We start from the raw sequence: 55,961 nt of genomic DNA on the forward strand, positions 1-55,961 counted from the left end.
AGACGTCCAGCGCTGTGTTGGCGAGCACCCTGGTGATGGCGGCGTAGTCCGCCTTTGCATCCTTGAGCGCGAGGATCTTCGGATTGTCGGCCAGGCGGATCATGGTCTCCGTGCTGATCGGGATGCCTGCCCGGCCGGGAATGTCATAGATCATGATGGGCAGGTCCGAGGCTTCGGCTACCGCATCAAAGTGCGCGAGAACACCTGCCTGCGTGGGCTTGTTGTAGTAGGGGGTCACCACGAGCTGTGCGTCGGCGCCCGCCTGCTGGGCGCGCCGGGCCATCTCCACGGAGTGCGATGTGTGGTTGGTGCCGGTCCCGGCAATCACCTTTGCCCGTCCGCCGACTGCCTCCTTGACCACGCGGAAGAGGTCTTCCTTTTCCTGGTCCTCGAGGGTGGAGGTTTCACCGGTGGTTCCGGAAATCACGAGGCCGTCGCAGCCGTCCTCCACCAGGCGGACCGCAAGCGATGCGGCAGCGTCAAGATCCACTGCACCGTCAGGAGTGAAGGGGGTCACCATGGCGGTGACGAGGGTGCCGAAGGGAAGCAAGCGAATGTGGGAGTCAGCCATGGGTCAAACTTACCCGCTGCGGCGGGCGTGAGAACATTCCATCATGGCCATCACACAAACCGCCGGCCGGCTCAGCGGTATCGACGCGGCCAGGGGCATCGCCCTTTTCGGGATGATGTCGACCCATGTTTTTCCGCTCTATGTGGACGGCACCGCTGAGGCCTCATGGATAGGATCCGTCTTCTCGGGACGGTCATCCGCGTTGTTTGCGCTGGTTGCGGGAATCGGCCTGGCCCTGTTGAGCGGCGGGGCCAGGATGCACGACACCGCGGGCCTCTCCCGTGACAGGCGCGGAATAGCTGCCCGCGCCGTCGTCATTGCAATGGTCGGCCTGATGCTCGGTGGCCTTGAAACGAACATCGCGGTGATCCTCTTCCATTACGGAATCCTGTTCCTGATGGCGCTGCCGTTTCTCGGGATGCCAGTCCGGCGGCTCGCCTGGTGGGCTGCCGGGTGGACCCTGCTCTCTCCGGTGGCTGCCTTCCTCCTGCGGCCCTGGCTGGAATCCGCCGTCAGTCCCGCGGATCTCGGCGGGAATCCTGCCCTGGAGCACTTCGCGCAGCCACTCACCCTGCTCACCGACATCCTCGTGACCGGCTACTACCCCGCTCTGCAGTGGCTGAGCTACCTGCTTCTGGGCATCCTCGTCGGCCGCCTGAACCTGCGCTCGACGGCGGTGCAGGCCGGCGTGCTTCTGGCCGGCGTCGGTGCCGCGGGACTGGCGAAGTTCGTCAGCGCGTTCCTGCTGGGACCGCTCGGCGGCCTGGCGGTCCTGCTGGGCACAGAACAGGGCCGGCGCTATGACCTCGAGGCAATGCTCCAGGTCAGCCTCACGGGAATCGACCAGACCGGCACCTGGTGGTGGCTGGCAGTCAGCGCGCCGCACTCCGGGACACCGCCGGATCTGGTGCATACCGCGGGGACCGCGGCCGCCGTCGTCGGGCTGTGCCTGCTTGTGGGCAGCCGGCTGCCGTGGCTGCTGCTTCCGCTCTCCGCGCCCGGTGCGATGACGCTGACTCTTTACTCATTGCACATCTGGATCATGAGCGTGGTCGATCAGCAGGCGGTCCCGCCGGAACCGGCGCCGGTCTACTGGGCGCAGGCCGTTGTCTTTGTTGCGGTCGCACTGCTGCTGCGGAAACTGCACGCCCGCGGTCCGCTGGAATATGTGGCGGCCGGGGCGAGCGACGTGGCACGGGCCGAAGGTTCCGTCCGGAAGGGCTAGTCAGACCCGTTAGCCGCGAAACAGTTTTGCGGCGTGCCGCATGGAGCGGCGTGCGCGGGTGCGGTCTCCGGCTGCGTCATAGGCACAGGACAGCCGGAACCAGGAACGCCAGTCCTCGGGGCGCGCTTCCACGTCCGCCTGGTAGGCCGGGAACTGCGCATCTGCGGCCTCCCGGACAAGCCGGCCGGCGGGTGTCCGCGGCAGGTCATCGACGGGCAGCCCGCCCTCGTCATGCAGGACGGAGGCCATCCGTTCGGTCTGGGCACCGAAGAACAGTTCGCGGACCAGCGCCCAGGCTCCGATCAGCGGTAGCAGAAGGTATGCCGCACCGAGCGCCTTGGCCACCGGCTCCGGGTCGGTCAGCAGGATCACACTGCGCTGCAGGGCGACAACGAGCCAGAAGACCAGCAGGACAGTGACAAAGGCCACGCCGATCTTGACGCGATGTTTCCTCAGGAACTGCACCGTGTCCGTCACGCCTGCAGGTCCAGGTAACCGTCGAGGCCGACGGTGAGTCCGGGGTGCCCTGCCACCTCACGGACACCGAGCAGCACGCCGGGCATGAAGGACTCCCGGTGGAACGAGTCGTGGCGGATGGTCAGCTGCTCCCCGGCCCCGCCGAACAGGACTTCCTGGTGCGCCACGAGGCCGCGCAGCCGGACAGAGTGGACGCGCACCCCGTCGATGTCGCAGCCCCTGGCGCCGTCGCGTGCGGTACGGGTGGCATCAGGGCTGGCGGGCACACCGGCGTCCCTGCGTGCCTCGGCGATGAGCGCCGCTGTCCGCTCGGCGGTGCCGGACGGTGCATCCACCTTGTCCGGGTGATGCAGTTCGATGAGCTCGACCGACTCGAAGTACCTGGCCGCGCGCGCCGCGAACGCTGTAGCCAGGACAGAGCCGAGCGCGAAGTTCGGCGCGATCAGGACGCCCACGCCCGGGTGCTGGTCCAGCAGGTTCCCGAGCCTGCCAAGCCGTTCGGCGTCCCAGCCGGTGGTTCCGACCACCGCGTGGATGCCGTGCTCGACGGCGAAGGCCACGTTCTGCTCGGTGCTGTCCGGAACCGTGAGGTCGACAACCACCTGAGCTCCGGAGGCGACGAGGTCCTGAAGGGAGTCCGCCCTGCCCAGCGCAGCAACAAGCTGCAGGTCCTCGGCGGCCTCGATGGCGCGAACGGCCTCGGAACCCATCCGGCCGGACGCGCCGAGGACGGCAACGGGAATAGCGTGTGTCATGATTTCAAGCCTACCGGCCGAGGGACCCGCGCCGAGCGCCAGCGAGGGGTGGGAGGCCGGTAGGCGCATGATGTCAGCCGTCGACGCCGACCCACTCCACGGTGCCGTCAGCGAAGAACTGCTCTTTCCAGATCGGTGCGCGCGCCTTGACCGTGTCGACAAGTTCTGAGCAGGCCGCAAACGCTTCGCCCCGGTGTCCGGACGCGACCGCCGCAACCAGGGCTGGATCCCCGATCTCCAGCGGGCCGGTGCGGTGGGCAACCCAGATGCGGACGCCGTCGTACTTCTCCGCGATCTCCGTAGCGATCTCCGCGATGATGCTGCTGGCCGAGGGGTGCGCGCTGTAGCCCAGGCGGTCGACCTGCCGGCCGCCGTCGTGGTTGCGCACCACTCCGCCGAAGCCCACCACGGCGCCGCAGTCGGCGTTGCCGACGACGTCAAGGGCATGGGACAGGTCAAGGGGCTCGTCGGAGATTCCGGCGTGCAGGACGGTGCTAGTGCTCATGGCTTCCCTCAAGTTGCGCGCAGATGTGGTCGAGGATGGGGTCCAGGACGGCAAGGCCGTCCTCGACCGCTCCCGGTGAACCCGGAAGGTTGATGATAAATGTCCGGCCGGAGACGCCGGCATGACCCCGGCTCAGGGCTGCCATGGGTGTCTTCTCGGCGCCTGCCCTGCGCAGCGCTTCCATGATGCCCGGCAGGGAGCGGGTGAGAAAGGGTTCGGTGAGGTCGGGTGTGACATCATCCTCGCTGAGCCCGGTGCCGCCGCTCGTGATGAGGACCGCCGGCTTTCCCTTCAGGCACTGCTCGAGCGCGTCCTGCACCGCCGGTCCGTCCGGGACCACCTCGGCGCGCTGCACGGCGTAGCCCTTTCCGACCAGCCAGCGTTGGATGAGCGGCGCGCACTCGTCCTGGTAGACGCCCGCCGCTGCCCGGGTTGAGGCGATGATCAGGGCCGCCGTCCGTGGCGTTGTCACGCTACCCAGTCTCCGCTCTTGCCGCCGGATTTCTCCAGCACCCTGATGTCTGTGACGACGGCGTGCTTGTCCACGGCCTTGATCATGTCGTACAGCGTGAGGGCTGCGACGGAGGCGGCGGTCAGGGCCTCCATCTCGACGCCGGTCACCGCTGTGGTCTTCACTGTCGCCGTCACCGTGACCGCGTCACCGGAGGCGACAAAATCGACCGTCACCTTGCTCAACGGCAGCGGATGGCAGAGCGGAATCAGCGAGGAGGTCTGCTTCGCCGCCATGATTCCCGCAACACGTGCAACGGCCAGAGCGTCACCCTTGGGGAGATCACCCTCGGCAATGAGTGCAAGCACGTCGGGCCTGGTCCGCAGCACGCTCTGGGCGGTCGCGGACCGGGCGGTGACCGCTTTCTCCGACACATCCACCATGTGGGCGGAGCCGTCGTCGCGGACGTGGGTGAGTTTGGCCGTGGAATCGGTCATGTGAGCGCCTCTCGGTTGGGGTTGCTGGGATGGAGGGGCTGGACTCCCCCGCGCAGTTCGCTGAGCAGCCAGACGGCTACCGGTGTTCCCGCTTCGACAGCACCGGTACCGACCGGCAGGTGGACGAGCGCGTTGGACCCGGCAAGGGCATGCAGCAGGTGGGAACCTGGTCCGCCGAGCAGCTCGACGTCCCCCGTTCCCTCTCCCTGCCCGGCCCGGTCCGTGTAAAGGCCACGGCGGACCTGATGCTTGTTCTCGGGCGACTGGACATCCTCGGTGAGCCGCGCCGGCAGGCAGACGCGATTGCCGGGGATCCCCGTGACCGTACCCAGTGCCGGGCGGAGGAACATCTCGAAGGACACCAGTGCGCTGACGGGGTTGCCGGGAAATCCGAGGAACGGCACGCCGTTGATGGTGCCGATAGCCTGCGGTCCGCCGGGCTGCATCGCTACGGACAGGAATTCCACGCTGCTGTCCGCCAGTGCCTGCTTCACCACCTCATAGGCGCCCTGGCTGATCCCGCCGGTACTGAGGATGAGGTTCACGGCGCCATCCAGCCCCTGGAGGGCGGCGCGCAGTTCCTCCGGGTTGTCGGCCACCACGCTGTGCCGCTGCACCTCGGCGCCCGCCTCCTCCAGAGCCGTGGTCAGCAGCGTTGTGTTCGCATCGAAGATGCGTCCCGGGGCCAGGGTGCTGCCGGGTTCCTGGACTTCATCTCCCGTGCTGAGCAGCAGCACCCGGAAACGCGGACGCACCGGTACCGTTGCCAGCCCGCAGGCTGCCAGCAGGCCGAGCTGTGCCGGACCGAGCAGCGTGCCCGCCTCCAGCGCGATGCTTCCCGCCGCCACGTCGCTGCCCGCGGAACGGATGAAGAGGCCTTCCTCGACCACCGGAAGCTCCACGGTGAGCTGCGTCCCGTCGCGGTACTGTGCGGCGGTGGGAAACTGCGAGGGCACCGCCCTCTCAATGGGCACGACGGCGGCGGCCCCCTCCGGGATCATCGCTCCGGTCATGATCGGGGCGGCGTGGCCCGGCTCGAGGGCCGCGGGCGCAGCCCCCGCCGGCACGGGCCGCGCAATGGCGAGCCGCAGGGGTTCAGCACCTCCGAGGTCATCGCGGTGGACCGCATAGCCGTCCATCTGGGAGTTGTCGAACGGCGGCAGGCTGACCGGAGCCATCAGGTCTTCGGCAAGCACACGCCCCCGGGCGGCTGCCAGCGGCAGCGTTTCGGCCGGCCGGTCTGCGAACGCGCTGCTGTACCGCAGCAGGCCGAGCACGGCCTGCTGGTGTTCCTCGACTGTTCGTGTCATTGTGCCCCGTTGTATCAACCCGCGCCGACAGTGTGTTCTGCGGCATCGAATGCTGCAGTTACCAAGACTAGCCGCGCTGACCGCCGGAACCACCCGCCCGCCGGGCCCGGATAGAGGCACCGGCGCAAAGGGCGTAACCTCGGACTATGGCAATCCGACTTGGCAGCCCTTACTTCCGCACGGGCGCGGACGCACAGCAGAGCGGACTGCTCGATTCCTACGGCCGCCGCGCTACCGACATGCGGCTTTCGCTCACGGACAAATGCAACCTCCGCTGTACCTATTGCATGCCGGCGGAAGGCCTCCAGTGGCTGCAGAAGGACCAGGTGCTCTCCCGCGAGGAGATCGTGCGCCTCGTCGGTATCGGAGTGGACCTGTTGGGCATCCGCGAGCTGCGGCTGACGGGCGGCGAGCCGCTCGTCCGGGCAGACCTGGTGGACATCATCGCCGATATCCGCGCACGGCACCCGGAGCTTCCGGTCTCGCTGACCACCAACGGGCTGGGCCTGGACAAGAAGGCACAGCGGCTCAAGGACGCCGGCCTGACCCGCATCAATGTGTCCATGGACTCGCTCCATCCCGACACCTTCGCCCAGCTGACCCGCCGTCCGTTCCTGGACCGGGTTCTCCGCGGTATTGAAGCGGCAGCCGCCGTCGGGCTCGGGCTGGTGAAAATCAACGCTGTGCTGATGCGCGGCATCAATGACCATGAGGCGCCGGACCTGCTCGAATGGGCGGTGAGCCGTGGGTTTGAGCTGCGATTCATTGAACAGATGCCGCTGGACGCTGACCATGGGTGGACCCGTGACGGCATGATCACCGCGGCCGAAATCCGCGACCGGCTGAGCGAACGCTTCCTGCTCACCCCTGATCCGCGCAACCGCGATGGTGCCCCGGCTGAGCGGTGGGAGGTGCGCAGGCCGGAAGCGCCCGACGTCGTTCTCGGCACGGTGGGCATCATCGCCTCGGTGACCGAGCCCTTCTGCTCCGACTGCCGGCGGACCCGCGTCACCGCGGAAGGCAAGATCATGAGCTGCCTTTTCTCACGGGAGGAAACCGATTTGAGGGACCTGCTCCGCTCCGGAGCCGACGACGACGCCATTGCCCAGCGCTGGCAGGAAGCGATGTGGGCCAAGCCCAAGGCGCACGGCATGGGCCATACGGGCCTGGGAGCACCGGATTTTGTGCAGCCGGACCGTTCCATGAGCGCGATCGGCGGCTGAGGTGCTGGTTCGATACTTCGGCGCGGCCCAGGCGGCCGCGGGCGTCGCCGAGGAACGCCTGGACCTGGACAGCGCACCCCTGGAGGAGGTTCTGCAGGAGATCCGCAGCCTCCACCCGGACGGCGACCCCTCCATGGCCCGGGTGCTGGACCGCAGCAGTTTTCTGCTCAACGAGGTTGCCCTGCGTAGCCGGACCGAGCCGATCCGGCGCGGGGACGTGCTGGATGTCCTGCCGCCGTTCGCCGGAGGCTAGGGCGGCAGGACACCTGCGCGGGCCTACAGACCCAGCTCAGCCTCACTGTCAAACGGCCCGACGACGGTAATTGTCCGCGGCGCGTCCGCCAGCTGCCGCGCCAGGTCCTGTACCTGTTCAGCGGTCACTGCCCGGACCCGCTCAAGGGTCAGGTCCAGCCCGAGAAATTCACCGCTGACCAGCTCTGCGCGTCCGAGCCTGCTCATCCGCGATCCGCTGTCCTCCAGGGACAGCACCATGCCGCCGGACAATTGGCCGACCGCGCGCCGCAGTTCCTCGTCGCTTACCGGCTCGGAGGCCAGCCGCTCCAGTTCCGAGCGCAGCAGGCCGATGACCTGCCCGGTCTTCGCCGGACTGCACCCTGCATACATGGCGAAGTAGCCGGCGTCGGCGTACGACGCCGAGAAGGAGTAGGTCGAATAGGCCAGTCCACGCTTCTCCCGGATTTCCTGGAAGAGGCGGGAGGACATGCCGCCGCCCAGCACGGCGTTAAGTACGCTCATCACAAACCGCCGGTCATCGGTGGCAGTCAGGGCAGGGCAGCCGACCAGCACGTTGGCCTGCTCGACGGCGCGCCGGATGATGTGCACTCCCCCGGTCCCGTTCAGAACGGCCGGCTGCGGAGCACGCCGGGCCACCGGCGAGGCTTCCTCCGCCAGGTGCCAGCCTGCGCGCTCGAGCGCCTGCACCACCAGGGAGCATACGACGTCGTGGTCGAGACCGCCGGCGGCCGTGACCACGAGTTCTTCCGGGCGGTAGTACCGGCGATAGTGCTCCAGGACCGACTCCCGGGAGATCGCCTTGATTGCCTCCGGCGTCCCGCCGATCGGGCGGCCGAGCGGATGGGACCGGAGGACTTCCTCCACGAACTTCTCGTGGGCAACGTCGGAGGGATCATCGCTGTCCATGGCGATTTCTTCCAGGATGACGTGCCGTTCCTGCTCCAGTTCCTCCGGATCAATCACGGCGGAGGTGACCATGTCCGCAATGACGTCGATCGCCATGGGCAGGTCCGAGTCCAGAACCCGGGCGTAATAGCAGGTGTTCTCCTTCGCCGTCGCTGCGTTGGACTCTCCGCCGACCTCGTCAAAGGCCGCCGCGATATCGAGCGCGCTCCGACGCTGTGTTCCCTTGAAGAGCAGGTGCTCGAGGAAGTGCGTGGACCCGTGCTCGCCGTCCGCCTCGTCCCGTGATCCCACGCCCACCCAGAACCCGATGGTTGCCGAACGCTGTCCCGGCATCGCCTCGGTAAGCACGCGCACGCCTCCGGGCAGAACCGAGCGGCGCACCACTGCCCCGCCGGGTGATCCGGCCACGAGCATGGATCCGCCGCTGGTTGCATCGGGCGTCAGCGGCAGCGTCACGGGGGCACTGTGTCCTGTGTCAGTCATTTATTCTCCTTCAACGCCAGCGGCTCCGCGGCGAAATTCAGTTCGCCGCGGAGCCGCCGGTTTATTCGTTGCGCGTGGTGGCGCTAGTTGTCATCGCCCTCAGCGGACTCCGGGGTGTCGGCGTCTGCAGCATCAGCTGCAGCGTCGGCGTCCTCGGCGACCACGGGAGACAGCGAGAGCTTTCCGCGGTCGTCGATCTTGGTGATTTCGACCTGGACCTTCTGACCCACGGAGACGACGTCGTCGACGTTGTCCACCCGCTTGCCGCCGGCCAGCTTGCGCAGCTCCGAGATGTGGAGCAGGCCGTCCTTGCCGGGGGTCAGCGAGACGAAGGCGCCGAAGGTGGTGGTCTTGACGACCGTGCCGACGTAGCGCTCACCGATCTCGGGAACCTGCGGGTTGGCGATGGCGTTCACCGCGGCGCGGGCGGCCTCAGCCGACGAGCCGTCAGTGGCGCCGATCAGCACGGTGCCGTCATCTTCGATGGAGATGTCGGCGCCGGTGTCCTCCTGGATCTGGTTGATCATCTTGCCCTTGGGGCCGATGACCTCGCCGATCTTGTCCACGGGGATCTTGACCGAGATGATGCGCGGGGCGAACTCGGAGAGCTCATCCGGAGCGTCGATCGCTGCCTCGAGCACGCCGAGGATGTGCAGACGTGCTTCGCGGGCCTGCTTCAGGGCTGCGGCCAGTACCGAGGCAGGGATGCCGTCCAGCTTGGTGTCGAGCTGGATGGCGGTGACGAACTCCGCGGTGCCGGCAACCTTGAAGTCCATGTCACCGAAAGCGTCTTCCGCGCCGAGGATGTCGGTCAGCGCAGCGTAGCGGGTCTCACCGTCAACCTCATCGGATACGAGGCCCATCGCGATGCCCGCGACGGGCGCCTTCAGCGGCACACCGGCGTTCAGCAGTGACAGGGTGGAGGCGCAGACGGAACCCATTGAGGTGGAACCGTTCGAGCTGAGTGCCTCTGACACCTGGCGGATGGCGTAGGGGAACTCCTCGCGGCTGGGCAGCACCGGAACAAGGGCGCGCTCGGCCAGGGCGCCGTGACCGATTTCGCGGCGCTTCGGCGAACCGACACGGCCGGTTTCTCCGGTGGAGTACGGCGGGAAGTTGTAGTTGTGCATGTAGCGCTTGCGCGTGACCGGCGACAGCGAGTCGATCTGCTGTTCCATCTTGAGCATGTTCAGCGTGGTGACACCCATGATCTGGGTCTCACCGCGTTCGAAGATAGCCGAACCGTGGACGCGGGGAAGCACCTCGACCTCAGCGGTGAGCTTGCGGATGTCGCTGAGCCCACGGCCGTCGATGCGTACCTGGTCGCGGAGGATCCGCTGGCGGACAACCTTCTTGGTGAGTGAGTTGAACGCCCCGGAGATTTCCTTCTCGCGGCCCTCGAACTGGCCGGACAGGGATTCAATGACCTCGGTGCGGTAGCTGTTCGCTGCGTTCTCGCGTTCCTGCTTGTCTGCGATCGTGAAGATCTCGGACAGACGCGATCCCGCGGAGCTCTCGACAGCCGCGAAGACATCGTCCTCGTAGTCCTTGAACACGGGGAACTCGACGGTGGGCTTGGCTGCCCGGCCGGCGAGGTCGGACTGGGCTTCGCACAGTGCACGGATGAAGGGCTTTGCTGCCTCGAGACCGTCGGCGACAACCTCCTCGGTGGGTGCGGTGGCGCCGTCGTTCTTGATCAGGGACCAGGAGTTGTCGGTGGCTTCGGCCTCGACCATCATGATGGCGACGTCGTCACCGACCACGCGGCCGGCAACAACCATGTCGAAGACGGAGTTCTCCAGCTCGGTGTGCTTCGGGAACGCGATCCACTGGTCCTGGCCGCTTCCGTCGGAGACGAGGGCAACGCGGACGCCGCCGATCGGGCCGGAGAACGGCAGGCCGGACAGCTGGGTTGACATGGATGCGGCGTTGATCGCCACGACGTCGTAGCGGACGTCAGGGTTGATCGCCAGCACGGTGACCACAATCTGGACCTCGTTGCGCAGGCCCTTTACGAATGCGGGGCGCAGCGGACGGTCCATCAGGCGACAGGCGAGGATCGCCTCGGTGGAGGGGCGGCCTTCACGGCGGAAGAACGAGCCCGGGATGCGGCCGGCAGCGTACATGCGCTCTTCGACGTCGACCGTCAGCGGGAAGAAGTCAAAGCCCTCACGCGGGGACTTTCCGGCGGTGGTGGCGGAGAGGAGCGCGGTGTCCTCGTCGATGTAGACCATGGCAGCGCCTGCGGCCTGCTGGGCTACGCGCCCTGTTTCGAAGCGCACTGTGCGCTGGCCGAACCGGCCGTTGTCAATGACGGCTTCGGCGAACTGGATTTCGGGACCCTCCAAGAGAGTCACCTCCGTTTCTTTGGTGGCGGAGGCAGGCGGCGTTTTGCTGGTCAACGCCGTGAGGACGGGTTGTGGCACCCGGTCTTCGATCGAGGTCCACGGGAAAGACCATCACCTGATGGTGTCCCGGAGACCACTACCGAGGACCGCGAATGCCTGCGTGTCCGCCTGGCTCCTGGTTATGAAATTACTTCCTCCAACGGCGACTGCGTGGCCGTCAAAGATGGAAGGCGGTCCCTTCCCGAAGGAAGGCACCGCCTCACAGTCTATCTAGCGGCGCAGGCCGAGGCGCTCAATGAGCGTACGGTAGCGCGTGATGTCCGTGTCGCGCAGGTAGTCCAGCAGACGACGACGGCGTCCCACCAGCAGCAGCAGGCCACGACGCGTGTGGTGGTCGTGCTTGTGCTTCTTCAGGTGTTCGGTCAGGTCAAGAATACGGCGGGAAAGCATTGCAATCTGCACCTCAGGCGAACCGGTGTCGCCCTCGGAGGTTGCGTATTCCTTGATGATTTCCTGCTTCAGAGCGGCTTCAAGTGCCACAAATAACTCCTATGAGTTGTACCGTGAACAAAGTAGATGCCGGTTCCCCTCGCAGATCGAGCGGAGCTCCGGCGGCGGTCCAGCAACCACGGACTGCAGCAGGACCTCGGTCAACTTTACCCGTAGGTACGCTGTTCTGTCGAAAGCACGGTGCGGGTCTGCGCGACGTCCAGGCGCATCTGGTCGATGAGGGCTTCCGGCCCGCGGTAAGCCACCATTCCGCGCAACCGCCGCACGAACTCAACGATGACCGTCTGCCCGTACAGGTCAAAGACGTCGATTTCCTCCAGCGGCCGGTCGATCACGTGCGCTTCGACCTGCCTGCTGACTCCTTCGAACGTCGGGTTGGAACCGACCGAGATGGCGGCGGGCCAGCGAACCTGGCTGCTGTCGATGAGCCAGCCGGCGTAGATCCCGTCCGCGGGGATGAAGCCGGTTGATTCGGGTGCCAGGTTGGCGGTGGGGAATCCCAGTGCGCGTCCGCGGGCCGCGCCGTGGACCACCTCGCCGCGCATCCGGTGCGGCCGTCCCAGGATCCGCGCCGCGGTCGTGACGTCACCGGCCACGAGGGCCTCCCGCACCCAGGTAGAGGAACAGCGGCGCTCACCGGCCGCGGCCGTCTTGCCCTGCAGGTTGGAGCCGAAGTCGTCAATGACAATCACGTCGAAGCCAAGCTGATTGCCGAGCGCCTGCATGGTGGAGAGATCGCCCGAGTTGCCCCGCCCGAAACGTACATCGTGGCCGATGACCACCGCTTTGGCGCGCAGCCCGTCAACCAGCACGCTTCGGACGAACTCCTCCGGGGTCTGGGCTGCCAGGTCGAGGGTGTAGTGCATCATCAGGAGGCCGTCGATGCCGGTGTCGGCCAGGGTTTCCACCCTGTCCTGCAGGCCCATGATCAGTTCCGGCGCGCTTTCCGGCCGGTGGACCTGGGCGGGATGGGGCTCGAATGAGATGACGACGGCGGCGGCGTCCCGTTCCCTGGCCGCTTCGACGAGCTGCTGGAGCACGCTCTGGTGGCCGCGGTGCACACCGTCGAAGTTTCCGATGGTGACAACTGCCGGACCGAAGCCTTCCGGCACATCGGCCAGGTCTCTCCAGTAGTACACGCATCTCCTCGGCGGTTGGGCGGGCAGCGGACGCCCTTCGGTCGTTCATTCATTATGGCCGATGCTTGCCTCGGCTTCCGACGTCCGTGTCGGCAGGCACCGTCTTTTCCTCCACATCCGAACCGGATTGGGGCGGGTTGTGCACATAGCCGCCTACCGGCACCGCCTCCGTACGCGGCGCGGTCAGAGTGGGATTCTGCGGGCAGCGCCGGTTGCAGCGCCGCCCTGAAACCTGATCTGGAGGAAAGCTGTGCCATTTTCATTCCACCCTGCGCGATCCGCAGGAATCTCGCGGGCCGTCAGCATCTGGCTGCTCCTCGCTGCGCTGCTGTGGATTTCACCGGCCCCTGTGGCGTATTCCGCCCCGGTGGGAGGAGGCTGGACGCGCGCGGCCGGCATCCATGCCGCGGAGCACTTCGTGGGACAGTACACGAACTCCCGCGGTCAAGCCGCCTACTGTACTGATTTCGAGCGGATGTCGCCGGAGCAGTCGACGGGGTACGACGGCGGCCACACAGGCGCCTTCGTCCGCAGCGACGGCAGCGCGCTGACCGCTGCCGAGAATGCTGCGCTTTCCTACCTCCTGCACCGGTGGGGTGCCACGGCGGACAACGCCACTGCGGCGTCCGTGCAGCTGGCGGTCTGGGCACTGACCTCGCCCGGCATGGCCTGGGATTCAGCGGGAATGGATTCCATCCTCCGGACGGAGAATCTGCCGGCGGACATCGTCGCGAAGGCCCGCTCCATGACTGAGACAGCCTTCAACGGCGCCGGACCCTACACGGTGGACATCAGCCTGGAAGCGCCGGCCAGTGACGGGACCGTCACCGCCGTCGTCGGCGTCCTGGCCGCTAACGGACAGCCTGCCGCCGGGCTGGCCGCCGCGGCAGCACTCAGCGGGCCGTTTGCGCTGGCAGAGGGCTCAGCCGCCACCTGGACAAGCGCTGGAGACCGGCACCGGCTGAGCCTGCAGAGGACCGGACTTGGGAGCGGTTCCCTGAAGGTCACCGTGCCCCGAACTCCCGCCGCCGGTGTGACGTGGCTGCTTCCGGAAAGCAGCAATGTCCAGCGGCTGCTGGTTACCGCCGTCGTTGAGCCGCGCAGCGCAGCCGCGTCCATCGCCGACCTGCCCGCTTTCCAGCCGGCTGTCACCACGAGGACCTCGGCCGCCCGCACCGATGCCGGCACGGCGGTGCATGATGTCCTCTCGGTCAGCATCGCTCCCCCGGCCGACGGCGGATCGGCGGCGTCGGCGCCCTGGCTGTCAGTGCCCGGAACCGGGGCGCCGGTATCTATCGAGGTGGTGTCCACGCTCTGGGGACCGCTTGATGCGAAACCGGTGCTTCAGGATGCAGTACCCGAGGGTACGCCGAGCGTCGGCAGTGTCTCCACCAGGGTGGACGGACCCGGCACCTACAGCACTGAGGGGCTCGTCGTTCCGGAACCGGGGTGGTACGTCTGGACTGAATCCATCGCCGCCGCAAGCGCCCTTCCGGCTGAGGCAGCGGACTACGTGCTCGACTGGCAGGGGAAGTTCGGCATTGTGGAGGAGACCACGTTTGTCCCGTGGGCACCCGGGATCCGGACAGAAGCGCTGGTGGGTGAGCAGGTCACTGACGCTGTGACCGGAACCGGGTTCGGGCCATCCGCTGCTCCCGTCGGAGGGACGGTCACGCTGTCGATGTACGGTCCGCTGGCGGCACCTCCCTCGCTGCAGGAATCGGTCCCCGCCGATGCTCCGCTGCACTCCGAGGTCACGGTGGCGGCCGCAAATGGAACGCTGTCCAGTGAACCGTTTGCCGCCTTCACCCTTCCAGGCTGTTACACCGTCGTAGCGACCTACCCGGGCGACGAGCTGTCCGACCCTTATGCTTCGGCGTTCGGGGAACCGTCGGAAACCGTGTGTGTCGAGGCGGCATCCTCGGCGGAATCCGACTCGGCAGCGGCCGCCGTGCCGGTACCGCCGGCTGCTCCCGTGGCGAGTGCCCCGGTGGCAGGCGCCCCGGTGTCACATGCGCCTGCGGCACGGGCGGAGTTGGCGCAGACGGGTGCCCGTCCGGAGGTTGCGGCGGGAGCGGCCCTGGTACTGCTGGGCACCGGACTTGCCTGCCTTCGACGGCGGGTTTAGGACCGGGCGTCGTATTCGCGGCGCAGCGCGGTCGTCTTGGCGATGTACCCGTGCCACACGAGCAGCGCGGCGGGGAACGCCAGTTCCACCACCATAAGGATGATCAGGAGGTAGTGAGGGGTGCCGGAGAAAGCCCAGGAGAGAACCCTGCCGATCCCGCCGATGAAGACCATCAGGCAGACCAGCCACAGCATGTTTGCCCACTGGAACTTCACGGCGATGGTCACAAAAGCGGCGCCCACACCGATCATCATCGCGGCGAAGAACCGGAACTGGTTCTCGAGGGTCGGATTGACGGGACCGTCTCCGGTCTCGGGCAGTCCGGCCGTCCCGGTGATCAGGTAGTACCCACCGAACCCGGCGATGACGAGTCCAACCAGCACCACAACGGTCCGGAATACGCTCCAGTCGCTCCCGGATTTTTTCGCCTTGGCGGGTTTCGTCGAGTCCTTTTTGGTGGTCTTGCCTGCGGGCTGGGTGGAAGGAGACCGCCCGGAAGCGCCCGCCGGGCCGGAAGTTCCCGGCGTGCCCGGCCCTGGGGTCGGAGAAGAACTGCGACGATCCGGCTGCGTGTTGTCGGGGGTGTTGCTGCTCATGGTGTTCCCTCTGTGGTCGATGATCCGCCAGGGGCCGGGCCCCTGCAGATTCATCCTCTCACCCCTGAGGGTCCGGCGCATGTCAGCTGACCCGGGCCACCGCACGGTGTCGGTACAACCACCAGAGGCCCAGCACCGGAAGAATCAGGGGAACAAACCCGTACCCACGCCCATACACGGACCACACCGTGTCGGCCGGAAAAAGCACCGGGTCAACAATGCTGAGCGTACCCACGGCGAGGACACCGATGAACTCCAGGCCCACAGCAGCGAAGGACAACCAGAACCAACGCGGACCTGATCGGCTCAGCGAGACGGTGGCGAAAACGTACACCAGGGCAGCGATCGCCGTCAGTGTGTAGGCCAGTGGAGCCTCAGAAAACTTGGTGGCAATCTGGAATACGGCGCGGGCGGTCGCTGCCAGGGCGAATACTCCATAGACGGCGATCAGCAAGCGTCCGGGTCCCCGGCTGAGAGCCTCGGCAACCCCGGAACCGTCCACTTCCCGTGCTGTCCTGCCGGCTTCGGATCTCCGGGTCATGCCGGAACCACCCCGTGCCAGATCTGCTCCATGCGGAACAGCATCACGAAAATGGTCGCGCCCACGGCGCCCAGCACCAGATTGCTCCACCGGGAACGCTCAAGGATTGCCCACCAGAAGGCACCTACCGGAATCAGCAGGGCCGTCAGCAGGTACCCCCAGAACTCCCAGACCTCGCCGGCCACCGGATCCCCGCCGGCCTGCCGGATGATCCCGGCCACCAGATATACCAGGAGGAAAAGCTCCACGGCCGCCACCGCGAGGATGGTCACGTCGTTGGGAGGCTGCCGAAGAATCGCAGCACCAACGCACAACACAGTCGAGACAAGGCACACCACGGTGCCGGCCACAAAGAAACCGTCGACCACCATCAGCTGGCGGCCTCCCCCGGGGCGAAGACCAGGGCCGGTTTCGCCTCCTCGCCCCGCTGTTCCAGCAGCGCGATGAGCTCGCCGGTGGGAGCGAACGCCGCCACCGGCCGAAGCCCGTAACCTGAGGACGCGGTGTCACCGGCAGCATCATGGCGGATCCTGCGGCCGTGTGAGAGGTCCTGCGCTTCGGAAGCTGTCAGTTCACGAACCGGGAACAGTGCACGGGCGGCCTCATCAATTCCGAGGACGCGGAGATCCTGCGCGAGTTCCTCCAGTGTGGCCGCCTGGTCCAGGGTGTACGGACCCACCTCCGTGCGGCGAAGTGCCGTGAGGTGCCCGCCGACGCCGAGGGCTGCGCCGAGGTCCCGGGCCAGTGCCCTGATGTAGGTACCGGAACTGCACCGGACGGTGACGTCGAGATCCTGGATGGCTCCCCCGTCCTGGCGCCGGATATCGGTGATGTCGAAGCTGTGCACCGTGACGGGGCGGGCCTGAAGGACCACGTCCTCACCGGAGCGCACACGGTTATAGGCCCGCTGACCGTTCACCTTGATGGCGCTCACGCTGCTGGGGACCTGCGAAATCTCGCCGGTGAGTCCGGTAACCGCGGCCCGGATCGCATCGGCCGGGATGCTGCCGGCCGGGGTTGAGGCAGTCACGTCTCCCTCGGCGTCGTCTGTGATGGTGGACTGTCCGAGGCGGATCGTGGCCGTATAGGTCTTCGGCGTACCCACAATGTAGGTCAGGAGGCGGGTTGCGCGGTTGATTCCGACGACGAGGACGCCGGTGGCCATGGGATCGAGCGTGCCGGCATGCCCCACCTTCCGGGTGCCTGCCAGCCGCCGCATCCTGCCCACCACGTCATGGCTGGTCCAGCCCTGCGGCTTGTCCACTATTACCAGTCCAGAGTGGACCTGCCCGGAATTCACGCCTCCCAGTATAGGTGTCGGGAACGGGCCCTCCTCACCGCTACTATGCCCGTATGCCGTCCATCGCGAAGCACATTGAACAGCTGCCCTCCAACCAGATCCGGGAGATCACCCAGGCTGCGTGGGCCACCCCTGATGCGATTGTGCTCAGCATCGGCGAGCCGGGTTTTCCTGTTCCGCGCCACATCCTCGAAGCCGGCATGGCAGCGCTGGACCGGGACGAGACCAATTACACCCCCAACGAAGGCATTGCGGCCCTCCGGCGCAGTTTCGCCACGCGGTTCGGCAGCAGGAACGGGATGGACCTCGACCCCGCCCGGGTCTACGTCACCGCCGGCGCACAGCAGGGCCTGCACCTCGCCATGAGCATGCTGCTCAATGCCGGTGACGAGGTCCTAATTCCTAACCCCGGCTACCCGACCTTCACCATGACCGCCCAGCTGGTTCACGCCCGGCCGGTGAGCTATCCGCTCCGGCCGGACAACGGATTCCAGCCGCGGATCAGCGATCTGGAGGATCTGGTGGGACCGCGCACCAGGCTCCTCGTCGTGAACTCACCGTCCAATCCCCTGGGTGCGGTCTTCAGTGAACAGCTCACCCGTGAGCTGATGGAGTTCGCCGAACGCCACGACCTGTGGATCCTGTCGGACGAGTGCTATGAGGCGTTCACCTATGGGGTGCCCCACGTCAGTCCGGCCCGCTTCGACGCCGACCCCCAACGGGTGGTGACCTCACTGACCCTGTCGAAGACCTTCGGCCTCACCGGCCTGCGGGTCGGCGCCCTGGTGATGCCCGACGGTCTTGGCACGGAATTCAATGCCGTGATGGAGTCAATCGTGTCCTGTGTGGGGGCGTCACCGCAGTATGCGGCTGTCGCGGCGCTGACGGGGCCCACGGACTACATCGAGACGGCAGCGCGTCACTACCGTTCCAACCGGGACGCTGCGACGGCGGTGCTCTCCTCGCTCAATATCGACTACCTGGATGCGCAGGGCGCGTTCTATCTGTGGGCCGATCTGTCCCATGCCACCGGCGGAGATGTGCGTGCCTGGGCCCACAGGTTCCTTGCTGAGGAGGGGGTGGCGGTGGCGCCCGGGACCGCGTTCGGCTCCAACGGCGAAGGGTGGATCCGGATTGCGCTCTGCACAGACAGCGAAAGCCTGCTCACCGGAGTGGGCAGGCTTCCGAAACGCTGACGCTCAAACCTTCGACACTTACAGGGAGTCTTCGTCCCTGGTGTCTTCCTCGCCCGGCTTCCGGTAGGGGTCAGCCTCGCCGGCGAAGGCGGCCTTGCGTGCAAGCTCGGCAACCTCCGCGTCGCGTTCCTTCGCTGTGCGGAGCAGTTCCTCAAGGTGGTTTGCGTTGACCGGAATCTCGTCCGGCACAAACTCGAGGGTGGGGGTCAGGCGTGCCGTGATGTTCCGGCCCACCTCGGCCCGGAGGACTCCCCTCGCGGATTCAAGAGCGCGGTGTACCGCGTCCTGCTCCTCGGACTCGCCGAAGACCGTGTAATAGATGGTGGCATGCTGCAGGTCATTGGTGACCCGTGCATCGGTGACCGTGACCGCTTCCAGCCGTGGGTCCTTGACCCGGCGGCGGAGGGCTTCGGCGACAATCACCTTGATGCGCTGGGCCATGCGTGCAGCGCGTGCGGCGTCTGCCATGGCAACTCCTTACTTCCTCCCGAACGGGAGCTAAAGACTACGACGACGGCGGCATCCGCCGCTGTGCCGGTACGGGCAGGGGCTGGGCCGCCGCCTTGCGGCAGCGGCCCAGCCCGGTTCGACCCTAGACGCGGGGCTTTTCCCGCATCTCGAAGGTCTCGATGATGTCGCCTTCCTTGACGTCATTGAACGAACCGAGGCCGATACCGCACTCGAAGTCGGTACGGACTTCGGTGGCGTCGTCCTTGAAGCGCTTGAGCGAGTCCACGGAGAGGTTCTCTCCGATGACCTTGCCGTCGCGCAGGACGCGGGCCTTCGTGTTGCGTCGGATGATGCCCGAGCGGACGATCGAACCGGCGATGTTGCCGAACTTGGAGGAACGGAACACCTCGCGGACCTCTGCGGTACCGAGCTGCACCTCCTCGTACTCCGGCTTGAGCATGCCCTTGAGTGCCAGCTCAATGTCATCAATCGCGGCGTAGATGACCGAGTAGAAGCGCATGTCCACGCCTTCACGCTCGGCGAGGTCCGCCACGCGCTCCGCCGGCTTGACGTTGAAGCCGATGATGATGGCGCTGTCGACCGTGGCCAGGTTGACGTCATTCTGCGTGATGGCACCGACGCCGCGGTGGATAACGCGCAGCTGCACGCCCTCCCCGACATCGATCTTGAGCAGCGAGTCTTCCAGTGCCTCGACGGCACCCGACACGTCACCCTTGAGGATGAGGTTGAGGGTGTCGACCTTGCCCTCGGCGACGGCCTGGTCGAAGTCTTCCAGGCTGACGCGCTTGCGGCGCTTGGCGAGGGCCGCGTTGCGGTCGGCGGCTTCGCGCTTCTCGGCAATCTGGCGTGCGGTGCGCTCATCGTCGGTGACAAAGAACGTGTCGCCGGCGCGGGGCACGTTGGACAACCCGAGCACCTGGACCGGACGTGACGGCTCGGCCTGGGTGACCACGTCGCCGTTCTCGTCGAACATGGCGCGGACGCGGCCGTGAGCCGTGCCGGCCACGATGGTGTCGCCCACGTTCAGCGTTCCCGACTGGACCAGCACGGTCGCAACCGCACCGCGGCCCTTGTCGAGGTTCGCTTCGATGGCAATACCGCGGGCGTCCTTGTTGGGGTTGGCCCGCATGTCCAGCGCCGCGTCGGCGGTGAGCAGGACGGCCTCGAGGAGGTCGTCGATGCCCATGCCCTGGAGCGCGGAGACATGGACAAACATGGTGTCGCCGCCGTATTCCTCAGGCACGAGTCCGTATTCGGTGAGCTGACCCTTGACCTTGTCCGGGTTGGCGCCTTCCTTGTCCATCTTGTTGACGGCCACGACAATCGGCACGTTGGCCGCCTGTGCGTGGTTCAACGCCTCAACGGTCTGCGGCATGACGCCGTCATCCGCAGCGACAACGAGTACCGCGATATCCGTGACCTTCGCACCACGGGCACGCATGGCGGTGAACGCCTCGTGACCGGGGGTGTCAATGAAGGTGATGGCACGCTGGGTGTCCTCGTGGACGTGCTGGATCTGGTACGCACCGATGTGCTGGGTGATACCACCATGCTCGCCCTCGACAACCTTGGTATTGCGGACCGCGTCAAGCAGTCGCGTCTTACCGTGGTCAACGTGGCCCATGACCGTGACTACCGGCGGGCGGGCTTCGAGTTCCTCGTCGCCTTCGGCCTCCAGTTCGGCATCGAAGTCGATGTCGAAGCTGCTGAGGAGCTCGCGCTCCTCGTCCTCCGGCGAGACGACCTGGATCTTGTAGCCCAGCTCGGTACCCAGCACCTCGAAGGTGTCCTCGTCCAGCGACTGGGTGGCCGTTGCCATCTCACCGAGGTGGAACAGCACGGTCACCAGTGCGGCGGGGTTCGCCTCGATCTTGTCGGCAAAGTCCGTGATCGAAGAACCACGGCGCAACCGGACAACGGTGTTGCCGTCGCCGCGGGGGACGCTGACGCCGCCCAGCGACGGAGCCGACATCTGCTCAAGTTCCTGCCGCTTTGCACGCTTCGACTTGCGCTGCTTTCCGCGGCCTGCTCCACCCTTGCCGAAGGCGCCGGCTGTGCCGCCGCGACCGCGACCGCCCTTGCCGAAACCGCCGCCGACCGGGGCTCCTCCGCCTGCACCGGGTGCTCCACCGGGACCCCGGCGGGGGCCGCCGCCGGCAGCTCCGCCACGGCCCGGCGCAGCGGGACGTTCAGTGCGGTTGGGCATCATGCCCGGAGTAGGACGTGCACCACCGGCACCGCCAGCGCCGCCGGGACGCGGTGCGCCTGGTCGGGGCGCTCCCGGACGGGGGCCACCCGAACCGGCTGCGGGGCGGGGGCCGCCTGCACCGGCGGCGGGACGGGCTCCACGGTCGTCATCGCGGCGTCCACCCGGCCGGGGCATGCCCTGCGAGGTGGCGAACGGGTTGTTACCCGGGCGGGGACCGCCGGAGCGGTCGCCGTCGCCGCCGCGACCGGACCGGGGCATGCCCTGGGAGGTCGCGAAGGGGTTGTTGCCTGGGCGGGGCGAACCGGTCCGGTCGCCGGGGCGGGCCGCTCCGGGACGTGCAGCGGACGGACGCGCAGCTGCGGGCTTCGGGCCCGGCTTGCGGTCGGACGCTGCGTCGGAACCGGAACCGGACTCGGTGCCCGTTCCGGTGTCTGTCTCGGCCTTGGGCGGCTCCGGTGCGGAGAACGCCGGGGCTGCCGGTGCCTGCTCGCGGGGAGCTTCGGGGGCCGGCGCTGCCGGCTTTTCCGGAGCGGGGGCCGGTGCGGCAGGGGCCGGACGCGGCGTTGCCGCCTTCGGTCCGGGCTGCGCGCCGCGGGCCGGCGCCGGAGGTGCTGATGCCGGTGCCTTGGCTGCTGCCGGGGCATCGGGGAAAGCGCCGCGAAGTTTCTTCACGACGGGCGCTTCAATGGTCGAGGATGCCGACCGGACGAATTCGCCCAGTTCCTGCAGCTTTGCTACTGCATCCTTCGAGGTGATTCCGAGCTCTTTGGCGAGCTCGTGTACGCGGACCTTGGCCACATTTCTCCTGTCTCGGTCCGCACCGAGTCAGGAGCGAACCGTCTAATTCCTACTGCAGACCCCAGCCGCCGAAGCAGCTGACGCGCCGATTGCAGAGCTCAACAGATTGTTCATCGTTGGGCACTCATCGCTGGGTACTCATCGGGTTTCCATCAGTTTTCTGACCCGCTTTCAGGGAGGACGGTGTTCATGCAGGAGGTTCCGATGTCGAAACTTCCTGAAGCGTGTGCAGCCAGTGCTCAACGCCCCGCGTATCCACTGCGCCCCGAAAGGCACGGTTGAACGCTTTGCGTTTGAGCGCAAGCTCCACACAGGACGGCCGGGGGTGCAACCAGGCACCCCTGCCCATTAGCCGACGGCGGAGATCCACCTCAGCGACGCTGACGCCGCCGTGGTTGACCGCTGACCATCGGACCAGGTTGGCTTGATCATCACGGCCTCGACAACCGATGCAGGTTCGAACCGGTTGGTGGCGTAACGACATAAGCCCTATCCATTCTAGCGCCATGCAGGTCGATATGGTGCATTGACCGATTACCGGGCAGCATGCCCGCTGTTTCAGGCCCCCGCCGCATCCGATGCGATATCGATCCGCCAACCGGTCAGCTTGGCGGCAAGCCGTGCGTTCTGGCCTTCCTTGCCGATGGCGAGGGACAACTGGTAGTCCGGGACGACCACCCGTGCGCTGCGGGTCTTCTCATCGGTGATGGTGACCGACGACACCCGCGAGGGCGACAGCGAGCTGGCAATGAAGGTTGCCGGATCATCGCTGTAGTCCACGATGTCGATTTTTTCGTCGTTCAGCTCGTTCATGACCGCGCGCACCCGCGAACCCATCTCACCGATGCACGCGCCCTTCGCATTCACGCCGGGGACGTGGGCCACCACTGCGATCTTGGTGCGATGACCGGCTTCCCGCGCGAGGGCAACGATCTCGACGCTCTTGTCGGCGATCTCGGGAACCTCCAGCTCAAAAAGCTTCCGCACGAGGCCGGGGTGTGAACGCGACAGGGTGATCGACGGACCCTTCATCCCACGGTGCACATCCACCACGTAGGCGCGCAGGCGTGTTCCGTGCAGATACTTCTCACCGGGAACCTGTTCCGGCGGCGGCAGCAGTGCTTCGACCGAACCGAGGTTCACCTGGATCATGTGGGGGTTGTTGCCCTGCTGGATCATCCCGGCGACCAGCTCGCCCTCCTTGCCGCGAAATTCACCGAGGATGTTGTCGTCCTCGGCGTCGCGCAGGCGCTGGAGGATGATCTGGCGTGCGGTGCTTGCTGCGATTCTGCCGAAACCGGTAGGGGTGTCGTCGTACTCCCCCACGGCCACGCCGTCGTCGTCCAGTTCCGTTGCCCAGATGGTGACGTGGCCGGTTCGCCGGTCAAGTTCCGCCCGGGCCGTTTCCTGCGCACCGGCAGTCTTGTGGTAGGCAACCAGCAGTGCCTGTTCGATCGTCGGGATCAGCAGATCCAGGGGGATCTCGCGTTCACGTTCAAGTAGCCGCAGAGCGCTCATATCTATGTCCATTGGGGCCTCCTCAGCAACCAGCGGTGTAATCAGTCATTGTCGCCACCGGCATCCTCGGCATCAGCGTGGGCGAATTCAACCTGGACGGTACCCTTGCGGATCCTGTCATAGGGAATCTCCCGGTCTTCGCCGAACTTCGGCTTGGTGCCCTTCCTGACGGCAACCAGCGGTGTCAGGGTAACGGATGAGTCCGTGGCGTCCGTCAGCCGGCCCTGAAGCTCCTCACCGTCGAGGAGCCTCACGGCAACCAGCCTGCCGACATTCTTCCGCCAGTGGCGGGGCTGGGTCAGGGGGCGCGACACACCGGGAGAGGAAACCTCCAGGTTATAGGGACGCCCGTCATCTCCCGGGTCATTGTCGAGGGCATTGGAAACGCTCTGCGAGACCTCGAAAATCAGGTCCAGGCTCAGCCCCTCCGGGCCGCCCTCCGGCAGGTCCACAACAACGTGCAGCGTCCGGTGACCGCCGATGATCCGGACCTCCACGTCTTCGAGGATGAGCGAGTGCTGCTCCACGGTGGGACGCAGGAATTCCCGAAGCCGCTCAGCTTCGGCTGCCGCGTCCCGGTGCGCGGGAGCCGCGTTCCGGCGGTGTGCGCCAGTGGTGGTTTGCTTGCCGGACCGAACCGCCATTGCCGCCTCCCGCTCGATGATCTTGTAGCTCCTACCCTAACGACTTTATGACAGCTCAGTGAATGGCACACGGAACCCTTCTGCGCATGGCATGATGATCGGTTGTGATGCAAGCGAAGGACCGTTCCGCCTCCACCGGCAGCGGCCTCGGTGGAGCAGCCCGGCATGCCCTTAGGACGTTCACCCTTCTGCTTGTGCTTCTGCTTGTGGCGTCCATCGGCCTGGTCATCGGCACAGGGTCTGACGAAGCCGAACCGAGTGCCACGGAGCTCGCCCTGGCAGAGGGATCCGCCGCCGCGCAGGCCCTCGCGGACACAGCAGCGACCCTCGAAGAAGCGTCGGCATCCGCCGACGCCGGGCCTTATGGCGCTTTGTCGGAGATGCTCCATCTGCACGCTGCTGCCCTGCGTCCGCCCGGAGAGACCACTGCCGCCCCATCCCCGATCTTCTCGGCTGCCGAACCCACAGCACCCGCGTCCCCGGCCACGGCCGGCCCCCCGGCGCCGGCGGACTTCCTCGCCGACCTGGAGGATTCCTACACCGCTGCTTTCGAGGCAGCGACTATTGCGGACCCCGGTCCCGCGCGCGTCCTCGCCTCGGCGGCAACGGCCCAATGGCTGTACAGCCGCACCCTCGCCCCTGCCGGGGATGCAGCAGTTCCTGCGATCCCCGTTCCGGAGGTCCGGTACGACGACGGCGCCCCCGATTGCGCGGCGGGCACCACCCTGGAACCTGCACCGGGTATGGACGGCGTCCGTACGGCAGTGCTGGCCGAACAGCGCGCGTCCTACGCATATGAGGTCGCTGCTGCCCGCGCAGCGGATCCCAGGCAGCTCCTGAAGCGGATGGCAGAGCACCGCGCCGCGGAGACCGGTGGCGCAGCCGTACTGGCATATCACTGCGTGGCGGAACCGTTGCCGGCGGCCGGGTATGAGCTGGCGGAGGAATTCGGTTCCGATCCGGACGGCGCCCTGCGGAAGCTTGAGGAGCAGCTCGTCGGCACCTACGCAGACCTGGTGGGTATGAGCGCTCCGGGGCCGGTTCGTGACTGGGCAATCCGGCAGCTGGCGGAAGCGGTGCACTACGTGTCCGGGTTGCCTGCCGCTGGGCCCGGGAGCGCTGCCTTCCCCGCCTTCCCCGGCATCGACCCGAGCGAGTATCCCCGGCTCATGGAGCCGGCGGCTAGTCTTGGCTCGTGGACGCACGCGATATCGAGCTCCCGCTCACCCTGGCCCGGAAGGTGCTGAGCCTCCCGGGAGGCAGGGCCTGGCTGGACGGCTGGGCCGGCATCGCGAACCGCTACCTTGAAGAGTGGGACCTGGCTCTTGACCTCGAACCGGGAGCCGGACCATGGAGCGGGCACTGCGCCGTCGTCCTCCCTGTTGCCTGCGCGGACGGGCGGCCGGGCGCGCTGAAAATCACCGCGCCGCATCCTGAGGCAGCCCCCGAGCCGGATGCCCTGGCCCTGTGGGACGGCAACGGCGCCGTCGAACTCCTGAACAGCTCCCGGGAAGACTTTGTGCTGCTGCTCGAACGGCTCGACGGCGACTCATCGCTGGCGGAGCTTCCGCTGGCCGAAACCACCGGTGTCTGGGGTGCGATTCTGCGCCGGTTGTCGATCACGCCAACCGGGTCGGCCGGGTCCGGGACGTTCTGGAGTTCGCTTCCGTCGGTTGCCGGGCAGGCCGAACAGTGGACCGACACGCTGCCGCTTGAGTGGGAAACCCTCGGCCGGCCCTTTGACCGCTGGTTGCTCGAATATGCGCTCGAGGTGTGCCAGGTGCACGGTGCGGTGGGCAGGCGCCGGAACGACGACGTGCTGGTGCACTCGGACCTTCACTACCTGAACATCCTGCCGGTTCCTGAGCAGCCCCGCCGGTTCGTGGCGATCGATCCCAAGCCTGTCCTGGGGGACGCCGAATTTGCGGTAGCCCCGATGCTCTGGAACCGGATCGGTGAACTCTCACCTGCGGACCCGGCCGCCCATCTGCGGGACCGCTGCACGGACCTGGCGTTGGCGGGCGGGCTGGATCCCATGCTTGCCCGGGACTGGTCGGTGGTCCGGGAAGTGGACAACGCGCTGGAATATCTGCGCGAGGGACTAACCGACGACGCCGCCAGATCGCTCTGGGTGGCCAGCAACCTCCTGCGCAAACCGCTGGCGGACCTTCCGCCGGCCGCCCGGCTGTCTGCGCCCTGAACCGGCGTCAGCAGCCGGTGAACCTCAGGCGCTGACCAGGGCCTGCAGGTGGCCCGCGACGTCGTCCACAGGCACATTCTCGCTGGTGCCCGAAAGGCGGTCCTTGACCTCCACCACCCCATCGGCGAGCCCGCGGCCGACCACGACGATGGTGGGCACACCGATCAGCTCAGCGTCGCCGAACTTGACCCCGGGCGAGACCTTCTGCCGGTCGTCATACAGGACGGTCAGTCCCCTGCCCTCCAGCTCACCCGCAAGCTGCTCTGCGGCCGCGAAGATTTCCTCGCCCTTGCCCGTCGCCACCAGGTGAATATCGGCGGGCGCAACATTGCGCGGCCAGAGGATTCCCTTGTCATCGCGGTTGGATTCCACCAGCGCGGCAACCGCGCGCGTGACGCCGACGCCGTAGGAGCCCATGGTCACGGTGGTCAGTTTCCCGTTCTGGTCCAGCACCTTCAGGTGCAGGGCTTCGGCGTATTTGCGTCCGAGCTGGAAGATGTGGCCCATCTCGATTCCACGCCGGGTACGCAGCGGCCCGGAACCATCCGGTGCCTCATCCCCGGCACGCACCTCGACGGACTCGATCACGCCGTCCCAGGTGAAGTCGCGGCCCGCAACCAAGCCGAAGACGTGCTTGCCGCGGACGTTGGCCCCCGTCACCCAGGTGGTGCCGGGAACCACCCGCGGATCGACCAGGAAGGTCAATCGCGTTGACCCCCTGGATCCCAGCACCGCCGTGTCGGCGCTCAGACCCGGCCCGATGTATCCCTTGACCAGTCCCGGGTGCTTCTTGAGGTCTTCATCGGTGGCCGCCTCCACCGACACCTCTCCGCTGACGGACAGGTGGCCGCCGATATTGGCCTCGATCCGCTTCAGGTCCACGTTCCGGTCGCCGGGTACACCGACCACTACGAGCTCGCGTTCCCCGGTGGGCAGGACGGCGACAAGTACAACGTTCTTGAGGGTGTCCGCAGCGGTCCACGCGCGGTCCGTGCGCGGCACGGCAACGTTCGCGTGGTCCACCAGCGTTTCGATGGTGGGGGTGTCCGGTGTGTCGCGGACCTCTGCGGCGGGTGCGTCGTCGTAATCCATGTGGGGAGGGACCACGGTGGTGACCGCTTCCACATTGGCCGCGTATCCGCCGTCGGACACCACAAAGGTGTCCTCGCCGATCTCCGAAGGGTGCAGGAACTCCTCGCTCCGGGATCCCCCCATGGCCCCTGCGGTGGCGGCAACGGGGATGACCTCGAGCCCCAGGCGGGAGAAGATGCGCAGGTACGCCTCGCGGTGCAGCTCGTAGCTGCGTTCAAGGCCGGCATCATCGATGTCGAAGGAGTAGGAGTCCTTCATGATGAACTCGCGGCCGCGCAGCAGGCCGGCGCGGGGACGGGCCTCATCGCGGTACTTGGTCTGGATCTGGTACAGGCTGAGCGGAAGGTCCTTGTAGGAGTTGTAGAGGTCCTTGACCAACAGCGTGAACATTTCCTCGTGGGTCGGTGCGAGGAGATAGTCCGCTTCCTTCCGGTCCTTGAGACGGAAGATCCCTTCGCCGTACTCGGTCCAGCGGTTGGTGGCCTCGTAGGGTTCCTTGGGCAGGAGCGCAGGGAAATGGACCTCCTGCGCGCCGATTGCGTCCATCTCCTCGCGGATGATGGCCTCCACCCTGGCCAGGACCTTCAGGCCCAGCGGCAGCCAGCTGTAGATGCCCGGTGCGGCACGCCGGATGTAACCGGCACGCAGAAGCAGGCGGTGGCTGGCCACCTCAGCTTCGGCGGGATCTTCGCGCAGCGTGCGCAGGAAAAGAGTGGAGAGTCGAAGGACCACGCTTGGAATCCGTTTCTTTGGCACTTTCTGCCGCGGATCACAGGTGCTCGGCGGCAGCAACAACACCTACCAATCTAACCGGTCCGGCGGGCCGGCCGTGACACTCCCGTTCAGAGAACGCTGAGCTCCGCCACCACCAGGTCGGCCAGGCGCGCGGCCCGGGCGATATCGGCCTCGCGGTCGGTGGAAGCTCCCACCAACACGTCGAGGACGGTGCTGCCGACAACCGCGCGGACCGTGACCGATTCCTGGATGGTCCCGGGAACCTGTGCGGTGGTGCGCAGGGCAAGGTCAGCGTCCGCAGCGGTGTCCACCGCAATTTCGGACACGGTGGTGGTGATCTCCTGGCCCGAGACCACGATGGTGTACTCGGTGCACACGTCGAGCTGGGCCCGGATGGCTTCCACTTCCGCCCGTGCCGCCTCCTCCGAGGGGAGGCTGGCCACGGTGATGCTGTCCGGTTGCAGGGACGATTCGCCGGCGAAGGTCATGGCGGCACCGGTGGCCTCGGCGGCGCGGTCTTCCGGCGCGGCTTCGGCGTAGACGTCGCATTCCACGGGCGTCACGTCGATCTCCTCCGCGGAGCGGGCCTTCTCCTGGGCGGCGCGGAACTCGGCGTCGGGAATCACCTGTGCGTTCAGCGCCTCGGCCTCATTGACCGATTCCAGCACCGACCGCAGCTGCTCGGTGGTCAGCTGGGGTCCAGTCCCCTCGGAAGGCCCGGGCGTCGCTGGAGCCGAGGGGGCTGCCGACTCGCTGACCGGAGCCCGCCCCGGAAGGTCATCAGCGGTCGGTCCGCCGGTGCAGCCTGTTACCACCAGGAGAGCGGCAAGCGCGCACACAAAGGACGCAATACTTCTGCCGGCCGGATTCCCGGAACGGCTGATGGTGGGGAGGTCCGGAGGTGTCAAAAGAGCACTGTCGCAAACTCGCCTGCCCTGACAAAACCGACGGTCCGGTACAGAGCCAGGGCGCGCGTATTGAAGGAGTTGACGTAGAGGCTCGCGACGGGAGCAATTTTGAGGGCCTCGTTCACTACCGCTGACATGTAGCCGGCGGCAAGGCCCTGCCCCCGGTAGTCCGGGTTGACCCAGACACCCTGGATCTGTGCGGTGCTGGCCGAAACGGTGCCGAGTTCCGCCTTGAAAATCACCCGGCCGTCGCCGTCGAAATCCACCAGGGAGTGCCGCCGGCGGATCAGGCTTGCTACGCGCCGCCGGTAGTGTTCCCCGCCGCCCGCATACGGCGAGTACCCGACTTCTTCCTCGAACATCGCCGCACAGGCGGGCAGGATCTGCTCCAGCTCGTGCGGTTCGGTGTGCCTGAGGGTAGCGGCCGGAGGGACCGGAGAGGCCTGGCGGATTTCCAGGAGGGGCTGTTCGGCGCGGACGTCAAACGGTTCGGGGCTGAAGGTCCTCAGGGTGGACCAGAGGCCCAGCACGCTCGTGGCCGGTCCGAAGATGGAGGAGAACCGGCGTCCGCTCTCTCCGAGGAGCGCTCCGAGCGCCGCGGCGTCGTCCCCGGTCATGCCGATCGGGACGAGGTTGACGCCGGTCCAGCACGCGGAGGCCATCCGTGAGTCATGGAAGGCGCCGATCACCTCGCCGCCGGAGGACGACGGCGCGGCGGTACCGGAAGCTTCGAGGTGCGCGGCCATGAAGACATTGGCCGTGCTGTCCGAGTTCACCAGGTCCCAGAGTTGGGAGGTGTCTTTCCCGCCGAGGGTTCGAAACTCGACTCCGCCCGCGGACTGCCTAGCGGACGGTAACCACGGGGCTACCCGAGCCAGCAGTTTCGCCATCGGCTTCGCCCATCTCTTCGGCAATCCTCATTGCTTCCTCAATGAGTGTCTCAACAATCTGGTCTTCAGGAACAGTCTTGATGACTTCTCCCTTGACGAAGATCTGGCCCTTTCCGTTGCCGGAGGCCACCCCGAGGTCCGCTTCGCGAGCCTCTCCCGGACCGTTCACCACGCAGCCCATGACGGCGACCCGCAGTGGAACTTCCATCCCCTCCAGGCCTGCGGTCACCTGATCCGCGAGCGTATACACATCCACCTGAGCGCGGCCGCACGAGGGGCAGGAGACGATCTCGAGTTTGCGGGGGCGGAGGTTGAGCGACTGCAGGATCTGGTTGCCGACCTTGATTTCTTCAACCGGAGGGGCTGAGAGTGACACGCGAATGGTGTCGCCGATCCCCTTGGACAGGAGCGCGCCGAAGGCCGTGGCCGACTTGATGGTGCCCTGGAAGGCGGGCCCGGCCTCAGTGACGCCAAGGTGCAGGGGCCAGTCGCCGCGTTCGGCGAGCAGTTCATAGGCACGCACCATGATCACCGGGTCATTGTGCTTGACCGAGATCTTGAAGTCATGGAAATCGTGCTCCTCGAAGAGGGACGCTTCCCAGACAGCTGACTCCACGAGCGCCTCGGGCGTTGCCTTGCCGTACTTTTCCATCAGGCGCGGGTCGAGGGAGCCTGCGTTGACGCCGATTCTGATGGATGTTCCGGCGGCCTTGGCAGCGGCGGCGATTTCCTTCACCTGGTCATCGAACTTCCGGATGTTCCCAGGGTTGACGCGGACTGCAGCGCAACCGGCGTCGATCGCCGCGAAAACATACTTGGGCTGGAAGTGGATGTCCGCGATCACCGGGATCTGCGACTTCCGCGCAATGATGGGCAGCGCTTCGGCGTCGTCGGCCGACGGGCAGGCCACCCGGACAATGTCGCAACCGGAGGCTGTCAGCTCAGCAATCTGCTGCAGGGTGGCGTTGATGTCCGTGGTGGGCGTTGTGGTCATGGACTGCACGCTGATCGGCGAGTCCGAGCCCACGCCCACGGACCCGACCTTGATCTGGCGGGTCTTCCGCCGTGGCGCCAGGGTGGGCGGCGGGGCGGCGGGCATTCCGAGGTTGACCGAGGTCAAGGCTTCCTCCAGGGATAGATTCGTGGCCGGGCGGCACGGTGGGAATTGCTGGTTGCCGCGGTGCGGCTAGCGGTCCGCATGCTCGGCGAGAACCCCGATGACAGGGTTCCACTGCGTTGTCTTGACTGCTGAAATGACTCCTGCGGCAGCGAACGGGTCCTGCTTCAGGAGATCGTTCAATTCAGCTTCATTGTCCGCGACAAAGAGCAGCAGCGCTCCTGCATTGTCTACGAAGGGGCCGGAAGCGAGAACGTTTCCCCGGCTGACGAGCTCGTTCAACCATTCCCGATGTGCTGGGCGGTGCTCATCCCGATCGGCTGCGGATTCGGCACCGTAAACATACTCGACTGCGAAAACACTCATATATCCACCCTACGTGATCAGAGCAGGTAAACGGCTGTGAGGCCCGCTACCGCGCAGGCCCACAGGAGGGACGTCAGGGTACCGATGATGAACCGTTCGGCGGCGGCGGGTGTTTCCTTCAATTCGGCGTAGCGTCCCAGACCCTTGATGGCGACAACGTAGGCGATGGCCACGGGCTCGTTCAGGAGAATCGCTAGCGCAACCGCCGTCCGTTCGAGGATGCCGATGACGAGGCCGCCTCGGAGCACCCCCGGAGTATCCGGTGCCGCCTCATCGAGTGCCGCCCCCGTCTCCGGAGCCGCCTCATCATCGACGGCGAGGGCCTTCTGCTCATCCACCGCACGTGCCAGGCGAAGCACGGCCAGCGTGATGGGTGAGCCGAGGGCGCCTGCCACGACGAGCGCCAGGGCTCCCCAAAGAATCTCCATCAGCGTGTATCCCCGTCTTCCACCTGGTCTGCCAAGTGCAACAATACGTGGGCTGCCGGCCGGGCGGCCCATTCCTCGATCCAGGCGGCACGGAAAACGGCCTTGCTCACCGCCTGCGGGCTGATGTCCAGCGCACGGGCCACCGCGGACTGACTCCCCCGCTGGTGCGGCTCAAGGAGATCGAGGATGCGCCACTCCGCCTCCGACCGGTTCATGACAAAGCGTCCGATGAGCGACAGCACCCCTTCCGCCTCAGCAGCGCCGGATGGACCTTCCACGGCCAGCGGCGCGCGGTCACCGGTTTTCTTGGCGCGCTCGACGGCGGCGCGCGCCGCCACGAATGCACTCCCCCTTCCCTCGCGCGGCGTTGCGGGAAGTGGAAGCTCGACCGTTCCGATCCCGATGCCCACGTACCAGCCCCCGCCGCGCAGGCACCGCAGCGCTGCATCGACAACCTCTTCCGGCGACGCCAGCACGCCCTGTAGCTCGTCACCCACCGAGCGCTCAAAGGGAACTGCTGCGGGCACATCAGCCAGCTGCGCGAGCAGTTCCGGAACGCGGTCAGGCTCATGGGTGCTGTTCCGCTGGTCCACTGTCAGGACGTACATGTTTCAACCTTAGAAGGTTGATTTACAAAGTTCAACCGTTTCTGGCTGAATTATGAAAGTCAACCTCACCCAAACAGGTCGACGGGCTTGACGATGTCGGCATAGATCAGGAGCGCCCCCATGCCCATGAGAAGGATCGCGACGACGTAGGTGACGGGCAGCAACCTGGCCATATCGAACGGCCCGGGATCCGGCCGCTGAAAGAGTTTCGCCACACCGCGGCGGAGCCCTTCCCAGAGCGCACCGGCCACGTGACCGCCGTCGAGGGGTAGCAGCGGGATGAGGTTGAAAACGAACAACGCCAGGTTCACGCCGCCCACCAGCCCCACGAGGGTGGCCGCGCGCGCTTCGAACGGAATCTCCTCCATCGCGGAGACCTCACCGGCGATCCGCCCGACGCCGACCACGCTGATGGGGCCTTCCGGGTCGCGGGGAGCGTCGGAGAATGCCGCTTCGGCGACCTGGGCTACGCGCTGGGGCAGATTGAGCACCACGCCGGTGACCCGGACGAGGCTCTCTCCCACCGCCGGCATCACTTCGGACGCGGGCTGCGGCACCAGTTCCTGCCGGGACCCCACGCCGATGAAACCGACGTCCTGCATGACGGGGGTGCCGTCGTCGTTCAGTTTGGCGCGGCCGTCAACGTCCGGGACCGGGCGCTCGGTCAGCAGCGGTTCAATGGTTGCGGTGATCGTGTCTCCGTCACGGAGGTAGCTGATGGACACTTCCTGCCCGGCGGCGTCACGGATCCAGGAGGACAGTTCCGTCCAGCTGGTGACCTCGCGCCCGTCGAAGGACAGGATGCGGTCCCCCGGCTGGAGGCCCGCCTCGAAGGCGGGGGCTGCCGGGTCTCCGGGTCCGCAGTCGGTTTGCCCGGTTTCCTGCTGCTGATCGGTCGGGACAACACACTTGTACACCTCCGAGACGGTGGTGGTGGGCTGTGCTGATCCGAATCCCATGATGAGGATGGCGAACATGATGATGCCGATCAGGAGGTTCATCAGTGGGCCGCCGAGCATGATCACGAAGCGCTTCCAGATGGGAAGCTTATAGAACACCCGGTTGTCATCTCCGGGTTGAAGCTGTTCGGCCGCTGCCCGGCGTGCGTCCGCGGCGAGCTGCTGGAACATGCCGGTGCTGGACTGGCGGACCGTGCCGCCGTCGGCCGTTTTTGCCGGCGGGAACATGCCGATCATCGAGACGTACCCACCCAGCGGCAGCGCTTTGACCCCGTATTCGGTTTCACCCCTGCGCCTGGAGAAGATGGTGGGCCCGAACCCGATCATGTACTGCGTGACCCGGACCCTGAAGAGCTTGGCGGGTACCAGGTGGCCCACTTCATGCAGCGCGATGGACGCCGCGATACCGACGGCCACAAACAGCACGCCGGCGATGAACAGCACAATGGTCACTCGTCAGTTCCTTCTCGGTGGGTAGTTTCAGTCCTGGAAGCCACAACGAATCCGCGCGCTGCGTCGTGCCCAGTTCTCGGCGTCGAGCACTGCCTGGAGTGTGAGGTCTGCTTCATCGGTGTGGTTTTCCACCACGGCGCGGACGGTGTCGACGATGTCCGGGAAGCCGATCCGGCCGGCGTGGAAGGCGGCCACCGCCTCTTCATTCGCCGCGTTATAGACCGCCATGAAAGTGCCGCCGCGGGCTGCCGCAGCCTTGGCGAGCGCGACGGCGGGGAACGCCTCCTGATCCAGCGGCTCGAACGTCCAGGCGGTGGCCTGGGTCCAGTCACAGCCGGCGGCGGCACCGCTCACCCGGTGTGGCCAGCCCATCCCCAGAGCGATGGGCAGCCGCATATCGGGCGGGGATGCCTGGGCGATGGTGGATCCGTCATGGAATTCAACCATCGAGTGCACTACCGACTGGGGATGGACGACGACGTCGATCCGGTCCAGTGGAACGTCGAACAGCAGGTGCGCCTCGACCACCTCGAGGGCCTTGTTCACCATGGTGGCCGAGTTGGTGGTGACCATCAGCCCCATGTCCCAGGTGGGATGGGCGAGTGCTTCAGCCGGGGTGACCGATTCCATTTCAGCGCGGGTTCGTCCGCGGAACGGTCCGCCGGACGCGGTGAGGATCAGCCTGCGCACCTCGTCGGGAGTTCCGGATCGCAGTGCCTGGGCGATCGCGGAGTGCTCCGAGTCGACCGGCACGATCTGCCCGGGACCGGCGGCATCCTTCACCAGCTGGCCGCCGACGATGAGCGATTCCTTGTTGGCCAGCGCCAGCAGGTGGCCCTGCTTCAGTGCGGCGAGCGTCGGTGCCAGGCCTATGGAACCGGTGATGGCATTCAGTACGACGTCGGCTTCCGGGCTGGCTGCCAGGCGTGCGGAGGCGTCCGGCCCAGTGAGAATGTCCGGGCGGTAGCCGGGCTTGCCTGCTTTTTCCGCTGCTTTCGCGATGGCAGCTTCCAGCTCCTGCTCAGAACCGCTGGCCGCTGCCACTGCCGGGGCATCCGACTCCACGGCCTGCTCTGCCAGCAGCGCCAGATTGGACCCGCCGGCGGAGAGACCTGCAACGGTGAACAAATGGGGCGACTGGGCAATGACGTCGAGGGCCTGGGCGCCGATCGAGCCGGTGGAACCGAGAATAATGACGCGGCGAGGACCGGACCGGGCTCGTGGGTAATCCATACCTCCAGTATTGCGCACCCCTCCCCCTGCGTTGAGTTGGCAGCGTCCGGGCGGCGCCGCCAACTCAACGCAGCAGACTCAACGCAAAGCGGAGCCTCAGCCCTTGTGCCCCGCTCGCCGCAGGGTCTGCTCGGCATGCCTCAGGATCGGCCCATCGACCATCTTGCCGCGGAACGTGAAGACTCCACCCTCGTGCTGCGCTGCCGCAAGCAGCTCGCGGGCAAACTGTTCCTCCTCAGCCGAAGGCCGGTACGCCTCGCGGATCACCGGCACCTGGCTGGGATGGATACAGGCTTTAAGGCCGAAGCCGGAAGCGACGGCGTCGCGCGCTTCGACAGCGAGCCCACCGAGGTCCGGAATATTGACGTACACGGCATCGACAGCGTGCTTGCCCGCGGCCGCGGCCGCCAGGAGCACCGTGGAACGGGCGTGCAGCGCAATATCGCGGTAGCCGCCGTCGTCCGCACGGCTGGCTGTACCGCCCAGGGAAGCAACGAGGTCCTCGGCACCCCACATGAGGGCGACGACGTTGGGTTCCTCCGCCAGTTCCGTTGCCTTCAGCACGCCACGGGCGGTTTCACAGAGTGCCACCACATCGAACCCGCTGAGCGTCCACAGGTCCTCACGGCCCTCAGCCTTGGCCAGCATGATGGTCCGGTAGCGAGTATCCCGAAGTGCCTGCAGATCGAGGGCGAAGTCATGGCTCTGGGCCGGATTCACCCGCACAATGGTTTTCGCAGGGTCAAGCGGATGCGAAATCAGCGCTTCTCGCGCGGCAGCCTTGGCCCCGGGCGCCACCGCATCCTCAAGGTCAAGGATGACGGCATCGGAACGCTCGGCTGCCTTGCTGAACCGCTCCGGACGGTCTGCAGGACAGAAGAGCAGGGCCGGTCCCATGGCGAAATCAGTCATGGACGTGCTCTCCCTCCCCGTGGGCAACCCTGTTCCACATCAGCACCGTCCGGGTAGCCAGCGCCACCACCTCGCCGTGCTGGTTTCGGCCGGTATGGGTCATGGTCACCAGTCCCTGCCCAGGGCGGGACTTTGACGGCCGCTTCTCGGTGATCTCGGTCTCCGTATACAGGGTGTCGCCGTGGAACAGCGGCTGGGGAAAGGACACCTCCGTCAGGCCAAGCTGCGCCACAATGGTTCCCTGGGTGAGCTGGGTAACCGACTGCCCGACGACGGTGGCCAGCGTCAGCATCGAGTTCACCAGCCGCTGGCCGAAAGGCTGCTCGCCGCTCCAGGCCGCATCGAGGTGCAGGGCCTGCGTGTTCATGGTCATGGTGGTGAACAGGACATTGTCCGCCTCCGTGATCGTCCGGCCCGGACGGTGCGCATACACCACGCCGGTCTCCAGCTCGTCATAGTAGAGCCCGCGCTGTTCAACGACCCGCTGTTCAGTCACGCCGTGTTCAGTCATACGGTCAGTTCCTGATCTTCCTCGAACAGCTCGGCGCCGGTGGCTGCCGCCACATCGTCAATGGACACGTTGGGGGCCAGCTCGCGCAGCACCAGCCTGGACTGGCCGCCCTCGGCAACGACGTCAATCACGGCGAGGTCCGTGATGATCCGGTCCACGCAGCCCTTGCCCGTAAGCGGCAGCGTGCATTGTTCCACGATCTTGGGCCTGCCGTTCCGGTCCACATGCTCCATCATCACAATGACCTTTTTGGCTCCGAAGACCAGGTCCATCGCGCCGCCCATGCCCTTGACCATCTTGCCCGGAATCATCCAGTTGGCGAGGTCCCCGTTCGCGGCCACCTCCATGGCGCCCAGCACGGCCACGTCCACGTGCCCGCCCCGGATCATGCCGAAGGACAGGGCGGAGTCGAAAAACGCCGCACCATTGTTGACGGTGACCGTCTCCTTGCCCGCGTTGATCAGGTCCGGGTCGACCTCGTCCTCGCCCGGGTAGGGTCCGACGCCGAGGATCCCGTTCTCGGAGTGGAGCACCACTTCCACGCCGGCGGGAATGTAGTTGGGGATCAGGGTGGGCATCCCGATCCCGAGGTTGACGTACTGGCCGTTGCTGAGCTCCTGCGCCACGCGGGCGGCGAGTTCGTTCCGCGTCCAGCCCTTGCCCTCGGGATGCGACACTGCAGCGCGCCGGTACTCGGAACGGACGCCTTCCGGGCGGGGAGCCTGCGGGCTGTTCGGATCCATGGTTATGCTCCTGCCTGTTCGGTGGTGCCGGCCGCCGACGGAGCGGACAGCGCCACCGTCCGCTTCTCGATGCGCTTTTCGGTGTTCGGTGCGTGGACCACACGCTGTACAAAGATGCCCGGCGTATGGATTTGCTCCGGATCGAGCTCGCCCGGCTCAACCAGTTCCTCGACCTCGGCGATGGTGATCCGGCCGGCCTGGGCACAGAGCGGATTGAAGTTCATCGCGGTGGCGTGGAACACGAGGTTGCCGTGGCGGTCACCCTTCCAGGCATGAACCAGCGCGAAGTCGGGGTTCACCGACTCCTCCAGCACGTAATCCTGTCCGCCGAACTCCCGCACTTCCTTGGGGGACGAGGCAATGGCGACGTTGCCGGCGTCGTCATACTTCTGCGGCAGGCCGCCCTCGCTCACCTGCGTCCCCACCCCCGCCGTCGTGTAGAAGGCGGGGATGCCGGCCCCGCCGGCACGCAGCTTCTCCGCCAGCGTGCCCTGCGGGGTCAGCTCCACCTCGAGTTCGCCCGCAAGGTACTGGCGGGCGAACTCCTTGTTTTCGCCGACGTAGGAGCTGATGGTGCGGCGGATCCGGTGATCGTCCAGCAGCCGTCCCAGCCCCCAACCGTCCACACCGCAGTTGTTGCTGATGGTCTCCAGCCCGGAGGTGCCCTGCTCATGCAGGGCGTCGATGAGCGCCACGGGAATACCGCAGAGCCCAAACCCGCCGACGGCCAGGGACGCCCCGTCCGGGATGTCCGCTACGGCCTCGGCTGCTGAGGCGACGACTTTGTCTATCACTGCTTCTCCCTCATAAATCGATCAGCTCGGTGGGCTGGGTGATCAGAGCCCAAGTTCACGGGCGATGAGCATCAGCTGCACTTCGGTGGTTCCCTCTCCGACCTCAAGGATCTTCGAGTCACGATAGTGGCGGGACACCGTGAACTCGTTGATGAACCCGTAGCCGCCGAAAATCTGGGTGGCGTCACGGGCGTTGTCCATCGCTGCCTCGCCTGCGACCAGCTTAGCGATCGACGCCTGCGTCTTGAACGGCTTGCCTGCCAGCATGCGCGCCGCGGCGTCGTAGTAGGCGAGGCGCGCCGTGTGCGCGCGTGCCTGCATGCGTGCGATCTTGAACTGGATGGACTGGTAGGCACCGATGTTGGAGCCGAACGCCTGCCGCTCCTTCGCATAGCGGATGGACTGCTCAACGCAGCCCTGCGCCGCACCGGTGGCAAGCGCCGCAATGGCAATGCGGCCCTCGTCCAGGATCTGGAGGAAGTTCGCGTAGCCGCGCCCCCGCGTCCCGAGCAGGTTCGCCTCCGGCACCCGGACATCCTTGAGGGTGAGGGGGTGGGTATCCGAGGCGTTCCAGCCGACCTTGTTGTAGGCCTTCTCTGCGGTGAAGCCGGGCGTGTCGGTAGGCACGAGGATGGTGGAGATCTCCTTCTTCACCGATCCGTCTTCCCGGGTGGCGGTGTCCGTGACCGCTGTGACGGTCACCAGCCGGGTGATGTCGGTCCCGGAGTTGGTGATGAACTCCTTGGTGCCGTTGATGACCCAGTCGCCGTCTACCAGCTTCGCGTTGGTCTTGGTTCCCGACGCGTCGGAGCCGGCCTCGGATTCGGTCAGCCCGAAGCCGGCGAGCGCCTCACCGCTGGTGAGGGAGGGCAGCCACTGCTGCTTCTGTTCCTCGGTGCCGAACCGGTAGATGGGCATTGCGCCCAGTGAGACGCCCGCCTCAAGGGTGATGGCCACGGACTGGTCCACGCGCGCCAGCTGCTCCAGTGCCAGGCAGAGCGCAAAGTAGTCTCCGCCCATGCCGCCGTATTCTTCGGGGAACGGAAGCCCGAACAGGCCCATCTCGCCCATCTGGGCGATCACCTCGTACGGGAAGCTGTGCTCCTCGTCGTGTTTGGCGGACACCGGTGCGACGACGCTGTCGGCGAAGTCGCGGACGGCCTCCACCAGGTCCTGGTATTCCTGACTCAGTTCGAAATTCATGATGCGGGTTCTTCCTGTTCTGGAGGGATGGAACCGGCGGCGGCAGAATCTTCTGCGCCGTCGGACGGTTGGGGGTGGATGCGGGCGACAACCTGGTTCGCGGAGACGAGGTCGCCGGGGCCGAGGGAGATGGCGACGGTGCCCGTCACCGCGGCGGTGAGCTGGTGCTCCATCTTCATTGCTTCGACGCTGAGCAGGACCTGACCCTCCTCCACCAGATCGCCGTCGGACACGTTCACGGTGATCACCGTCCCCGGCATCGGCGAGCGCACTTCCGGGTCAGCCGCCCCCTCGCTGCGGGCAATCGAAGAAAGCTGTGCCTCAAGCACTTCCTCGCGGGCCAGCAGCCGGACGGGCTGGGACCACCCGGCCTCGGTCAGCCAGAGTGTGGAACCGGCCCGCGTCAGCCGGGCGTCCAGGGTCACTCCGTCGACGACGGCGCGGAGCGGCTCTGTTTCCCCGCTTCCCGCCAGCCAGCTCACCTCGAAGCGCCTGCCGTCGATGTCCACGACGCTGTGCGCTCCATGGCTGTGCGCTCCATTGCGGAGGACGAGGACTGTGCGCGCCGGGCCGTTCCCGACCGCAAGATGTACCGGCATTGCGGCGTGCGCTCCGCCGACCCGCCACCCGTCCCCGGAATGCCACGGGGAAGCAGCCTCCCTACGGCTACTCACAGCGCCGGCCGGCGCAGCACCGGACAGCACGACGGCGGCCGCGGCCACTTCCGCGTCCGTCGCCGTCCGGAACGCCAGGTCCGGCAGCTTCCGTTCGATCAGGGTGGTGTCCAGCTTTCCGTCGCGGACATCGCCGTCGTTGATCAGCAGCCGCAGGTACTCCACATTGGTGCGCAGCCCGGCAACGCGGGTCTGCGCGAGCGCCCGGTCCAGCCGGTCGAGCGCTTCTGTGCGGGTTTCCGCCCAGGCAATGACCTTGGAGAGCATCGGGTCGTAGGTCGGTGAGATTTCCAGGCCCGGCAGCAGTGCGCTGTCCACACGGACGCCTTCACCGGTGGGTTCGGAGAGGCCGGCGATGGTGCCCGCCGAGGGCAGGAACCCCGCCTCGGCGTCTTCGGCATACACCCGCGCCTCCACCGCATGGCCGGAGAGAACGACGTCGTCCTGTGCGATGGTGAGCTTCTCCCCTGCCGCGATGCGCACCTGCCACTCCACCAGGTCGACTCCGGTGACCATCTCGGTGACCGGGTGTTCAACCTGGAGGCGGGTATTCATTTCCATGAAGAAGAACTCATCCGGCGCTTCAGCGGAAACGAGGAACTCCACCGTGCCGGCCCCGACGTAGTCGACACTGCGTGCCGCGTTGCACGCCGCCTCTCCGATCCGGGCACGGGTTGCCGGATCCAGCAGCGCTGACGGGGCTTCCTCGATGACCTTCTGGTGTCTGCGCTGGAGCGAGCATTCCCGCTCCCCCAGGTGGATCACGTTCCCGTAGGTGTCGGCGAGCACCTGCACCTCGATGTGGCGGGGGGTGCGGATCAGCCGCTCCAGGAACAGTGTGTCGTCGCCGAACGCGGACGCGGCAACCCGTCGGGCAGTCTGGAGGCTGCCGGGCAGGTCCCCGGGACGCTCGACGGCATGCATGCCTTTCCCGCCGCCGCCTGCCGAAGGCTTGATCAGCAGCGGGTAACCCACCTCGCCGGCCGCGCGGATGAGGTCATCGTCGCTCAGGCCCGGTTCCGCAATCCCGGGCACCACCGGCACCCCGAAGCCGCTGACGTGGTTCTTGGATCGGATCTTGTCGCCCATGATGGTAAGTGCATGAACCCTTGGCCCAATGAAAACGATCCCTGCCTCCTCGAGGGCACGCGCAAACGCCTGGTTTTCGCTGAGGAAGCCGTATCCGGGATGGACAGCCTGCGCGCCGGTCGCTTCACAGGCGGCCACGATCGCCCCGATGTTGAGGTAGCTTTCGCTCGGGGCTGCGGGGCCGATGCGCACCGCCCGGTCAGCCTCGCGCACGTGGCGTGCACCGGCGTCGGCGTCGCTGTAGACGGCAACCGACCGGATGCCGAGGGCGCGCAGCGTCCGGATGACCCGGCAGGCGATCTCGCCGCGGTTGGCAACAAGGACAGTGTCGAAAAGTACTCTGTTTTCCATGGAAATCACATCCTGAAGAGGCCGAAGGAGGTCTCCGGCAGCGGCGCGTTGGCGCAGACGTCGAGCGCGAGGCCCAGGACACGGCGGGTGTCGGCCGGGTCGATGATGCCGTCATCCCAGAGCCGCGCGGTGGAGTAGTAGGGGCTTCCCTGCGCTTCATACTGTTCACGGATGGGTGCCTTGAATGCTTCCTCCTCCTCGGCGCTCCACTCCTCGCCGCGCGCCTCGAGCTGGTCGCGCTTCACCGTACTCAGCACCGATGAGGCCTGGTTGCCGCCCATCACGGAGATGCGGCTGGCCGGCCACATCCAGAGGAAACGCGGCGAGTAGGCACGCCCACACATCGAATAATTGCCCGCACCGAAGGAACCGCCGACGACGACGGTCAGCTTGGGCACGCGGCACGTCGCCACCGCGGTCACCATCTTGGCCCCGTGCTTGGCGATGCCGCCCGCCTCATAATCCCGCCCAACCATGAAGCCGGACAGGTTCTGCAGGAAGATCAGCGGGATGCCGCGCTGGTCACACAGTTCGATGAAGTGGGCGCCCTTCAGCGCGGATTCACCGAAGAGGACGCCGTTGTTCGCCACGATTCCCACCTGGTGGCCATGCAGCCGGGCAAATCCGGTGACCAGCGTGCTGCCGTAGTCCTTCTTGAATTCGTGGAAACGGCTGCCGTCGACAATGCGCGCAATGATCTCGCGGGCGTCGTACGGCGCGTTGACGTCGACCGGCACCGCCCCATAGAGGCTGTCCAGATCCACAGCGGGTTCTTCGGCCTCCGCGGGCGTCCACGCCGTCTGCGGCGCCGGCAGCGTGGAGAGGATATCCCGGACGATCTCCAGCGCGTGCTGATCATTTTCGGCCAGATGGTCGACGACGCCGGAGACCTTGGCGTGTACGTCCCCTCCGCCGAGCTCCTCCGCGGTGACGATCTCGCCGATGGCCGCCTTCACGAGCGGCGGGCCGCCCAGGAAGATGGTCCCCTGGTTGCGGACGATCACCGTTTCATCGCTCATCGCGGGCACGTAGGCACCGCCGGCGGTACAGGAACCCATCACGGCCGCAATCTGGGGGATCTTGCGGGCCGACATGGTGGCCTGGTTGTAGAAGATCCGGCCGAAGTGCTCACGGTCGGGAAACACCTCATCCTGCCGGGGAAGGAACGCTCCCCCGGAGTCCACCAGATAGACGCAGGGCAGGTTGTTCTCGAGGGCGATCTCCTGGGCGCGGAGGTGTTTCTTGACCGTCATCGGGTAATAGGTGCCGCCCTTGACCGTCGCATCATTGGAGATCACCAGGACGTGGCGGCCATGGACCAGGCCGATCCCGGCAATCACGCCGGCGCCGGGACTTTCGTCGTCATACATGCCGTTTGCGGCAAGCGGTGCAATCTCGAGGAACGGGCTTCCCGGATCCAGCAGGTGATCGATACGGTGCCGCGGCAGCAGCTTTCCGCGGCCGACATGACGCTCGCGGGACCGTTCCGGACCGCCGAGCGCCGCACCGGCAAGGCGGTCCCGGAGCTCGGCTGCCAGGGCCCGTTGGGCGGCGTCGTTCTGCCGGAACGCAGCGGCGTTCGGGTCCAGTCTCGATGCCAGGGTCTCCATTGACGTCCTTCCGGTCGGCGCACGGCGTCGTGCACAACCACTCAGTTAGCGGGGATTAACTCAAATTTAGGTTAGTAGCTATTAACCGAACTGTCCACCAGAATGGAGGCATCCCCTTCTTCTGGAATTGCTCCACTACCAAAGGACGCCATGGACGCCCCTGCTCCCACCCGGATGACCGGACGCAGCCTGGCCAAGGCCTCCCGGCGCGCGGCGTTGCTGGACGCCGCCGCGCAACTTTTCGCTGAGCGGGGTTACAACGGGGTCTCCATCGAGGATCTCGGTTCGGCGGCCGGCGTCAGCGGACCGGCTGTGTACCGGCACTTCAGCGGCAAGCCGGCAGTTCTCGCGGCACTGCTGGCGGGCGTCAGTCAGGACCTCCTCGAGGGCGGCCGCGCCGTCGTGGCTGAATCTCCCAGCCCGGAGCAGGCGCTGCGCGGTCTGATCGAGTTCCAGGTCGATTTTGCGCTCCGCAACGCCAACGTCATCCGGGTCCAGGACCGGGACCTCAGTTGGCTGACTGCGGAAGATCAGGAAACGGTGCGTTCACTCCAGCGCACCTACGTGGAGGTCTGGGTGGATGCCCTTGCCGAGCTGGCCCAGGGAGCGGACCGGACCCACCTGCGCCGCAAGGCCCACGCTGCCTTCGGGCTCATCAACTCCACTCCGCACTCCACCCACCGGCGACGCAGCAGCAGGGACACCGCTGAACTGCGCCAGTTGCTTGAGGAAATGGCCTGGGCAGCGTTGAGCGTGGAAGCATGAATCCACCAAAGAGTCCTGACGCGTTGCGTCCCTAGTACGCTGAAGAGGACGCACCACCGCGGTGCACCTGAACTTTGCTGAAAATTCCCTGTTCCGCCGACCTGAAAGCTTCCAGTGATCACGCTACGCGCCGTTGAACCCTCCGATCTGGACGAGTTCTTCTCCCACCAGCTCGACCCCAGCGCCAACCACATGGCCGCCTTCAGTGCCAAGAATCCGTCGGACCGCGGCGTGTTCGACCACCACTGGCAGAACATCCTCAACGATCCCACTGTCACAGTGCGCACCATTGTTGCTGACGGCGACGTGGTGGGAAGCATCCTCGCCTACCATGACGGCGAGGTCCCGGAGATCAGCTACTGGATTGACAAGGCGCGCTGGGGCCAGGGAATTACGACGGCGGCAGTGGGACTCTTCCTTGAAGAGTTCACCGACCGTCCGCTCCGTGCCCGTGCGGTCATCGACAACACCAACTCGATCCGCATTCTTGAGCGCTACGGCTTCACCAAGGTGGGCGAGACCCAGGGTTTCGCCAACGCTCGCGGAGCCGTGATGAAGGAACTGGTCCTCGAGCTGCGCTAGCGAGCGGAACTTTTGTGCAGCTCCGGTGACCCCGACCGCGTCCAGGCCGCCGGAGCTGCACAAAAGTTCCTACAGGGGCGGGGCGTCGTATCAGACCATCGTCAGGACCATGCCCGGGTCCTGCAGGATGGTGCCGATATCCGCAAGGAACCGCGAACCCTGTTCGCCGTCCACCAGCCGGTGGTCAAAGGACAGGCTGAGCGTCATCACCTGACGCAGCGCAATCTCATCCTTGTACTCCCACGGCATCTTCCGCACCGACCCCATGGCGAGAATCGCTGCCTCTCCCGGATTGAGGATGGGCGTACCCGCGTCGATGCCGAACACCCCCACATTGGTGATGGAGATGGTCCCTCCTGAAAGGTCCGCCGGACTGGTTTTCCCTGCCCGTGCGGTCTCCGTAAGGTTCTTCAGTGCGTCGGCGAGCCCGCGAAGGCCGAGCGTCTGGGCATCCTTGATGTTCGGCACCATCAGGCCCCGCGGAGTGGCCGCCGCAATCCCGAGGTTCACATAGTGGTGCTGCACAATCTCCTGTGCAGCCTCATCCCAGCGTGAATTCAGTGTCGGATTCCGGTCGAGGGCAATGCACAGCGCCTTGGCCACCAGCGCCAGCGGGGTGATGCGCACATCCGCGAACGCCCGGCTCGTCTTCAGCCGGGCCAGCAGCTCCATGGACGCCGTGACATCGACGGTCAGGAACTCGGTCACGTGCGGAGCGGTGAAGGCACTGGCCACCATGGCGGCAGCGGTGTGCTTGCGGACGCCCTTGATCGGTGTCCGCGTCTCCCGCTCCCCGGCAGCGGACGACGCCGGTGCGCCGCCTGGTTGCGACACCGCCTCCGGCGTTGCGTGCCCTTTGCCGGCCGCTCCTTCGTGGGCCGCGCCCTCCTGGGCCGCCAGCACATCCTCGCGGGTGATGAGGCCCTGGGGTCCCGTGCCGTTCACCTGCGTGAGGTCAATCCCCAGATCCCGCGCCAGCTTGCGCACCGGAGGCGTGGACCGTGGACGTTCCCGCGGGGCCTCGGCGGGAACGGACGGTTCGTCGGCCGGAGCGGACGGCACGGCCGTAACCGAAGAGACCACAGGCACCGGAGTTGCGGCGAGCCCAGGAGTTTCGGCAGGCGCAGGAGTTTCGGCAGTCACAGGAGTTTCGCTGCGCCGGGCACGGCGGGCGGGCCTGTCGGATTTTTCTAGGGCCGCACCGTAACCCACAAGGTTGGGTTCGCGTTTGGCCGGCTGCGCGTCGTCGTCGTCGGCTGTGGCCTTACCGGCGCCTGCGCCGGAACCCCCGCCGGAATCTCCGCCCGGCACATCGAAGGAAACGATTGGCGAACCGACCTCGACCACGGTTCCCGGCTGCTCATGGAGTTTCGCCACCACACCGGCATAGGGCGAGGGCAGCTCGACGACAGCCTTCGCGGTTTCGACATCGGCAATAACCTGGTTGAGCTCCACGGTGTCGCCGACGGCGACATGCCAGGCGACGATCTCCGATTCGGTCAGGCCTTCGCCGAGATCGGGCAGTCGGAATTCCTTGATCACCGGCGCCACTATCCTTCCAGTCCGCTCAGGGAGTTGGGCCGGCCCAGGGCGCGGTCAACCCCGTCCAGTATCCGGTCCAGATCCGGAAGGTGATGGAACTCCAGCTTGGAGTACGGGTACGGGATGTCGAATCCCGTGACACGGACCGGCGCATGCTCCAGGTAGTAGAAGCAGCGCTCGGTGATGCTGGCGGCAATCTCGGCACCGAGCCCACCCGACTGCGCGGCTTCATGGGTAATGACCAGGCGGCCTGTTTTCCGGACCGACTTCTCCACGGTGGCGAAATCAATCGGCGCGAGAGAACGCAGGTCGATCACCTCGACCGAGACGCCGTCGTCGGACGCGGCAACGGCGGCATCACGCGCCGTAGGCACCAGCGGCCCGTACGTCACCAGTGTGACGTCGCTGCCCTCGGTGACCACGCGGGCAGCACCCATGCCGGTGGCGGTGATGTCCACGCTCTCATCGACCTCGCCCTTCAGGTGATAACGGCGCTTCGGTTCAAAGTACAGGATGGGATCGTTGCTCGCGATGGCCTGCTGGATCATCACGTAGGCGTCCTGCGGGTTCGAGACACTGACCACCCGCAGGCCCGAGGTATGGGTGAAATAGGCCTCAGGAGACTCCGAGTGGTGCTCGGGGGAACCGATGCCGCCGCCGAAGGGCACCCGGATGGTGATCGGCATTTTCACGTTGCCCTGGGTGCGATAGTGGAGCTTGGCCACCTGGCACACGATCTGGTCGAACGCCGGATAGATGAAACCGTCAAACTGGATCTCGACGACGGGCCGGTACCCGCGGTACGCCATGCCGACCGCCGTGCCCATGATGCCGGATTCGGCGAGGGGCGTATCCACGACGCGGTGCGGTCCGAAGTCCTTCTGGAGGCCGTCGGTGACGCGGAAGACGCCGCCCAGCTTCCCGATATCCTCTCCCATGAGGACAACCTTCGGGTCATTCTCCATGGCCCTGCGAAGACCGGCGTTGATCGCACGGCCGAATGTCATGGTTGCCATCAGCGGCTCGCCTCCTCGGAGGAATCGGATACAGGAGATTCAAAAGAGGCCAGGTAGCGCTCGTACTGGTCCTGCTGGCGTTCAAGCCACGAGTTGGGCTCGCTGTAGACGTGCTTGAAGACGTCCTGCGCCGCCGGTTCCGGCATGGAGATGCAGCCCTCGCGGAGGCGGGCCGCGACGTCGTCGGCTGATGCCTGAACCGAGTCACTCACCTCGGCGGGCAGGAGCCCTTCGGCGTCGAGCAGCCCGGCGAGCCGCGCGATGGGGTCCTTGGCGGCCCAGTCTTCCAGCTCATTGGCGTCCCGGTAGCGGGTGGGGTCATCGGCCGTGGTGTGCGGGCCCATCCGGTAGGTCACCGCCTCAATGAACGTGGGGCCGCCGCCGGTGCGGGCCCGGTCGAGGGCCTCGCGGGTGACGGCGAGGCACGCCAGGACGTCGTTGCCGTCGACCCGGACGGAGGGAATGCCGAACCCCGGCGCGCGCCGCGCAATGGGCACATGCGCCTGGAGCCGCACCGGCTCGGAGATGGCCCACTGGTTGTTCTGGCAGAAGAAGATCACCGGCGCCTGGTAGCTGGCGGCGAACACCATGGCCTCATTCACATCGCCCTGGCTGGTTGCTCCGTCGCCGAAGTACGTCACGGCGACCGAGTCAGCGCCGTCGTGCAGGATGCCCATCGCGTAGCCGGTGGCATGCAGGGTCTGCGCCCCGATGATGACCTGTGTCGGCGCCATGTTGATGGCGAAGGGATCCCAGCCCGCAGAGGCGTTGCCCCGCCAGACCCGCATCAGGTCGGTGAGGTCCACTCCCCTGCAGTACGCGACGCCGCTCTCGCGGTAGCTGGAAAAGACAAAGTCGTCTTCCCTCAGGGCGCGGGCCGATCCGATCTGTGCGGCCTCCTGGCCGAGAAACGGCGGCCAGAGCGCCAGCTCGCCCTGACGTTGGAGGGCGGTGGCCTCCGCGTCGATCCGGCGGATCACCACCATGTCCCGGTACAGCGCCTGCAGGGCCTCGCCGTCGACGTCGGCCACCCAGCGGTCATATACCGGGTGGTGCCGGCGTTCACCGTTGGGCGCTATGAGCTGTACCAGCTCATCCTGCGCTGCGTCCGCTTCGTTGTTCAGGAGCACGTTCCTCATCCTTCTCACTTCCAGCGACGGCGGATGGATTACACCCGCCGACCGCAGCCACCGGCGCCGCTTCAGGGCCGTGGGCACCATTGCCCGAGGTTTACTGTGACGATACTCACGTAGGCAACACCGCACAACCGATTCCGGAATGGCTGAGCATTGTGCTCTATTTGGCACCTCCGCCCCGTGCTAGCGTTGCGCACTATGCAGCCCCTTGACGCCACCGACACGCGGCTCCTGCTGGCACTGGCCCGGGACTCGCGGCGCACCGTCGTTGCCCTGGCCCAGAAGCTGGGACTTTCACGCAATACCGTGCAGGCCCGCATGGCCCGCCTTGAGAAGAATTCGACCTTCCTGTCCTTCGAGCGCCGCATCAATCCGGCAGCCCTCGGCTATCCGCTGACGGCGTTCATTCAGGTGCATGTCGACCAGCGGAAACTCAGCGCGATCACCGCCCGGCTGGCCGAAATCCCGGAGGTCCTGGAGGCCCATGGGTTGACCGGGCAGTCGGACATCATGGTGCGGGTGGTCTCGGTGGACGCGGAGGATCTCTTCCGGATCAACGGAAAGATCCTGGCGTGCGACGGCGTGGAACGCTGCGATACCTCCCTCGCCATGCATGAGCTGATTCCCTACCGCATGGAGCCGCTGCTCCAGCGTGGTGCGGAGGAGTAGCCACGCGGTTTTCCGAAGAGAACCATCCGGAACGCCGACGGACCCGAATGGTGTGCAGAGCTCCGCCACTGAGGGCAACGCGCTCATCATCTTCGAAGTCAACCCGCTGCACAACATCATCCACATGGCGAGCGCCGTCCTCCTGCTCGGTGTCGGTCTCTCACAGGACAAGAGCACCCACGCCTCCAAGACCCGCGCACACGCTGCGTAGTCCGGGCGGTCCGGTCATGCGCACTGCTGCAGCCGGAGAGCAGGTACTCCCTGTTCTCCGGCCCGGCCCAACCCAGGAGATCGCCGGCGGCGAACTCGTCCGGTTCCTGGCGGCATTCGCCGCCCTGAGCGCAGGCCTTACGTTCTTTGCGCTCGCCGCCGATAACCTGCTGGCGGCAGAAGGTCCAGCACCCATCGCGCTGGGTGCTCTCATCGGTCTCTGGGCTGTTGTCCACACACTCTGGGGCATCCTGGTATTGCGAAACCGGCCAGGTGGAAACCGACCGGAGGCCTGGCTTGTCCGGTTCGTGCCTACCGCGCTGCCTGCTGTTGGCGCGGTCGTCCTTGTTGTCCTTGCCTGGGGCGCACTGCTCGCGTCGGCAGGCAGCAGGACGTTCAATCTGACGCTTGCCTCCACTCTCGCGCTTGTCCTTCTGCAGTTGGGCGCGTCCGCCGCCCGGCGCCGGCAGACTTCAGCTGCGCGATCCGGATCCCAACCGGCGCCGGGCAGACTGCTGGTCGGCCTTTTCTTCTCAGCCGTTCTGGTGGCGGGGATTGCGACGCCCGGCCTCGCCGCGTCAACGGCCGGCGACAACGCTGTGCCGCACGGCACACATGGGACTGCGCCTGTGCCGTCAGATCACGCAGACCACTAGGGCATTCCACTGGTCGACACACGCCGAAGGGGCCGGAATCACAATGATTCCGGCCCCTCTGATGTGCCCGTGCTGCTAGTGGCTGGTTGCCTTCTCGGCACCCACACCGGTCAGCGAGCGGACCTCCATCTCCGCCTGCTTCTGCGGATCTTCGGTTTCTTTCGAGAGCACGGTCCCGAGCCAGCCGAGGAAGAAGGCCAGCGGAATCGAGACGATCCCGGGGTTGCTCAGCGGGAACCAGGCGAAGTCCACCGTCTGGATCATCGACTTCTCGGCCCCCGAGACCACGGGCGAGAACGCGATCAGGATGATCGCTGAACCAAGGCCGCCGTACATGCTCCACAGCGCGCCCTGGGTATTGAACTTCTTCCAGAACAGCGAGTAGATGATGGTCGGCAGGTTCGCACTGGCTGCGACAGCGAAGGCCAGCGCGACCAGGAAGGCCACGTTCTGCCCCTGCGCGCCGATTCCGCCGGCGATGGAGAGCAGACCGATCACGATGACCGTCCGTCGCGCCACCTTCACCTCACCGTCCGGGTCGACCTTGCCCTTGCGTACCACGTTCGCGTAGATATCGTGGGCGAACGATGCAGCAGCCGTGATGGTCAGCCCGGCGACCACCGCAAGGATGGTGGCAAAGGCGACCGCAGAGATAACTCCCAGCAACAGCGGCCCGCCGAGTTCGAAGGCGAGCAGCGGCGCCGCCGAGTTCACTCCGCCGGGAGCGCCGTTGATCCGGTCTGCGCCGATCAGCGCACCGGCACCGTAACCGAGGACCAGGGTGAACACGTAGAACGCACCGATGAGCCAGATGGCCCAAACCACGGATCGCCGTGCCTCTTTGGCCGTCGGCACCGTGTAGAAGCGCATCAGAACGTGCGGCAACGCCGCCGTACCGAGGACCAGGGCGAGCGCCAGCGAGATGAAGTCCAGCTTGGTGGTGGCAGTAGCCCCGTACTGCAGGCCAGGTCCGACGATGTCCGGGTTGCCCGAAGTCTCAATGGCGGCCCCGAGCAGCGCGGAGAAATTGAAGCCGTAGATAGCAAGCACCCACACCGTCATGATGAACGCACCGGCAATGAGCAGGCAGGCCTTGATGATCTGCACCCACGTGGTCCCCTTCATACCGCCGATCAGTACGTAAAGAATCATCAGCGCTCCGACAACAACGATCACCAGCGACTGGCCGAGCTTGTCATCGATACCCAGCAGCAACGACACAAGACCGCCGGCGCCGGCCATCTGCGCCAGCAGGTAAAAGAAGCACACCGCAAGCGTGGTGGTGGCAGCCGCGATGCGCACTGGTCGCTGCTTCAGCCGAAAGGACAGCACATCGGCCATGGTGAACTTGCCCGTGTTGCGGAGCAGTTCGGCAACAAGCAGGAGCGCGACCAGCCAGGCGACCAGGAACCCGATGGAGTACAGGAATCCGTCATATCCGTTGATGGCAATGGCGCCGACAATGCCCAGGAACGATGCCGCCGACAGGTAATCACCCGCGATGGCTGTGCCGTTCTGCGGCCCGGTGAAGGACCGGCCAGCTGCATAGTAGTCAGCAGCGGTGCTGTTGTTACGGCTGGCACGCAGCACCACGACCATGGTCACTGCTACAAAGAGCCCAAATATCAGCATGTTGAGCCACGGTTCACCGACCTGGGTCGACTCGACGGCCTGCCGTGGTAGGGACTGGATCATTTGGTTCCTCCTGCGCCGTCCTGAAACACCTCGGGTGCTTCAGACTCGAGCTCATTGCGCAACTCTTCCGCGATGGGGTCAAGGTGCTTGTTGGCATAGCTGACGTACCACATGGTGATAGCGAAAGTGCTCGCCACCTGAAGCAGCCCGAAGATCAGGCCGATGTTGACATTCCCGAAAACCGGCGTGGACATGAACTCGTGGGCGTAATCGGCAAGCAGGACGTACAGGAAGTACCAGAGCAGGAACGCTGCTGCCATGGGGAAGACGAAGCTGCGGTGACGCTTCCTCAGCTCCTTGAACCGTGGCCTTCCCTGGACTTCGGTGAAGTCCACCGGGGTAGCCGGCGGTGCGCCGGGTGCGGATGGGTCGTGGCCCATTGAAACCTCCTCGTTTGGGGCCTCCCGCGTCTCTGCCAGACCGCGCTGGACGGCATAAAGCATGGGAGTGTGACTCCCATCACTGTCCGCCACCGAGGAGCCCGCTGCCAAGCTCCAGGCCAGGCCCTTCGCTCAACGGACCCGGGCGTGCGATGAACGGCAGGCACCTGCGCTGAACGGTAGCCGCATGGTGCCGGTCATGACGCCTTGCACCGCTACTCTTGACCCATGCTCAGCCCCGCCGTCGACGTCACTCTTGTTGCCGCCGTCGTTCTTGTCACCCTCGTGGTGGTGGCGGTCCTGGGCTTCAGGTTTTCCCGTTCCTACCGGGATCTCGGTTCGGACGCCGACCGCGCCACCTACGCCACGCTGCACACTGTCGCCCTCGCCTCTGAGCATCTGCGGACGGGCCTGACGCCGAGCGGTGCGTCCAGGGCTGCACGCCACCTGCGGGGCCTGCTGCGCTGCCAGGCGCTGCTCATGACAGACACCGGTGGCGTCCTGGCCTGGGACGGGACGGCACCGGAACCGGCGGACGCAATGCTCCTGGCCCGTGAGGTTCTCGCCAGCGGGCGCACCCAGATTTTCAAGCAGTCGCAACTGAAATCCGTAACCGGGCAGGGCAACGGACTCACCGAGGCCGTGATCGCACCGATCAGGGTCAACGGCAGGGTGGTAGGCACAGTCGGCGCCTTCGCGCTGTCGGTCAATGCAGGGCTGGTCCGCGCCACCAACGAGGTGGGCGCCTGGGTAGCCACCCAGGCCGAACTGGCGGAACTGGATTCGTCCCGGACCCAGCTCATGGAAGCCGAGGTCCGCGCGCTCCGGGCACAGATCAGCCCGCACTTCATCTACAACTCCCTGAACGCCATCGCCTCCTTCATCAACACGGACCCTGAACGCGCCCGCGAACTGGTCGTCGAGTTCGCGGACTTCACCCGCTACTCGTTCCGCAGGCACGGCGACTTCACCACGGTGGCCGAGGAACTGAGGTCGATCGACCGGTATCTCCTGCTTGAACGGGCACGCTTCGGTGAGCGGTTGAAGGTCAGTCTCCAGATCGGCCCGGAGGTCCTCAGCACGGTGATTCCCTTCCTCAGCCTGCAGCCGCTGGTGGAGAACGCGGTCCGTCACGGACTCGATTCGAAGGACGGGACAGGAAACATCACCATCACCGCACACGACGCCGGCGCCTACGCTGAGGTGACCGTCGAGGACGACGGCGTGGGGATGGATCCCGAACGGTTGCGCGCAGTCCTTGCCGGGCACGTGGACGGCGTGCATGTGGGACTGCGCAACGTCGACTCGAGGCTGCGCCAGGTCTACGGTGACGCCCACGGGCTCATCATCGACACGGCACCGGGCGCGGGTACGCTGATCACCCTGCGCATTCCGAAATCCCAGCCCGATCACCAGGCCTGAGCGTCCGTGCCCGGTTGTGTCCCCGGGCAGGCCGGACGGTGAATTCCGCGTAATCTGGTTCCATGGTCAACGTGGTCATCGTCGATGATGAGCTTCCGGCACTCGCGGAGCTGGGCTTTTTGCTGTCCCGGGATGCCCGCATCGACAGCATCCATCAGGCCTCCAGCGGCGCCGAGGCGCTCCGGATCCTGCAGAGCAACCCGATCGATGCGCTGTTCCTGGACATCCACATGCCCTCGCTCTCCGGGCTGGACATCGCCCGCGTCATTTCCCGCTTCAGCCGTCCTCCCGCCGTCGTGTTTGTCACCGCGGACGAGGACCGGGCGCTGGAAGCGTTCGAGCTGCGCGCCGTGGACTACCTGCTCAAGCCGGTACGCACCGAGCGGCTCACCGAGTCGGTCCGGCGCATCTGTGAGCTGATGGAGGACGGCGCGGCCACACCGGAAATCATCACGGTGGACCAGGGCGGAATCAGCAAGATGATCCGCCGTGACGAAATCCGCTACGTTCAGGCGCAGGGGGACTACGCCCGGCTGCACACCGCGGAGGCCAGCTATCTCATCCGGATTCCGCTCAATGACCTTGAGAGGCAGTGGGCCGACGCGGGGTTTGTGCGGACGCACCGCTCCTACCTTGTGGCGATGGACCAGGTGACCCAGGTGAAGCTGGCGACGGGCAAGGCGAGCGTGCTGGTCGGGGACGCTGAGCTGCCGGTCAGCCGGCGCCACCTGTCCGAGATCCGCGGCAAGCTTGAAGCCACGCGCCTCAGGCCCGGACAGTAACACCGTGTCCGAACCTGTCCAGCGTCCCGAGCGTGTCCGGGTCACCGCCCCGCAATCCGCCGCCGGACCGGGAACAACCTATCCGGTGGCACGGGAGATGGCCGAGCAGTCCGACGTCGGTGAACTGTTTGTCCGCTCCCTCCTCCGTTCCCAGCTGAGGCTGGCCGTGGTGGTGGCGTCCGGCTTCCTGGTGATCCTCGTCGGCATTCCTGTTCTGTTCAGCGTGTTCCCGGTCATCCACTCCTGGACCGTCGCAAGCGTGCCCGTGCCCTGGCTGCTCCTCGGCCTCGGCATCTATCCCGTGGTGATCGGTTGCGCGGTGCTGTATGTGCGCAGCGCGGGGCGCATCGAACAGCGCTTCCGGGATCTGGTGGATGACCAGTGACGTTCCCCGAACTGAATCCCGCAGTCGGTTACGTTTCGCTCATCCTGGTGTCGCTCGCGACCGTCCTGATCGGCATCTACGGGCTCCGGATCTCCCGGACTACCGGCGACTTCTATGTGGCATCGCGTACCGTCCGCCCCTGGTGGAATGCCTCCGCGATCGGCGGTGAGTACCTCTCGGCCGCGAGCTTCCTCGGGGTTGCCGGGCTGATCCTGCTCTCCGGCGTGGACGCGCTCTGGTTTCCCATCGGCTACACCGCCGGGTACCTCATGCTGCTGTTGTTCGTCGCCGCTCCCCTGCGGCGGTCGGGCGCGTACACCATCCCGGATTTCGCCGAAGCGCGCCTGGAGTCCCGGAACGTCCGCCGGGTAACCAGCCTGCTGGTGATCGCCGTGGGGTGGCTCTACATCGTTCCGCAGCTGCATGGGGCAGCCCTGACCGTCCGCATCACCACCGGCCTGCCGTCCTGGGTAGGGTCGGTCGCCGTCGTCGTTGTGGTCTGCCTGAGCGTCATCACCGGCGGCATGCGCTCCATCACCTTTGTCCAGGCGTTCCAGTACTGGCTGAAGCTGACGGCCCTGGCAGTGCCGGTGGTGTTCATCCTGATCCAGCTGGCCGGCACCGGTGGGTCCATCACGGACAACGGCGCTGTCTTCGATTCCGGACTCAACACCACCGCTGATGCCTCGCTGTACCAGAACATCTCGCTGGTCATCGCACTGCTCTTCGGCACGCTGGGCCTGCCCCACGTGCTGGTCCGTTTCTATACGAACCCGGACGGCGTCTCGGCCCGGCGCACCACCCTGATAGTGCTGGGGCTGCTCTCGGTCTTCTACCTGTTCCCCACCCTGTACGGGGTCCTGGGCAGGATCCACACGCCGGAACTGGCCGTGCAGGGTGCAGCGGACGCCACCGTGCTGCTGTTGCCGAGCCGCATTTTCGACGGCGTGGGTGGGGACATTCTGTCCGCCTTCGTCACGGCCGGAGCATTCGCTGCGTTTCTTTCCACCTCCAGCGGCCTGGTGGTCTCGCTGGCCGGAGTGGTCAGCCAGGACTTTTTCCGGGCCAGCGTTTCAGGCTTCCGCTGGGCGGCGATCGTGTCGGCGCTCATTCCACTCGGTTTTGCCCTGCTGACGGACACACTCGCCCTGGCCGGCAGCGTGAGCATGGTGTTCGCCTTCACCGCCTCGACCATCTGCCCGCTGCTGGTGCTCGGCATCTGGTGGCGCGGGCTCACTGACGCCGGAGCGATTGCGGGCATGGTCTCAGGTGCGGTGTTGTGCGGCGGCTCGATTCTGCTCGCTGCCGCCCTGGGCATCGATCAGGCGCCGCAGTGGCTGAGGCTGCCCGCGCTCTGGACAGTCCCTGCCGCATTCGCGGTCACCGTGGCGGTATCGCGTTTCACCGCCGGGCGCAGGCCTTCGAGCGCCTCGCGGGTGCTCGCCCGGCTGCACACGCCGGAGCCTGCCTGAGCGCACGGGAGCGCACCGGTCAGTCGATGGCCGCCATGAGCTCGACCACGCGGTCGAGGAACGCATCCACCTGGGTTTCCTCATAGCCGTCCTCGCCCACGGCCTCCCGGAACACTGCCCGGCGGACCACGTCGACGCTGAGCGGCATGTCCCGCTCGAAGTAACCGAGTAGTTCGTCGCAGAGGGCGTCTACGTCATCAATGTCGTAGCTGGTTGCGTTCCTGCGCGACGGGCGGCGGAACCGCTCCCCCGGCGGCCGGTGCAGCCTGCCGCGCAGAACGGCGGAGATCCGCCCGATCTGCATGAGCCAGGCCTGC

At 66.3% G+C, this 55,961-nt stretch carries 58 protein-coding genes (2 of these 58 running past the window's edge); 16 read left to right on the forward strand and 42 right to left on the reverse strand.

The features are described 5' to 3' along the window. Positions 1–571, reverse strand: partial view of a 4-hydroxy-tetrahydrodipicolinate synthase gene (dapA, locus tag BLS52_RS06475; RefSeq protein ID WP_090585291.1) — the 5' portion only. 353 nt of this gene lie to the left of the window's left edge; only the first 571 of its 924 coding nucleotides appear in the window; its start codon is at positions 569–571; the stop codon falls past the left edge of the window. A 43-nt stretch (positions 572–614) separates the two neighbouring features. Here dapA and BLS52_RS06480 point away from each other — a divergent pair, with 43 nt between their 5' ends. After that, on the forward strand, positions 615–1,796 hold the full coding sequence (locus tag BLS52_RS06480; protein ID WP_090585293.1) for a heparan-alpha-glucosaminide N-acetyltransferase domain-containing protein: 1,182 nt from the start codon (positions 615–617) through the stop codon (positions 1,794–1,796). A gap of 9 nt (positions 1,797–1,805) precedes the next feature. Here the strand turns inward: BLS52_RS06480 and BLS52_RS06485 are convergent, their stop codons facing one another. The 6 genes from BLS52_RS06485 to BLS52_RS06510 all read right to left on the reverse strand — a co-directional run bounded on the left by BLS52_RS06485 (position 1,806) and on the right by BLS52_RS06510 (position 5,791). Further along, positions 1,806–2,273 (reverse strand): hypothetical protein, encoded by a 468-nt coding sequence (locus BLS52_RS06485; protein WP_090585295.1) that lies wholly within the window; start codon positions 2,271–2,273, stop codon positions 1,806–1,808. Then, on the reverse strand, positions 2,270–3,028 hold the full coding sequence (gene dapB, locus BLS52_RS06490; protein ID WP_090585508.1) for a 4-hydroxy-tetrahydrodipicolinate reductase: 759 nt from the start codon (positions 3,026–3,028) through the stop codon (positions 2,270–2,272). The genes BLS52_RS06485 and dapB overlap by 4 nt, the downstream gene beginning before the upstream one ends. Positions 3,029–3,101: 73 nt before the next feature. Next, positions 3,102–3,533: a molybdenum cofactor biosynthesis protein MoaE gene (locus tag BLS52_RS06495; protein ID WP_090585297.1), complete on the reverse strand. Its 432-nt coding sequence runs from the start codon at positions 3,531–3,533 to the stop codon at positions 3,102–3,104. Further along, complete coding sequence (locus tag BLS52_RS06500) at positions 3,523–4,005, reverse strand: MogA/MoaB family molybdenum cofactor biosynthesis protein (RefSeq protein ID WP_090585299.1); 483 nt, start codon at positions 4,003–4,005, stop codon at positions 3,523–3,525. Before BLS52_RS06500 ends, BLS52_RS06495 begins: the two co-directional genes overlap by 11 nt. Continuing rightward, positions 4,002–4,481 carry a cyclic pyranopterin monophosphate synthase MoaC gene (gene moaC / locus BLS52_RS06505; protein WP_090585301.1) on the reverse strand — a complete coding sequence of 160 codons (480 nt, stop codon included), beginning with the start codon at positions 4,479–4,481 and terminating at the stop codon, positions 4,002–4,004. Before moaC ends, BLS52_RS06500 begins: the two co-directional genes overlap by 4 nt. Continuing rightward, positions 4,478–5,791: a molybdopterin molybdotransferase MoeA gene (locus BLS52_RS06510; protein ID WP_090585303.1), complete on the reverse strand. Its 1,314-nt coding sequence runs from the start codon at positions 5,789–5,791 to the stop codon at positions 4,478–4,480. Before BLS52_RS06510 ends, moaC begins: the two co-directional genes overlap by 4 nt. Before the next feature lie 146 nt (positions 5,792–5,937). On the opposite strand from BLS52_RS06510, the gene moaA reads away from it, so the two are divergent. After that, positions 5,938–7,014, forward strand: a complete 1,077-nt coding sequence (gene moaA, locus BLS52_RS06515; RefSeq protein WP_090585305.1) for a GTP 3',8-cyclase MoaA — start codon at positions 5,938–5,940, stop codon at positions 7,012–7,014. Position 7,015: 1 nt separating this feature from the next. Beyond that, complete coding sequence (locus tag BLS52_RS06520; protein ID WP_090585307.1) at positions 7,016–7,267, forward strand: MoaD/ThiS family protein; 252 nt, start codon at positions 7,016–7,018, stop codon at positions 7,265–7,267. 23 nt (positions 7,268–7,290) lie between these two features. Here BLS52_RS06520 and BLS52_RS06525 read toward each other — a convergent pair whose 3' ends face one another. The 4 genes from BLS52_RS06525 to BLS52_RS06540 all read right to left on the reverse strand — a co-directional run bounded on the left by BLS52_RS06525 (position 7,291) and on the right by BLS52_RS06540 (position 12,655). After that, entirely contained in the window at positions 7,291–8,589 is a 1,299-nt protein-coding gene (locus tag BLS52_RS06525; RefSeq protein WP_090585510.1) for a M16 family metallopeptidase, read from the reverse strand. Positions 8,590–8,741: 152 nt separating this feature from the next. After that, entirely contained in the window at positions 8,742–11,006 is a 2,265-nt protein-coding gene (locus BLS52_RS06530; RefSeq protein ID WP_090585512.1) for a polyribonucleotide nucleotidyltransferase, read from the reverse strand. Positions 11,007–11,276: 270 nt separating this feature from the next. Then, positions 11,277–11,546: a 30S ribosomal protein S15 gene (gene rpsO / locus BLS52_RS06535; protein ID WP_026545461.1), complete on the reverse strand. Its 270-nt coding sequence runs from the start codon at positions 11,544–11,546 to the stop codon at positions 11,277–11,279. Between the two features lie 116 nt (positions 11,547–11,662). Further along, entirely contained in the window at positions 11,663–12,655 is a 993-nt protein-coding gene (locus BLS52_RS06540; RefSeq protein ID WP_090585309.1) for a bifunctional riboflavin kinase/FAD synthetase, read from the reverse strand. Positions 12,656–12,905: 250 nt separating this feature from the next. Here BLS52_RS06540 and BLS52_RS06545 point away from each other — a divergent pair, with 250 nt between their 5' ends. Next, positions 12,906–14,783 carry a hypothetical protein gene (locus tag BLS52_RS06545; RefSeq protein WP_090585310.1) on the forward strand — a complete coding sequence of 626 codons (1,878 nt, stop codon included), beginning with the start codon at positions 12,906–12,908 and terminating at the stop codon, positions 14,781–14,783. Here the strand turns inward: BLS52_RS06545 and BLS52_RS06550 are convergent. From BLS52_RS06550 to truB, 4 genes are all read right to left on the reverse strand, one after another. Continuing rightward, positions 14,780–15,379, reverse strand: a complete 600-nt coding sequence (locus BLS52_RS06550) for a DUF4345 domain-containing protein (protein WP_175460102.1) — start codon at positions 15,377–15,379, stop codon at positions 14,780–14,782. The two genes, BLS52_RS06545 and BLS52_RS06550, sit on opposite strands and share 4 nt — an antisense overlap. An 82-nt stretch (positions 15,380–15,461) precedes the next feature. Next, positions 15,462–15,920, reverse strand: a complete 459-nt coding sequence (locus BLS52_RS06555; protein ID WP_245702730.1) for a hypothetical protein — start codon at positions 15,918–15,920, stop codon at positions 15,462–15,464. Then, entirely contained in the window at positions 15,917–16,291 is a 375-nt protein-coding gene (locus BLS52_RS06560) for a hypothetical protein (RefSeq protein ID WP_090585314.1), read from the reverse strand. Before BLS52_RS06560 ends, BLS52_RS06555 begins: the two co-directional genes overlap by 4 nt. Then, positions 16,291–17,220 (reverse strand): tRNA pseudouridine(55) synthase TruB, encoded by a 930-nt coding sequence (gene truB, locus BLS52_RS06565; RefSeq protein WP_090585316.1) that lies wholly within the window; start codon positions 17,218–17,220, stop codon positions 16,291–16,293. Before truB ends, BLS52_RS06560 begins: the two co-directional genes overlap by 1 nt. A gap of 53 nt (positions 17,221–17,273) precedes the next feature. Between truB and BLS52_RS06570 the strand changes: the two genes are divergently transcribed. Beyond that, positions 17,274–18,416, forward strand: a complete 1,143-nt coding sequence (locus BLS52_RS06570) for a pyridoxal phosphate-dependent aminotransferase (protein ID WP_090585319.1) — start codon at positions 17,274–17,276, stop codon at positions 18,414–18,416. Positions 18,417–18,434: 18 nt separating this feature from the next. Here BLS52_RS06570 and rbfA read toward each other — a convergent pair whose 3' ends face one another. From rbfA to BLS52_RS06595, 5 genes are all read right to left on the reverse strand, one after another. Beyond that, positions 18,435–18,884, reverse strand: a complete 450-nt coding sequence (rbfA, locus tag BLS52_RS06575) for a 30S ribosome-binding factor RbfA (RefSeq protein WP_026545454.1) — start codon at positions 18,882–18,884, stop codon at positions 18,435–18,437. A gap of 124 nt (positions 18,885–19,008) precedes the next feature. Then, on the reverse strand, positions 19,009–21,894 hold the full coding sequence (infB, locus tag BLS52_RS06580) for a translation initiation factor IF-2 (RefSeq protein ID WP_090585321.1): 2,886 nt from the start codon (positions 21,892–21,894) through the stop codon (positions 19,009–19,011). Between the two features lie 187 nt (positions 21,895–22,081). Next, positions 22,082–22,402, reverse strand: a complete 321-nt coding sequence (locus tag BLS52_RS06585; protein WP_342707424.1) for a YlxR family protein — start codon at positions 22,400–22,402, stop codon at positions 22,082–22,084. Between the two features lie 50 nt (positions 22,403–22,452). Further along, positions 22,453–23,424, reverse strand: a complete 972-nt coding sequence (gene nusA / locus BLS52_RS06590; RefSeq protein ID WP_090585325.1) for a transcription termination factor NusA — start codon at positions 23,422–23,424, stop codon at positions 22,453–22,455. 29 nt (positions 23,425–23,453) lie between these two features. Further along, on the reverse strand, positions 23,454–24,056 hold the full coding sequence (locus BLS52_RS06595; RefSeq protein WP_090585327.1) for a ribosome maturation factor RimP: 603 nt from the start codon (positions 24,054–24,056) through the stop codon (positions 23,454–23,456). A 107-nt stretch (positions 24,057–24,163) separates the two neighbouring features. On the opposite strand from BLS52_RS06595, the gene BLS52_RS06600 reads away from it, so the two are divergent. After that, positions 24,164–25,303, forward strand: a complete 1,140-nt coding sequence (locus BLS52_RS06600) for a DUF4439 domain-containing protein (protein WP_090585329.1) — start codon at positions 24,164–24,166, stop codon at positions 25,301–25,303. Further along, the gene (locus BLS52_RS06605; protein WP_090585331.1) at positions 25,252–26,256 is read left to right on the forward strand and encodes an aminoglycoside phosphotransferase family protein; all 1,005 of its coding nucleotides are present in this window, start codon (positions 25,252–25,254) and stop codon (positions 26,254–26,256) included. Before BLS52_RS06600 ends, BLS52_RS06605 begins: the two co-directional genes overlap by 52 nt. 24 nt (positions 26,257–26,280) lie before the next feature. Here the strand turns inward: BLS52_RS06605 and BLS52_RS06610 are convergent, their stop codons facing one another. The 16 genes from BLS52_RS06610 to BLS52_RS06685 form a co-directional block, all read right to left on the reverse strand. Then, a complete protein-coding gene (locus BLS52_RS06610; RefSeq protein ID WP_090585333.1) occupies positions 26,281–28,080 on the reverse strand; it encodes a proline--tRNA ligase in 1,800 nt (599 codons plus the stop codon). 110 nt (positions 28,081–28,190) lie between these two features. Beyond that, entirely contained in the window at positions 28,191–28,991 is an 801-nt protein-coding gene (locus tag BLS52_RS06615; protein ID WP_139186230.1) for a sensor domain-containing protein, read from the reverse strand. Beyond that, entirely contained in the window at positions 28,988–29,767 is a 780-nt protein-coding gene (locus tag BLS52_RS06620) for a GNAT family N-acetyltransferase (protein WP_342707425.1), read from the reverse strand. Before BLS52_RS06620 ends, BLS52_RS06615 begins: the two co-directional genes overlap by 4 nt. 67 nt (positions 29,768–29,834) lie before the next feature. Beyond that, entirely contained in the window at positions 29,835–31,001 is a 1,167-nt protein-coding gene (ispG, locus tag BLS52_RS06625) for a flavodoxin-dependent (E)-4-hydroxy-3-methylbut-2-enyl-diphosphate synthase (protein ID WP_026545447.1), read from the reverse strand. 66 nt (positions 31,002–31,067) lie between these two features. After that, positions 31,068–31,364: a YciI family protein gene (locus BLS52_RS06630; protein ID WP_026545446.1), complete on the reverse strand. Its 297-nt coding sequence runs from the start codon at positions 31,362–31,364 to the stop codon at positions 31,068–31,070. A 17-nt stretch (positions 31,365–31,381) separates the two neighbouring features. Next, a complete protein-coding gene (locus tag BLS52_RS06635) occupies positions 31,382–31,792 on the reverse strand; it encodes a hypothetical protein (protein WP_090585336.1) in 411 nt (136 codons plus the stop codon). After that, on the reverse strand, positions 31,792–32,400 hold the full coding sequence (locus BLS52_RS06640) for a MarR family transcriptional regulator (RefSeq protein ID WP_090585338.1): 609 nt from the start codon (positions 32,398–32,400) through the stop codon (positions 31,792–31,794). Before BLS52_RS06640 ends, BLS52_RS06635 begins: the two co-directional genes overlap by 1 nt. 65 nt (positions 32,401–32,465) lie before the next feature. Next, positions 32,466–33,812, reverse strand: a complete 1,347-nt coding sequence (locus BLS52_RS06645) for a M50 family metallopeptidase (RefSeq protein WP_090585340.1) — start codon at positions 33,810–33,812, stop codon at positions 32,466–32,468. A 27-nt stretch (positions 33,813–33,839) separates the two neighbouring features. Further along, on the reverse strand, positions 33,840–35,045 hold the full coding sequence (dxr, locus tag BLS52_RS06650; RefSeq protein WP_090585342.1) for a 1-deoxy-D-xylulose-5-phosphate reductoisomerase: 1,206 nt from the start codon (positions 35,043–35,045) through the stop codon (positions 33,840–33,842). Positions 35,046–35,141: 96 nt separating this feature from the next. Beyond that, on the reverse strand, positions 35,142–35,957 hold the full coding sequence (locus tag BLS52_RS06655) for an HpcH/HpaI aldolase/citrate lyase family protein (RefSeq protein ID WP_090585344.1): 816 nt from the start codon (positions 35,955–35,957) through the stop codon (positions 35,142–35,144). Further along, complete coding sequence (locus BLS52_RS06660; RefSeq protein ID WP_090585346.1) at positions 35,950–36,468, reverse strand: MaoC family dehydratase; 519 nt, start codon at positions 36,466–36,468, stop codon at positions 35,950–35,952. The genes BLS52_RS06655 and BLS52_RS06660 overlap by 8 nt, the downstream gene beginning before the upstream one ends. Beyond that, positions 36,465–37,211, reverse strand: coding sequence for a CoA transferase subunit B (locus tag BLS52_RS06665; RefSeq protein ID WP_026545439.1), 747 nt, complete (start codon positions 37,209–37,211; stop codon positions 36,465–36,467). The genes BLS52_RS06660 and BLS52_RS06665 overlap by 4 nt, the downstream gene beginning before the upstream one ends. A 2-nt stretch (positions 37,212–37,213) precedes the next feature. Beyond that, the gene (locus BLS52_RS06670) at positions 37,214–38,005 is read right to left on the reverse strand and encodes a CoA transferase subunit A (protein WP_090585347.1); all 792 of its coding nucleotides are present in this window, start codon (positions 38,003–38,005) and stop codon (positions 37,214–37,216) included. Between the two features lie 42 nt (positions 38,006–38,047). Then, positions 38,048–39,211 carry an acyl-CoA dehydrogenase family protein gene (locus BLS52_RS06675; RefSeq protein ID WP_090585349.1) on the reverse strand — a complete coding sequence of 388 codons (1,164 nt, stop codon included), beginning with the start codon at positions 39,209–39,211 and terminating at the stop codon, positions 38,048–38,050. Further along, on the reverse strand, positions 39,205–41,322 hold the full coding sequence (locus tag BLS52_RS06680) for an acetyl/propionyl/methylcrotonyl-CoA carboxylase subunit alpha (protein ID WP_090585351.1): 2,118 nt from the start codon (positions 41,320–41,322) through the stop codon (positions 39,205–39,207). The genes BLS52_RS06675 and BLS52_RS06680 overlap by 7 nt, the downstream gene beginning before the upstream one ends. A 5-nt stretch (positions 41,323–41,327) precedes the next feature. Further along, positions 41,328–42,932: a carboxyl transferase domain-containing protein gene (locus BLS52_RS06685; RefSeq protein WP_090585353.1), complete on the reverse strand. Its 1,605-nt coding sequence runs from the start codon at positions 42,930–42,932 to the stop codon at positions 41,328–41,330. A 150-nt stretch (positions 42,933–43,082) separates the two neighbouring features. Here BLS52_RS06685 and BLS52_RS06690 point away from each other — a divergent pair, with 150 nt between their 5' ends. Together BLS52_RS06690 and BLS52_RS06695 are read left to right on the forward strand one after the other, a co-directional pair. Then, positions 43,083–43,697: an SACE_7040 family transcriptional regulator gene (locus tag BLS52_RS06690; RefSeq protein WP_090585355.1), complete on the forward strand. Its 615-nt coding sequence runs from the start codon at positions 43,083–43,085 to the stop codon at positions 43,695–43,697. A gap of 114 nt (positions 43,698–43,811) precedes the next feature. Then, positions 43,812–44,279, forward strand: coding sequence for a GNAT family N-acetyltransferase (locus BLS52_RS06695; RefSeq protein WP_090585357.1), 468 nt, complete (start codon positions 43,812–43,814; stop codon positions 44,277–44,279). A 90-nt stretch (positions 44,280–44,369) separates the two neighbouring features. Here BLS52_RS06695 and BLS52_RS06700 read toward each other — a convergent pair whose 3' ends face one another. Genes BLS52_RS06700 through pdhA form a run of 3 tightly spaced genes read right to left on the reverse strand, consistent with a single transcriptional unit; the run spans position 44,370 to position 47,976 of the window. Continuing rightward, positions 44,370–45,833 carry a dihydrolipoamide acetyltransferase family protein gene (locus tag BLS52_RS06700; protein ID WP_090585359.1) on the reverse strand — a complete coding sequence of 488 codons (1,464 nt, stop codon included), beginning with the start codon at positions 45,831–45,833 and terminating at the stop codon, positions 44,370–44,372. Continuing rightward, positions 45,830–46,837 (reverse strand): alpha-ketoacid dehydrogenase subunit beta, encoded by a 1,008-nt coding sequence (locus BLS52_RS06705; protein ID WP_090585361.1) that lies wholly within the window; start codon positions 46,835–46,837, stop codon positions 45,830–45,832. The genes BLS52_RS06700 and BLS52_RS06705 overlap by 4 nt, the downstream gene beginning before the upstream one ends. Further along, positions 46,837–47,976: a pyruvate dehydrogenase (acetyl-transferring) E1 component subunit alpha gene (gene pdhA / locus BLS52_RS06710; protein ID WP_090585363.1), complete on the reverse strand. Its 1,140-nt coding sequence runs from the start codon at positions 47,974–47,976 to the stop codon at positions 46,837–46,839. The genes BLS52_RS06705 and pdhA overlap by 1 nt, the downstream gene beginning before the upstream one ends. Positions 47,977–48,171: 195 nt before the next feature. Here pdhA and BLS52_RS06715 point away from each other — a divergent pair, with 195 nt between their 5' ends. The 3 genes from BLS52_RS06715 to BLS52_RS06720 are packed head-to-tail and all read left to right on the forward strand — an operon-like array spanning position 48,172 to position 49,508. After that, positions 48,172–48,642, forward strand: coding sequence for an Lrp/AsnC family transcriptional regulator (locus tag BLS52_RS06715; protein WP_090585365.1), 471 nt, complete (start codon positions 48,172–48,174; stop codon positions 48,640–48,642). A 52-nt stretch (positions 48,643–48,694) separates the two neighbouring features. Then, positions 48,695–48,853: a DUF4383 domain-containing protein gene (locus BLS52_RS18270; RefSeq protein WP_245702732.1), complete on the forward strand. Its 159-nt coding sequence runs from the start codon at positions 48,695–48,697 to the stop codon at positions 48,851–48,853. 16 nt (positions 48,854–48,869) lie between these two features. Next, entirely contained in the window at positions 48,870–49,508 is a 639-nt protein-coding gene (locus tag BLS52_RS06720) for a hypothetical protein (RefSeq protein ID WP_051470738.1), read from the forward strand. Between the two features lie 75 nt (positions 49,509–49,583). On the opposite strand, the gene BLS52_RS06725 is transcribed toward BLS52_RS06720, so the two are convergent. Both BLS52_RS06725 and BLS52_RS06730 read right to left on the reverse strand, forming a co-directional pair. After that, positions 49,584–51,203, reverse strand: a complete 1,620-nt coding sequence (locus BLS52_RS06725; protein WP_026545429.1) for a solute symporter family protein — start codon at positions 51,201–51,203, stop codon at positions 49,584–49,586. Further along, positions 51,200–51,583 carry a DUF485 domain-containing protein gene (locus BLS52_RS06730; RefSeq protein ID WP_026545428.1) on the reverse strand — a complete coding sequence of 128 codons (384 nt, stop codon included), beginning with the start codon at positions 51,581–51,583 and terminating at the stop codon, positions 51,200–51,202. The genes BLS52_RS06725 and BLS52_RS06730 overlap by 4 nt, the downstream gene beginning before the upstream one ends. 228 nt (positions 51,584–51,811) lie before the next feature. On the opposite strand from BLS52_RS06730, the gene BLS52_RS06735 reads away from it, so the two are divergent. The 4 genes from BLS52_RS06735 to BLS52_RS06750 all read left to right on the forward strand — a co-directional run bounded on the left by BLS52_RS06735 (position 51,812) and on the right by BLS52_RS06750 (position 55,644). Then, entirely contained in the window at positions 51,812–53,005 is a 1,194-nt protein-coding gene (locus tag BLS52_RS06735) for a sensor histidine kinase (protein WP_026545427.1), read from the forward strand. A 62-nt stretch (positions 53,006–53,067) separates the two neighbouring features. Continuing rightward, positions 53,068–53,787 carry a LytR/AlgR family response regulator transcription factor gene (locus BLS52_RS06740; protein WP_026545426.1) on the forward strand — a complete coding sequence of 240 codons (720 nt, stop codon included), beginning with the start codon at positions 53,068–53,070 and terminating at the stop codon, positions 53,785–53,787. Between the two features lie 4 nt (positions 53,788–53,791). Further along, the gene (locus tag BLS52_RS06745; RefSeq protein WP_090585368.1) at positions 53,792–54,172 is read left to right on the forward strand and encodes a DUF485 domain-containing protein; all 381 of its coding nucleotides are present in this window, start codon (positions 53,792–53,794) and stop codon (positions 54,170–54,172) included. A gap of 11 nt (positions 54,173–54,183) precedes the next feature. Next, entirely contained in the window at positions 54,184–55,644 is a 1,461-nt protein-coding gene (locus tag BLS52_RS06750; RefSeq protein ID WP_026545424.1) for a sodium/solute symporter, read from the forward strand. A gap of 19 nt (positions 55,645–55,663) precedes the next feature. Here the strand turns inward: BLS52_RS06750 and BLS52_RS06755 are convergent, their stop codons facing one another. Next, on the reverse strand, positions 55,664–55,961 hold the 3' portion of the coding sequence (locus BLS52_RS06755) for a DivIVA domain-containing protein (RefSeq protein ID WP_090585370.1). Its footprint extends 281 nt past the window's final position; 298 of the gene's 579 nt are visible here — the last part of the coding sequence; the start codon falls outside the window, past its right edge; its stop codon occupies positions 55,664–55,666.

Origin of the sequence: Arthrobacter subterraneus, assembly GCF_900099735.1 — a bacterium.
GTDB lineage: Bacteria > Actinomycetota > Actinomycetes > Actinomycetales > Micrococcaceae > Arthrobacter_D > Arthrobacter_D subterraneus.

Coding starts and splice junctions, on each gene's coding strand:
- BLS52_RS06720 (WP_051470738.1), top strand. CDS start 48,870: ATGCGCACTGCTGCAGCCGGAGAGCAGGTACTCCCTGTTCTCCGGCCC.
- BLS52_RS06705 (WP_090585361.1), bottom strand. CDS start 46,837: ATGGCAACCATGACATTCGGCCGTGCGATCAACGCCGGTCTTCGCAGG.
- moaA (WP_090585305.1), top strand. CDS start 5,938: ATGGCAATCCGACTTGGCAGCCCTTACTTCCGCACGGGCGCGGACGCA.
- moaC (WP_090585301.1), bottom strand. CDS start 4,481: ATGACCGATTCCACGGCCAAACTCACCCACGTCCGCGACGACGGCTCC.
- BLS52_RS06570 (WP_090585319.1), top strand. CDS start 17,274: ATGCCGTCCATCGCGAAGCACATTGAACAGCTGCCCTCCAACCAGATC.
- BLS52_RS06665 (WP_026545439.1), bottom strand. CDS start 37,211: ATGGATCCGAACAGCCCGCAGGCTCCCCGCCCGGAAGGCGTCCGTTCC.
- BLS52_RS06725 (WP_026545429.1), bottom strand. CDS start 51,203: ATGATCCAGTCCCTACCACGGCAGGCCGTCGAGTCGACCCAGGTCGGT.
- BLS52_RS06640 (WP_090585338.1), bottom strand. CDS start 32,400: ATGTACGTCCTGACAGTGGACCAGCGGAACAGCACCCATGAGCCTGAC.
- BLS52_RS06560 (WP_090585314.1), bottom strand. CDS start 16,291: ATGGTGGTCGACGGTTTCTTTGTGGCCGGCACCGTGGTGTGCCTTGTC.
- BLS52_RS06735 (WP_026545427.1), top strand. CDS start 51,812: ATGCTCAGCCCCGCCGTCGACGTCACTCTTGTTGCCGCCGTCGTTCTT.
- BLS52_RS06585 (WP_342707424.1), bottom strand. CDS start 22,402: ATGGCGCTAGAATGGATAGGGCTTATGTCGTTACGCCACCAACCGGTT.
- BLS52_RS06525 (WP_090585510.1), bottom strand. CDS start 8,589: ATGCTCGTGGCCGGATCACCCGGCGGGGCAGTGGTGCGCCGCTCGGTT.
- BLS52_RS06635 (WP_090585336.1), bottom strand. CDS start 31,792: ATGGAGATTCTTTGGGGAGCCCTGGCGCTCGTCGTGGCAGGCGCCCTC.
- dapB (WP_090585508.1), bottom strand. CDS start 3,028: ATGACACACGCTATTCCCGTTGCCGTCCTCGGCGCGTCCGGCCGGATG.
- BLS52_RS06655 (WP_090585344.1), bottom strand. CDS start 35,957: ATGACTGATTTCGCCATGGGACCGGCCCTGCTCTTCTGTCCTGCAGAC.
- BLS52_RS06730 (WP_026545428.1), bottom strand. CDS start 51,583: ATGGGCCACGACCCATCCGCACCCGGCGCACCGCCGGCTACCCCGGTG.
- BLS52_RS06480 (WP_090585293.1), top strand. CDS start 615: ATGGCCATCACACAAACCGCCGGCCGGCTCAGCGGTATCGACGCGGCC.
- BLS52_RS06555 (WP_245702730.1), bottom strand. CDS start 15,920: ATGACCCGGAGATCCGAAGCCGGCAGGACAGCACGGGAAGTGGACGGT.
- BLS52_RS06740 (WP_026545426.1), top strand. CDS start 53,068: ATGGTCAACGTGGTCATCGTCGATGATGAGCTTCCGGCACTCGCGGAG.
- nusA (WP_090585325.1), bottom strand. CDS start 23,424: ATGGACATAGATATGAGCGCTCTGCGGCTACTTGAACGTGAACGCGAG.
- BLS52_RS06715 (WP_090585365.1), top strand. CDS start 48,172: ATGCAGCCCCTTGACGCCACCGACACGCGGCTCCTGCTGGCACTGGCC.
- dxr (WP_090585342.1), bottom strand. CDS start 35,045: ATGGATTACCCACGAGCCCGGTCCGGTCCTCGCCGCGTCATTATTCTC.
- BLS52_RS06690 (WP_090585355.1), top strand. CDS start 43,083: ATGGACGCCCCTGCTCCCACCCGGATGACCGGACGCAGCCTGGCCAAG.
- pdhA (WP_090585363.1), bottom strand. CDS start 47,976: ATGAGGAACGTGCTCCTGAACAACGAAGCGGACGCAGCGCAGGATGAG.
- BLS52_RS06680 (WP_090585351.1), bottom strand. CDS start 41,322: ATGGAAAACAGAGTACTTTTCGACACTGTCCTTGTTGCCAACCGCGGC.
- BLS52_RS06510 (WP_090585303.1), bottom strand. CDS start 5,791: ATGACACGAACAGTCGAGGAACACCAGCAGGCCGTGCTCGGCCTGCTG.
- BLS52_RS06630 (WP_026545446.1), bottom strand. CDS start 31,364: ATGAGTGTTTTCGCAGTCGAGTATGTTTACGGTGCCGAATCCGCAGCC.
- rbfA (WP_026545454.1), bottom strand. CDS start 18,884: ATGGCAGACGCCGCACGCGCTGCACGCATGGCCCAGCGCATCAAGGTG.
- BLS52_RS06660 (WP_090585346.1), bottom strand. CDS start 36,468: ATGACTGAACACGGCGTGACTGAACAGCGGGTCGTTGAACAGCGCGGG.
- BLS52_RS06595 (WP_090585327.1), bottom strand. CDS start 24,056: ATGGCGGTTCGGTCCGGCAAGCAAACCACCACTGGCGCACACCGCCGG.
- BLS52_RS06550 (WP_175460102.1), bottom strand. CDS start 15,379: ATGAGCAGCAACACCCCCGACAACACGCAGCCGGATCGTCGCAGTTCT.
- BLS52_RS06685 (WP_090585353.1), bottom strand. CDS start 42,932: ATGGAGACCCTGGCATCGAGACTGGACCCGAACGCCGCTGCGTTCCGG.
- BLS52_RS06495 (WP_090585297.1), bottom strand. CDS start 3,533: ATGAGCACTAGCACCGTCCTGCACGCCGGAATCTCCGACGAGCCCCTT.
- BLS52_RS06600 (WP_090585329.1), top strand. CDS start 24,164: ATGCAAGCGAAGGACCGTTCCGCCTCCACCGGCAGCGGCCTCGGTGGA.